Source organism: Kitasatospora sp. NPDC090308 (assembly GCF_044769485.1).
GTDB classification, from domain to species: domain Bacteria; phylum Actinomycetota; class Actinomycetes; order Streptomycetales; family Streptomycetaceae; genus Kitasatospora; species Kitasatospora fiedleri.
This window is the reverse complement of sequence record NZ_JBIVXY010000012.1, coordinates 109725-164749: the sequence shown is the minus strand read 5'-3', so window position 1 is coordinate 164749 and position 55025 is coordinate 109725. Positions and strand designations below refer to the sequence as shown.

Annotated in this window: 53 protein-coding genes (1 of these 53 only partly in view); 28 read left to right on the top strand and 25 right to left on the bottom strand. The window is 74.0% G+C overall.

From position 1 onward, the window contains the following. From ACIQVD_RS25260 to ACIQVD_RS25235, 6 genes are all read left to right on the top strand, one after another. Window positions 1-406 carry the 3' portion of a Wadjet anti-phage system protein JetD domain-containing protein gene (locus ACIQVD_RS25260; protein WP_402291778.1) on the top strand. Its footprint begins 767 nt before the window's first position, so the window shows 406 of its 1173 coding nt (coding positions 768-1173); its start codon lies beyond the left edge, outside the window; it ends in the stop codon at window positions 404-406. A gap of 376 nt (window positions 407-782) precedes the next feature. Beyond that, window positions 783-2129 carry an IS701 family transposase gene (locus ACIQVD_RS25255; protein ID WP_402291777.1) on the top strand — a complete coding sequence of 449 codons (1347 nt, stop codon included), beginning with the start codon at window positions 783-785 and terminating at the stop codon, window positions 2127-2129. 88 nt (window positions 2130-2217) lie between these two features. After that, window positions 2218-2547 carry a hypothetical protein gene (locus tag ACIQVD_RS25250; RefSeq protein WP_402291776.1) on the top strand — a complete coding sequence of 110 codons (330 nt, stop codon included), beginning with the start codon at window positions 2218-2220 and terminating at the stop codon, window positions 2545-2547. Window positions 2548-2579: 32 nt separating this feature from the next. Next, window positions 2580-3812, top strand: coding sequence for a helix-turn-helix domain-containing protein (locus ACIQVD_RS25245; protein ID WP_402291775.1), 1233 nt, complete (start codon window positions 2580-2582; stop codon window positions 3810-3812). Window positions 3813-3879: 67 nt separating this feature from the next. Next, on the top strand, window positions 3880-5025 hold the full coding sequence (locus ACIQVD_RS25240) for a DNA double-strand break repair nuclease NurA (protein WP_402291774.1): 1146 nt from the start codon (window positions 3880-3882) through the stop codon (window positions 5023-5025). Beyond that, the gene (locus ACIQVD_RS25235) at window positions 5022-6860 is read left to right on the top strand and encodes an ATP-binding protein (RefSeq protein WP_402291773.1); all 1839 of its coding nucleotides are present in this window, start codon (window positions 5022-5024) and stop codon (window positions 6858-6860) included. Before ACIQVD_RS25240 ends, ACIQVD_RS25235 begins: the two co-directional genes overlap by 4 nt. Before the next feature lie 7 nt (window positions 6861-6867). Here ACIQVD_RS25235 and ACIQVD_RS25230 read toward each other — a convergent pair whose 3' ends face one another. The 4 genes from ACIQVD_RS25230 to ACIQVD_RS25215 all read right to left on the bottom strand — a co-directional run bounded on the left by ACIQVD_RS25230 (window position 6868) and on the right by ACIQVD_RS25215 (window position 10942). Then, window positions 6868-8247 (bottom strand): Druantia anti-phage system protein DruA, encoded by a 1380-nt coding sequence (locus tag ACIQVD_RS25230; protein ID WP_402291772.1) that lies wholly within the window; start codon window positions 8245-8247, stop codon window positions 6868-6870. Beyond that, window positions 8244-8549, bottom strand: coding sequence for an arginine--tRNA ligase (gene argS, locus ACIQVD_RS25225; protein ID WP_402291771.1), 306 nt, complete (start codon window positions 8547-8549; stop codon window positions 8244-8246). The genes ACIQVD_RS25230 and argS overlap by 4 nt, the downstream gene beginning before the upstream one ends. 37 nt (window positions 8550-8586) lie before the next feature. Beyond that, window positions 8587-10104, bottom strand: a complete 1518-nt coding sequence (locus tag ACIQVD_RS25220) for a tyrosine-type recombinase/integrase (RefSeq protein WP_402291770.1) — start codon at window positions 10102-10104, stop codon at window positions 8587-8589. Window positions 10105-10612: 508 nt separating this feature from the next. After that, window positions 10613-10942, bottom strand: coding sequence for a winged helix-turn-helix transcriptional regulator (locus tag ACIQVD_RS25215; RefSeq protein ID WP_402291811.1), 330 nt, complete (start codon window positions 10940-10942; stop codon window positions 10613-10615). A 245-nt stretch (window positions 10943-11187) separates the two neighbouring features. Between ACIQVD_RS25215 and ACIQVD_RS25210 the strand changes: the two genes are divergently transcribed. Continuing rightward, entirely contained in the window at window positions 11188-12033 is an 846-nt protein-coding gene (locus tag ACIQVD_RS25210) for an NAD(P)H-binding protein (RefSeq protein WP_402291769.1), read from the top strand. A 40-nt stretch (window positions 12034-12073) separates the two neighbouring features. On the opposite strand, the gene ACIQVD_RS25205 is transcribed toward ACIQVD_RS25210, so the two are convergent. The 3 genes from ACIQVD_RS25205 to ACIQVD_RS25195 all read right to left on the bottom strand — a co-directional run bounded on the left by ACIQVD_RS25205 (window position 12074) and on the right by ACIQVD_RS25195 (window position 14762). Continuing rightward, on the bottom strand, window positions 12074-12895 hold the full coding sequence (locus ACIQVD_RS25205) for an SDR family oxidoreductase (RefSeq protein WP_402291768.1): 822 nt from the start codon (window positions 12893-12895) through the stop codon (window positions 12074-12076). 61 nt (window positions 12896-12956) lie between these two features. Next, window positions 12957-13862: an RNA polymerase sigma factor SigJ gene (gene sigJ, locus ACIQVD_RS25200; RefSeq protein WP_402291767.1), complete on the bottom strand. Its 906-nt coding sequence runs from the start codon at window positions 13860-13862 to the stop codon at window positions 12957-12959. A gap of 105 nt (window positions 13863-13967) precedes the next feature. Beyond that, window positions 13968-14762, bottom strand: coding sequence for an ArsR/SmtB family transcription factor (locus ACIQVD_RS25195; protein ID WP_402291766.1), 795 nt, complete (start codon window positions 14760-14762; stop codon window positions 13968-13970). Between the two features lie 74 nt (window positions 14763-14836). Between ACIQVD_RS25195 and ACIQVD_RS25190 the strand changes: the two genes are divergently transcribed. Then, window positions 14837-16279: an MFS transporter gene (locus ACIQVD_RS25190; RefSeq protein WP_402291765.1), complete on the top strand. Its 1443-nt coding sequence runs from the start codon at window positions 14837-14839 to the stop codon at window positions 16277-16279. A 61-nt stretch (window positions 16280-16340) separates the two neighbouring features. On the opposite strand, the gene ACIQVD_RS25185 is transcribed toward ACIQVD_RS25190, so the two are convergent. The 3 genes from ACIQVD_RS25185 to ACIQVD_RS25175 form a co-directional block, all read right to left on the bottom strand. After that, on the bottom strand, window positions 16341-16940 hold the full coding sequence (locus ACIQVD_RS25185) for a superoxide dismutase (protein WP_400683907.1): 600 nt from the start codon (window positions 16938-16940) through the stop codon (window positions 16341-16343). A gap of 191 nt (window positions 16941-17131) precedes the next feature. After that, window positions 17132-17989 (bottom strand): siderophore-interacting protein, encoded by an 858-nt coding sequence (locus ACIQVD_RS25180; RefSeq protein WP_402291764.1) that lies wholly within the window; start codon window positions 17987-17989, stop codon window positions 17132-17134. A gap of 11 nt (window positions 17990-18000) precedes the next feature. After that, window positions 18001-19041, bottom strand: coding sequence for an ABC transporter substrate-binding protein (locus ACIQVD_RS25175; protein WP_402291763.1), 1041 nt, complete (start codon window positions 19039-19041; stop codon window positions 18001-18003). 178 nt (window positions 19042-19219) lie between these two features. Here ACIQVD_RS25175 and ACIQVD_RS25170 point away from each other — a divergent pair, with 178 nt between their 5' ends. The 4 genes from ACIQVD_RS25170 (at window position 19220) to ACIQVD_RS25155 (ending at window position 22643) form a co-directional block, all read left to right on the top strand. Beyond that, window positions 19220-20254 (top strand): FecCD family ABC transporter permease, encoded by a 1035-nt coding sequence (locus tag ACIQVD_RS25170; protein ID WP_400683914.1) that lies wholly within the window; start codon window positions 19220-19222, stop codon window positions 20252-20254. A gap of 91 nt (window positions 20255-20345) precedes the next feature. Next, on the top strand, window positions 20346-21371 hold the full coding sequence (locus tag ACIQVD_RS25165) for a FecCD family ABC transporter permease (protein ID WP_400683916.1): 1026 nt from the start codon (window positions 20346-20348) through the stop codon (window positions 21369-21371). Window positions 21372-21451: 80 nt separating this feature from the next. Continuing rightward, window positions 21452-22264: an ABC transporter ATP-binding protein gene (locus ACIQVD_RS25160; protein ID WP_100837570.1), complete on the top strand. Its 813-nt coding sequence runs from the start codon at window positions 21452-21454 to the stop codon at window positions 22262-22264. A gap of 151 nt (window positions 22265-22415) precedes the next feature. Further along, window positions 22416-22643: a hypothetical protein gene (locus ACIQVD_RS25155; protein WP_400683919.1), complete on the top strand. Its 228-nt coding sequence runs from the start codon at window positions 22416-22418 to the stop codon at window positions 22641-22643. Window positions 22644-22718: 75 nt separating this feature from the next. Here ACIQVD_RS25155 and ACIQVD_RS25150 read toward each other — a convergent pair whose 3' ends face one another. Then, complete coding sequence (locus tag ACIQVD_RS25150; RefSeq protein WP_402291762.1) at window positions 22719-25235, bottom strand: YbhN family protein; 2517 nt, start codon at window positions 25233-25235, stop codon at window positions 22719-22721. Window positions 25236-25359: 124 nt separating this feature from the next. Between ACIQVD_RS25150 and ACIQVD_RS25145 the strand changes: the two genes are divergently transcribed. Together ACIQVD_RS25145 and ACIQVD_RS25140 are read left to right on the top strand one after the other, a co-directional pair. Next, window positions 25360-25638 (top strand): hypothetical protein, encoded by a 279-nt coding sequence (locus ACIQVD_RS25145; RefSeq protein WP_400683924.1) that lies wholly within the window; start codon window positions 25360-25362, stop codon window positions 25636-25638. A 73-nt stretch (window positions 25639-25711) separates the two neighbouring features. Beyond that, on the top strand, window positions 25712-26206 hold the full coding sequence (locus ACIQVD_RS25140) for an NUDIX hydrolase (protein WP_111553811.1): 495 nt from the start codon (window positions 25712-25714) through the stop codon (window positions 26204-26206). A 50-nt stretch (window positions 26207-26256) separates the two neighbouring features. Here the strand turns inward: ACIQVD_RS25140 and ACIQVD_RS25135 are convergent, their stop codons facing one another. From ACIQVD_RS25135 to ACIQVD_RS25125, 3 genes are all read right to left on the bottom strand, one after another. Further along, complete coding sequence (locus ACIQVD_RS25135) at window positions 26257-26958, bottom strand: class I SAM-dependent DNA methyltransferase (protein ID WP_402291761.1); 702 nt, start codon at window positions 26956-26958, stop codon at window positions 26257-26259. Window positions 26959-27027: 69 nt separating this feature from the next. Then, entirely contained in the window at window positions 27028-27729 is a 702-nt protein-coding gene (locus ACIQVD_RS25130) for a tyrosine-protein phosphatase (RefSeq protein WP_402291760.1), read from the bottom strand. Between the two features lie 81 nt (window positions 27730-27810). Further along, window positions 27811-28509, bottom strand: a complete 699-nt coding sequence (locus ACIQVD_RS25125) for a hypothetical protein (RefSeq protein WP_400683931.1) — start codon at window positions 28507-28509, stop codon at window positions 27811-27813. Window positions 28510-28786: 277 nt separating this feature from the next. Here ACIQVD_RS25125 and ACIQVD_RS25120 point away from each other — a divergent pair, with 277 nt between their 5' ends. From ACIQVD_RS25120 to ACIQVD_RS25105, 4 genes are all read left to right on the top strand, one after another. After that, window positions 28787-29593, top strand: a complete 807-nt coding sequence (locus ACIQVD_RS25120) for an RNA polymerase sigma factor (protein WP_400684206.1) — start codon at window positions 28787-28789, stop codon at window positions 29591-29593. Then, window positions 29590-30489 (top strand): hypothetical protein, encoded by a 900-nt coding sequence (locus ACIQVD_RS25115; protein WP_402291759.1) that lies wholly within the window; start codon window positions 29590-29592, stop codon window positions 30487-30489. Before ACIQVD_RS25120 ends, ACIQVD_RS25115 begins: the two co-directional genes overlap by 4 nt. Before the next feature lie 225 nt (window positions 30490-30714). Next, complete coding sequence (locus ACIQVD_RS25110; RefSeq protein ID WP_400683936.1) at window positions 30715-30867, top strand: hypothetical protein; 153 nt, start codon at window positions 30715-30717, stop codon at window positions 30865-30867. 63 nt (window positions 30868-30930) lie between these two features. After that, on the top strand, window positions 30931-32556 hold the full coding sequence (locus ACIQVD_RS25105) for a protein kinase (protein ID WP_402291758.1): 1626 nt from the start codon (window positions 30931-30933) through the stop codon (window positions 32554-32556). A gap of 6 nt (window positions 32557-32562) precedes the next feature. On the opposite strand, the gene ACIQVD_RS25100 is transcribed toward ACIQVD_RS25105, so the two are convergent. The 6 genes from ACIQVD_RS25100 to ACIQVD_RS25075 form a co-directional block, all read right to left on the bottom strand. Beyond that, window positions 32563-33066, bottom strand: coding sequence for a potassium channel family protein (locus ACIQVD_RS25100; RefSeq protein ID WP_400683942.1), 504 nt, complete (start codon window positions 33064-33066; stop codon window positions 32563-32565). Continuing rightward, window positions 33063-34448: a hypothetical protein gene (locus tag ACIQVD_RS25095; RefSeq protein ID WP_402291757.1), complete on the bottom strand. Its 1386-nt coding sequence runs from the start codon at window positions 34446-34448 to the stop codon at window positions 33063-33065. The genes ACIQVD_RS25100 and ACIQVD_RS25095 overlap by 4 nt, the downstream gene beginning before the upstream one ends. Window positions 34449-34611: 163 nt before the next feature. After that, on the bottom strand, window positions 34612-34887 hold the full coding sequence (gene tatA / locus ACIQVD_RS25090) for a Sec-independent protein translocase subunit TatA (protein WP_400683947.1): 276 nt from the start codon (window positions 34885-34887) through the stop codon (window positions 34612-34614). 191 nt (window positions 34888-35078) lie between these two features. Beyond that, on the bottom strand, window positions 35079-35402 hold the full coding sequence (locus ACIQVD_RS25085; protein WP_402291756.1) for a DUF202 domain-containing protein: 324 nt from the start codon (window positions 35400-35402) through the stop codon (window positions 35079-35081). Then, window positions 35399-35764 (bottom strand): YidH family protein, encoded by a 366-nt coding sequence (locus ACIQVD_RS25080; protein WP_400683953.1) that lies wholly within the window; start codon window positions 35762-35764, stop codon window positions 35399-35401. The genes ACIQVD_RS25085 and ACIQVD_RS25080 overlap by 4 nt, the downstream gene beginning before the upstream one ends. 189 nt (window positions 35765-35953) lie before the next feature. After that, on the bottom strand, window positions 35954-37495 hold the full coding sequence (locus ACIQVD_RS25075) for an MFS transporter (RefSeq protein ID WP_402291755.1): 1542 nt from the start codon (window positions 37493-37495) through the stop codon (window positions 35954-35956). Window positions 37496-37603: 108 nt separating this feature from the next. Between ACIQVD_RS25075 and ACIQVD_RS25070 the strand changes: the two genes are divergently transcribed. Continuing rightward, a complete protein-coding gene (locus ACIQVD_RS25070) occupies window positions 37604-38191 on the top strand; it encodes a TetR/AcrR family transcriptional regulator (protein ID WP_400683958.1) in 588 nt (195 codons plus the stop codon). 89 nt (window positions 38192-38280) lie between these two features. Here the strand turns inward: ACIQVD_RS25070 and ACIQVD_RS25065 are convergent, their stop codons facing one another. Beyond that, complete coding sequence (locus ACIQVD_RS25065; protein ID WP_111553824.1) at window positions 38281-38616, bottom strand: cupin; 336 nt, start codon at window positions 38614-38616, stop codon at window positions 38281-38283. 164 nt (window positions 38617-38780) lie between these two features. Here ACIQVD_RS25065 and ACIQVD_RS25060 point away from each other — a divergent pair, with 164 nt between their 5' ends. Further along, entirely contained in the window at window positions 38781-39041 is a 261-nt protein-coding gene (locus tag ACIQVD_RS25060; protein WP_100837588.1) for a hypothetical protein, read from the top strand. A gap of 78 nt (window positions 39042-39119) precedes the next feature. Here the strand turns inward: ACIQVD_RS25060 and ACIQVD_RS25055 are convergent, their stop codons facing one another. Both ACIQVD_RS25055 and ACIQVD_RS25050 read right to left on the bottom strand, forming a co-directional pair. Next, window positions 39120-40277 carry an acyl-CoA dehydrogenase family protein gene (locus tag ACIQVD_RS25055; protein WP_400683961.1) on the bottom strand — a complete coding sequence of 386 codons (1158 nt, stop codon included), beginning with the start codon at window positions 40275-40277 and terminating at the stop codon, window positions 39120-39122. A 180-nt stretch (window positions 40278-40457) separates the two neighbouring features. Beyond that, a complete protein-coding gene (locus ACIQVD_RS25050) occupies window positions 40458-40775 on the bottom strand; it encodes a hypothetical protein (protein ID WP_400683963.1) in 318 nt (105 codons plus the stop codon). Window positions 40776-41113: 338 nt separating this feature from the next. On the opposite strand from ACIQVD_RS25050, the gene ACIQVD_RS25045 reads away from it, so the two are divergent. The 3 genes from ACIQVD_RS25045 to ACIQVD_RS25035 all read left to right on the top strand — a co-directional run bounded on the left by ACIQVD_RS25045 (window position 41114) and on the right by ACIQVD_RS25035 (window position 46090). Continuing rightward, window positions 41114-43084: an ATP-binding protein gene (locus tag ACIQVD_RS25045; protein WP_402291754.1), complete on the top strand. Its 1971-nt coding sequence runs from the start codon at window positions 41114-41116 to the stop codon at window positions 43082-43084. Then, entirely contained in the window at window positions 43081-45426 is a 2346-nt protein-coding gene (locus ACIQVD_RS25040; protein ID WP_402291753.1) for a hypothetical protein, read from the top strand. Before ACIQVD_RS25045 ends, ACIQVD_RS25040 begins: the two co-directional genes overlap by 4 nt. 109 nt (window positions 45427-45535) lie before the next feature. Then, window positions 45536-46090 carry a Uma2 family endonuclease gene (locus tag ACIQVD_RS25035; RefSeq protein ID WP_402291752.1) on the top strand — a complete coding sequence of 185 codons (555 nt, stop codon included), beginning with the start codon at window positions 45536-45538 and terminating at the stop codon, window positions 46088-46090. 3 nt (window positions 46091-46093) lie between these two features. Here the strand turns inward: ACIQVD_RS25035 and ACIQVD_RS25030 are convergent, their stop codons facing one another. Beyond that, entirely contained in the window at window positions 46094-47065 is a 972-nt protein-coding gene (locus ACIQVD_RS25030; RefSeq protein WP_402291751.1) for a cation diffusion facilitator family transporter, read from the bottom strand. Window positions 47066-47293: 228 nt separating this feature from the next. Between ACIQVD_RS25030 and ACIQVD_RS25025 the strand changes: the two genes are divergently transcribed. The 5 genes from ACIQVD_RS25025 (at window position 47294) to ACIQVD_RS25005 (ending at window position 53869) form a co-directional block, all read left to right on the top strand. Further along, window positions 47294-49015 carry a threonine/serine exporter family protein gene (locus ACIQVD_RS25025; protein ID WP_400683974.1) on the top strand — a complete coding sequence of 574 codons (1722 nt, stop codon included), beginning with the start codon at window positions 47294-47296 and terminating at the stop codon, window positions 49013-49015. Window positions 49016-49129: 114 nt separating this feature from the next. Continuing rightward, window positions 49130-50110: a hypothetical protein gene (locus ACIQVD_RS25020; RefSeq protein ID WP_402291750.1), complete on the top strand. Its 981-nt coding sequence runs from the start codon at window positions 49130-49132 to the stop codon at window positions 50108-50110. A gap of 248 nt (window positions 50111-50358) precedes the next feature. Further along, window positions 50359-51681, top strand: coding sequence for an NlpC/P60 family protein (locus ACIQVD_RS25015; RefSeq protein WP_402291749.1), 1323 nt, complete (start codon window positions 50359-50361; stop codon window positions 51679-51681). Window positions 51682-51778: 97 nt separating this feature from the next. Continuing rightward, window positions 51779-53071, top strand: a complete 1293-nt coding sequence (locus ACIQVD_RS25010) for a GNAT family N-acetyltransferase (RefSeq protein ID WP_400683982.1) — start codon at window positions 51779-51781, stop codon at window positions 53069-53071. A 339-nt stretch (window positions 53072-53410) separates the two neighbouring features. Beyond that, window positions 53411-53869 (top strand): hypothetical protein, encoded by a 459-nt coding sequence (locus ACIQVD_RS25005; RefSeq protein WP_402291748.1) that lies wholly within the window; start codon window positions 53411-53413, stop codon window positions 53867-53869. Between the two features lie 28 nt (window positions 53870-53897). On the opposite strand, the gene ACIQVD_RS25000 is transcribed toward ACIQVD_RS25005, so the two are convergent. Continuing rightward, entirely contained in the window at window positions 53898-54665 is a 768-nt protein-coding gene (locus ACIQVD_RS25000; protein ID WP_400683988.1) for a TetR family transcriptional regulator, read from the bottom strand. Window positions 54666-55025 lie beyond the last annotated feature (360 nt).

Here is a 55025-nt window from a genome sequence, read left to right as displayed (position 1 = left end):
CCTCGAAAACGAAATCACCTACCTGTCCTTGCCCGACGTCCCCAGCGCCATCGCCATCCTCGGCGCCGGCTACGCCGCCGCCCTCCTGCGCTACCTGCCCTGGCTCGCCAACGTCGACCTCCGCTACTGGGGCGACATAGACACCCACGGCTTCGCCATCCTCAGCCAGGTCCGCCGCCACTTCCCCCACACCCGGTCCTTCCTCATGGACCGCGAAACCCTCCTCGCCCACAGGGCACACTGGGGCGAGGAGAAGGCCCAGAGCGTCGAGACACCAGTTCACCTCTCCTCGGACGAAGCCGAGCTGAACCGTGAGCTACGCCTGGGCTTCTACAGGCCGCACCTGCGCCTGGAGCAGGAACGCATCCCTATCCGAACAGTCACAGGTGCGCTGCTCGGATTGTGATTTACGCAACGCGTATGGCTCGACACGCCGCACGGGCCTGCAGGCGATCTTCACGAGTGCTCAGTCGGCAGTTCGACCACCGGCAGACTGCGCGAACATGCTCTGCCTGTCCCGGACGCGCTGCTCGCTCACATATCTCTCTAGTGTCGGCCCTGGTCTGATCGACGTGTCAGGTGTTGATCAGCCGGCTGCGGGCCCTGTCGGTTGCTGTGAGTGAGCGGTCCTGCCCCTGTCGAGTCGTTTCTGGGCAACCCCATCAGCGAGACATCGGCTCTGACACGGCAGCTGTAGATCGTGATCTGTGGCGCGTCGTCGCTGTTCAGTACGGCGGGGGTGGCTGCGGGTACGGGAACGACCGCCGCGATCGTGATCGTTTGTGACGACGAATCAGAACGCGGCGGCCGTACAGGCCACGGTAACGCACGAGGTGTGGCGGGACGGTTCCGGGGAGGTGATGGGCCTGGTGGCGGGGTGCTTTCCGCGCCGGGAGACGCGGCGGACCTTCGCCGAGATGACCGAGGCCCTGCTCATGGGCGTGGAGCGGGCGAACTGCTGGACGCTCGCGGAAGCGGCCGGTCACCCGGGCCCGCACCGCCTGCAGCACTTCCTGGCCCGCGCGGTGTGGGACCACGACGCTACCCGGGACCGCATCGCCCGCTGGACGGCAGACCAACTCGCGCACCAGAACGCCGTGTTGGTAATGGATGAGACCGGGGAAGAGAAGTCGTCCACGGACGCGGTCGCCGCCGCCCGCCAGTACTCCGGCGCGCTCGGCGGGATCGGCCTGTGCCAGGTCGCGGTCCACCTCACCTACGCCACCCCGGCCGGACACGCGCTCATCGACCGGGCCCTGTACCTGACCAGGGACTGGGCGGCGGATGACGAACGCCGTGAGCTGACCGGTGTCCCGGACGAGCTGGCCTTCGCCACCAAGCCCCAGCTGGCCGCCGCGATGCTCCAACGCGCCCGCGAGGCGGGACTTGAGGCCCGGTGGGTGACGGCCGACGAGGTCTACGGCGGACGAGAACTTCGCCAGAGAGTAAGGCAGTTGGGCTACGGCTACGCGATCGCCGTCCCCGCCGCCCACCGGGTGGACACCCCGGCTGGGCGTTTCCCGGCCACCGCCCTGCTCGCCAGGCTACCCCGCCAGGCCTGGCAGCGGCTGCGGACCGGGCACGGCACCAAGGGTGACCGCCACTACGACTGGGCAATGATCAGTATCGACCCGGACGACACCCCACCCGGCCACGGTGGCGGGCACAGCCTTCTGCTGGTCCGCCGCCACCGCTACATCCGCGAACTGTCTTTCTACCGCTGCCACTTCGCCACCTCCGTCGCCCTGGCCGACCTGGTGGCCGTGGTCTGCACGAGGTGGCGGATCGAGGAAGACTTCGCCGCCGCCAAGTCCCTCACCGGCCTCGACCAGGGCCAGGTGACCTGCTGGAACTCCTGGACGCGTTGGAGTCTGGTCAGCCTGGTCGCCGCCGCCCTGCTGGCCGTCGCCCTCGCCCGCACCCGTCCCGCGAGCCCGGGGGCCGAGGCCGGCCTGATCCCGCTGACCCGCCCCGAACTCCTCAACCTCCTGCGGGCCGTCGCGCTGCCCACGCCCCGCCGCGACCTGGGCCACGTCCTGCACCGGTCACAGTGGCGACGCCGCCACCAACACCGCGCCGCGGCCTGTCACCGCCGCTGGAACAAGACCACCGCAGCCGCCATCACATGACCACCGACAGAGAAGATCACGATCTACCGCTGCCGTGTCTGAGCTCATCCTTTACCAATCCGGTAAAGGATGAGCTACTCTGATGGGTATGAGGGTGGACTTCGCCGATGCGCGGCTGCGCGACACCTGCGCCTCGGACAAGGCGATGGTCCGGGCGTTTGGGGCGGTGCGTGCTCGCCGCCTGCAACTTCGGCTGCAGCATCTGCGTGTGGCCGAGACGCTCGCTGAATTACGTGATCTGGGAGGGCGTCCTCACGAGCTGACTGGCGACTTCAAGGGGTCGATCGCGGTCAGTCTGGACGGTCCGTACCGGCTGGTCATGCGCCCTCTGGATGCCAATGGCGATGTGATCGAACCTCCAATTGACTGGGGCTCGGTCAAGGCCGTCGTGATCGACGGTGTGGTCGACTACCACTAGCAGCGACTGGAAAAGATGAGGAGGTGTCGACGATGACGCACAGCAACGGGCCTGCCCGCCACGGCTTCGTGGCCGCTTTGGAGCCTGACTACGCCGTTCCACCGGGTGAAACGCTCAGGGAGCGGCTGGAGGAGCTGGGGATGACCCAGGCCGAACTGGCCACCCGGACAGGACTGACACCGAAGCACATCAACCAGGTTTTGCAAGGCGTGGTGCCACTCAGCGGTGAGGTCGCTCAACGTCTGGAGCTCGCCGTGGGGATCCCTGCTCGGTTGTGGAACCGCCTCGAGGCGGACTACCGCACTCAGCAGATGCGCTTGGCGCAGGATCGGGCCCAAGCGGAGGATCCCGAGGTGGCTCCCTGGCTGGCGAGCTTGCCAGTAGCCGCGCTCGCTGCCGAAGGAGCGATTCCCGCGCATCCGGCGGACACGGCAAGCAGGGTTCACCAACTGCTGGAGTTCTTCGGAGTGGCCAACATCGCAGCTTGGCAAGAGGTGTGGCGCAAGCCTGCTGCGGCGTTCCGGCAGTCCTACGCCTACGAGGCCCTACCAGGAGCGCTCGCCGCGTGGCTGCGTATGGGCGAGCTCGCCGCACGCCAGGAGACCCACGGTCCCTTCAGCTCTGCGGGCGTTCGGCGGCTGTTGCCTGAGCTGGTCCGGCTGACGAGGCGGTCGCCCGCCGAGGCCCTGGCCGTGGCACGACGGGAACTGGCTGCGGTGGGAGTCCTGGTCGTCCTGGTCCCTGACGTTCCCGGAGCCCGTGCCTATGGCGCTACCCGTTGGCTCGGCCCGATTGCTCTGATCCAGCTCAGTCTGCGGGGTAAAACGGAAGACGTTCTATGGGTGACGTTGTTCCACGAGCTCGGACATGTCTTGCTGCACGGGCGTAAAGGTCTGTTCATTGAGCAGGACGACGCCGATACTCCCGATGGCCAGCCCCAGGTCGCCTCTGGATCCGACGAGACAATCACGCAGGAACGCGAAGCCCAGCAGTTTGCTCTAGATACACTCTTCGGCGAGACGGGTCTGACGCGCCTGAATCAAGTCTCCACTACCACGGAGGCGTTGGACTTGGCTGATGAGTTGGGCATCGGCGCCGCAATCGTGGCAAGCCAACTCCAGGCACGGGGAGTCTGGGCCCACGCCCACGGCGCTCGTCACCGGCGGTCGCTGCCAAGCCTTGAGCAGTTGCGGAATCCGGCGCCTGCTCCGCGCCCCAGGTTGAGTAAGCAGGAGCGAGGAGGCGGAGCTCCGCGCCGGCGATGAACCAGAGCGTGCAACGTCACGGTAGACGAAGCGGTCCGTCACCATCTGATCGAGAGGGAGAACGATCATGACCATGTACGGGGGAGGGGCGTCGGAGGACGACTACGCGCGGCTTCCGGAGGATCTGCTGGCCGAATTGCTGTCGGTGGCACCCGATGTGGCGGAGACGGTTGACAACCTCCTTGGCCCCGCGCTGGAGATGCGCGACCAGCTCCGCGAGGCAGCCCTCGACCTGGGCTGTATCGACTGGTGGCACGGTGGGAGACCTCTAACGTTGGCAGCAGTGGACGGCGGATTCGCTGTCGAACGCACCATCGCCGTTGACATCGCATTGTCGGTCGCTGTGGGCGTTGAGGGGTTTGCACCCGAGGGGCGAAGTTGGCAATGGGACGACAATCAACACTCCTTCGCTCAGCACGTCCTCGTGCACGACGGGCATAACGAGCGCCTAGCCAGGGCTGGAATGGTGATCCAGGAACTAGACGTGATCGCCGACGCCCCGCACGAGTTGCGGATCTTCGATGGAAGTCATCTCACGCCCATCATCCAGCTCAACTCTGCGCTCGCCTCGCGCAGTTCAGATGTTCGCTCCCGGGTCCTCGAACTCGCCAACAGGCACTCCCTGCTCGACGCATTTGCAGCCTTCGCCAGCGACCCCAAGATCGTGGCGATGCCGAAGTATAATTCGTCCCGTACCCTCTGCGAGGTCTTGGAAGGTGAAGTCGGCAAGCCTGTACCCGGCGACGACAGATATTTGACCTCCCTCATTCTGGAGGGAGGAGAATTCACCGTGCCAGAGCGTGTCCCGGCTGACCCGTGGCGCCAGCTTCATATTAAGCAGCACGACGACGCCACTGACGAGGAGACGGCTTTGGCGAGCCAGCTCCAGGAGGCTCTTCAGCCGCTCCGGTCTCGCCAGCTTTACGTTACGTACTTCCGCCCCACGGACGCGTCCACCGCGTACCGGGTCGAGGTCAAGCCCGGTTGCGCAGAAGACGCGGGTCGTGTGAGTGATCTCCTTGCCAGCATCGCGTTCCAGCTGACGGCGCCGTTCGGGCGGGAGCCTTACCCGCAGTATCTCGCGGACGTGATGGCCAAGTCCGTTGGGCTGGGTGTCAAGGCACTTCAGAACGCCGCCCAGCTGTACTTGGCCCGCCAGTCTCCGCAGTTGGCCCAGTCTGTCGTCCACTCCTACCGTACGGAGGGCAAGTGACGCCCGTCCCCGACCCATCGATTCCGCCACTCGCATCAGGCCAGGTCGCGCAGACCCTCGCGGGGCAGATCATTGGCACCGTTGGCTCCCCCAGCACGACCAGTGAGGTCACCGTTGACATCCTCGAAGATGCCACCGCGACCATGCTTTTGGGTGATCTAGTTGCTCTCACCCACCAACTGGAGCCTCAACGCCATCTGCTAGCGGTGGGCACCGTCGCCGAGATCGAGACCCGCAACCGGTGGCACGAAGATCTGAATATGCGCGGCGTCGTGAAAATGCACGGCCGGCTCCCCCATCTGTCCACGGTCGGCGACACCCGCACCGCGAAAGTTGTGATCCAGGCCGTTTACGAGACCGACAGCCCGCACCCCCCGTTCCAAACGCCGCCTCACGAGTCCAGCGGCGCACTGGGTATGAGCCCCAGCACTGGCATGCCCGTCCGTCGTGTCGACGACGAGACCGTAGGAGCACTCATTTCTCGTCACGAGTCCGAGGTGGTCAACCTCGGGCACATCTACCGCTCTCATGTGAAACTCCCCATGTACGTAAGGGACTTCTCGGGAGAGCAGACCGACGGGGCATTCCACGTTGGGGTGTTCGGGCGCAACGGTTCCGGGAAGACCGCGCTTGCGGTGTACTGGCTCGCTGCGCAGATGCGCCACCTGTCCCTCGGCGTTCTGGCGTTCGATCCCCAGGGCCAGTTCTCCTCCCAGAACGGCTTCCCGTTCGACCTAAAGTCCTGGGCCCGGAGCCTGGGCAGGGAGGTCTTGGGCCTGTCAATCGCCGAGGACGTGCGGCTGCCCGCATGGGCCACAACGTTTGTCGAACTCCTTGATGGGGCACGGTTCTTCCACCAGCTCACCATCAAGCAATCCGCGAACCGGGAAACCGCGCTGGATGAGTTCGTTCGGCTGCTCCACAACGAGGCTGGCTGGGACGATCGCCAGCCCGACGAGGTGCTGCGGGCGCTGCTGACCGCACTACAGGGTGATGTGCCCGCCCTCACCCGCATCTATAACTCCAAAGGCCCGCGTGACCGCATCGTCGGCACCCTCGACCGGATCCTCACCAGCGCGTCAGAGTTCGAGCAAATCGCCAGAATCTTCCGGCCTGTCCATAACCTCTTCGCGCCCAACAACCTTGCTGGTCGTTCCCGGACTAACCTTCTACGGCTGATCCATAAGGTCGTGGACGGGCGCAGTGGCGGACATGCCGCCCCGTACGTGATCATCGACCTCTCGGCGCGGTCGGGATTGACATGGCTGGATGACCCGGAGACGAAGGCCCGACTCATCAAGGACATCGCGAGCAATCTGCGACGGGTGGCGGAGGAGCGATGGCATGCGACCGAACGCCCCATCAACTGCTGTGTGGTATTTGATGAGGCACACCGATTCGCCTCGTCGCAGCCCGCCGGCGAGCAGACTGCCCAGCTAGCTGCCAGCCTCACCGAGTACGTACGCACCACGCGAAAGTACGGGCTCGGCTGGATGTTCATCACCCAGGAAGTCTCCGCCCTCTCCCCGGGGATCTACACCCAGTTGCGGGTCAAGGCATTTGGGTATGGGCTGACGACGGGCAGTGACCTGAACCGCCTCACCGACGAGGTAGGACGTGGACCAGCTCTCGAGCTGTACAAGTCGTTCTCCGACCCGCGTGCGGTGACTCGGAAGACCTACCCGTTCATGTTGATCGGTCCGGTTAGCCCGCTGTCGTTTACGTCTGCTCCAATCTTCTTGGAGGTACACACCGACGTCGCCGACTTCCTGAACGCTAACCAGCATTTGTTCGCCACCTTGCCAGTACCGACGCTGCCCCAACAGCGTCAGTGACCCCGCGTCACGTGTACAGGCGCCAAGAGTCAGGGTCAAAGGAACGCCAGTGTGTCGTGGACTGCGCGCGGGTAAGCGCCCACCGGTCCTTCCACCACTGCCCCAGCTCTGCCGTCGAGCGCGTGGCCCACTGAAGCTGTTGGTCTTCCTGGCGTAGCCAAGAGTCGAAATTGGTGGCAAGCGGAGCGAGGAAGATCTGCCGCTGCACTCCGTGCAGTCGCATCTTCTTGGGGTTCAGCCCAAGCTCCACGAAAGCACGGCTGAGGACTTCTCGCCTATTTCGGAACGATGTGCTACCGCCCCATTTGGCGTGCCGGTGCGTTATGCCGTCTGGAGCGTTGGCAGCGGCGAATGCGACGAGGTCTTCGTAGATCGCCCCAGAGAAGTGGAAATCGCCGCTGCCTGCTGTGTAGCCGACAGGACGGAATGCGAGCGAGCCGCTGGGTGTGCGCAGCCGGTTGTATAGCGAAGAACGGCCCAGGGCGGATGCTGTAGTGACGAGCGCCAGTTGGGCATCCGGGTCACGTCCGGCGATGCGGGTTGTCTTATGCCCGTACCGCTTGGCGAACACGTCTCGCACTTCCCGGCTCGTAGCCAGCAACGCTGCAAGCTTCCCCGCCAGTAGATGGCTGTATGGCGGCACGGCTCCCAGCACGAAGGCGTCCATCACGCATGCGAGTCGCTCATGGCGCTGCTGGGCCGACCAGCCGATGACAGAGTCCCGGGCCTTGAGAGCGAAGACTGGGTCCGCGAGCCCGATCAACCCCATGACCCGATCGTCGTGCCCTTCGTCGACGACGAGGAAACGGAGCCGGCGCCCGTATCCGCTCGACACGGGAATAGACCAGTGCAGTGCACACCACCGCCACATGGCGCTGTCCTGGCTACGGTAGTCCTCGATATGCACCAGGGCGGGGCAGATCTTCTGCGGATCGATTTCTCGTCCCGCCGCGAGACGAGCCACTAGACGGCTCTCCCGTCCAGCTAGTGCCTTTCTTGCCTGCTCGCGGCTGACCGTGACGGCTTGACCATGCAGGCGCCGCAAGTGGTCCTTATCGCTCTGCGCTGGAGCCAGGACGGCTCCGTCCCTTACATGGAACCCCTGACTCTGCAAGTGCGCGAAGACTCGCTCGCGCAACTCTGCAGCGTGTTGTTCGGGGCCGTCAACCGTGCCTGATTCGTCCGCGCCCATGATATGCAGCAGGCGAAGCATTGTGTCCGCGCGCGGAATTCGCTGCCCACACTCGTACTTGCAGATTGAGCTCTGCGGGACCCCGGACTCCTCAGCCAGTTTTGACTGAGTCCAGCCCACAGTAGCGCGTGCACGGCGCAGCACAGCAGCGGGCGATTCCGGGTCAGCGGCAAGAGCGGGGGGCGCATCGGTCACCGTCCTACTATGGCGGACTCGACATAGAGCCGGCCACCCCTTGACGGAATCGAGATGATCGTCAAGCGCTGGTGGCCAGCGTGCATCTCCTTGGCGATGTTCGGCTGGCTGTAGTCGATCACCTTGACGCCGGGCGCGGCGGCGCTGCCGACACCGATCTGGGCGTCCGCCGTGCGCGCGCCCAGCCGCTCCGGGATCGCGGGGGCGAGAGCGAGTACGCCATACCTGCCCCAGCTGCCGGCGCTGCTACTCCGCGCGTGCGATCGGTGCCAGCGCCCGGGTCTCTGGCCCGCCGTTGGCATGGTGCCGAGACGACGTCGTCCCGAGGCGACGGGATGATCAAGCGGCGATGCCTGCGCCGGGGTGCGCCATCTTGCGGGGAACCAGCTTCACGACGGCCTCGGCCGCCTCGCGCGCGATGTCCTCCAGCACGGTCTGGTAGATGTCGCGCGTGATGGCGGTGTCGCTGTAGCCGAGCATCTCCGAGACGACCTTGGGGTCGATGCGTGCCAGCAGCGCGAGGGTTGCCGCGAGGTGGCGGAGGTCGTGGAGCCGGACCGGGGGAAGCCCGGCTTCTTCGACCAGGCGGGTGAACATGTCGGTGACCTTGCCGGGGTGCAGCCAGGTCCCGTCCTCCGCCACGAAGATCCGTCCGGTGTCGACCCAGCCTGGCCCGAAGCGGAGCCGCTCCTCTTGCTGGGCCTTCTCGTGGCGGAGGAGGGCGTCGGTGGTGTCGTGGTCGAGCGCGACGAGCCGCACGCCGCTTGTCGTCTTCGGTGCGCCTTCGTAGACGTCCCAGCCGAGTTGGACGAGCTGGGTCTCCACTGCCAGGGTGCGGCCGTCCCGGTCGAAGTCGACCCATCGGGCGCCCAGGGCCTCGCCGCGGCGAGGGCCGCGGAAGGCGAGCAGGTGCCACAGGGCGTACAGGCGGTGGTCGGCGACGTGGTCGAGGAAGGTGCCCGCCTGGTCGGGCGTCCAGACCATGACCGGCGACGGTCTGATTCCGGTCCGCTGCCACTCGGCGACCCGGGCGGCGGTCCACACCAGGGCCTTGGGCTTCGGCGCGGTTTCCAGCTCCACGTGGGCTGCGGGGTTGAAGGTGATCAGCTGCCGGGCGATGGCGGTGTTGAGCGACGCGCGCAAGGTCGCCTTGATGTGGTGCTGCGAGCTCAGGCCGGTGACTCGCCGGAACGGCGGCATCGCGGCGATGGCCTCGCGGGCGGTTCGCAGAGCGGCCCGGCCGTGGATCGACTCAAGGTCTGCCACGGCCTGCCGTCGTTGGGTGTTCTGCTCGACGATCTCCTGGTTGGTTGCGGCGATGCCCTCGAACATCTCGTCGAGGTGCTCTACGCGCAGCTTGCCGAGGCGGATGTGGCCTATGCGCGGTCGGAGGTGGCAGCGGATGTCGACCTCGTAGCGCATAGCGCCGGTGGCCCGCAGCTTCTTCTTGGCCTTGAGCCAGGCATCCAGCCACTCGCCGACCGTTACCCGGCTGGTCAGGCAATGGCCGGCCTTCAGCAGACGAGCCGTGGTCTCGACGCTGGGGAGGGGAGACCGCTCCTTGACGCTGAGCATGATCATGTCGCTGATGAGGCGGCGATCCTCGGGTTCCTCCTCGTCGGCGAGAGCGAGCAGCGAGCGAACCCGGTCCAGATCCCTTCGCGCGTCCTTCAACGAGTCGAACCCGGACCGCCGGAACTGCCGGCGCCTGCCGTCGCCGCTCGGGGAGACCTCTTGACGCACGGACCACTTGCCGTGCTTCGGGCTGCTCAGCAGTGGACAGGGCGATCCGGCGCGGTACCGGTCGCCGGTCTGCGCGTCGCGGCAGTAGCAGGTCCTGGAGATCGAACCCCTCATGGGGATCACGTCCTCGTGCTGTGGCACACGCGAGTCCACCGGCAGGGCTGCGGCCGTGCGGGAGGGAGAACGGGACTCGCTGGCCCAGCCCGTTGATCTTCCTGACGCTGAGGTAAACGCCTTCCGGCGCCGGGACGATGCCCGCGTGCCCATCGGCCGAGTCTGGAGGGAGCTGCTTCGCGGCACCATCGGCTACGCAGCGTGACTGGAGTGATCCTGCTGTGACAGCTGGAGTCCAGGAATCCCGTAGCGCGCAACTTGCCCGCAACTTGCCCGGGAGTATCCATAACCGATTGGGACCAGCCGACCCGTATGGGACGGACCGTCACGCAGAAACGTACTCTGACCAGGCAAAACTGGGACGCGGAGCCGCCGACTGGGACTCGTTGGCGGATGATCAAGTGTCCTCGTAATGCGTAGGTCATGGGTTCGAATCCCATAGGCGGCTCCACGAAGCCCGGATCGCAGTTCGCTGCGGTCCGGGCTTTTCCCGTTGCGGGCCGGGGTGTCAGGGGGCGGTCGTGTCGAAGGCGGTGCGGGCGCGTTCGACTTCGGGGAGGTGGTGGTGGGACCAGTCGGTGAGGGCGGCGAAGAGGGGGGCCAGGCTGCGGCCGAGTTCGCTGATCTCGTATTCGACTCGGGGCGGGACTTCCGGGTGGTAGGTGCGGGTGACCAGGCCGTCGCGTTCCAGTTGGCGTAGGCGTTGGGTGAGGACCTTCGCGGTGATGGGGCCGATGTTCCGGTTCAGTTGGACGAAGCGTTGGCGGCCGAAGTGGTGGAGTGTCCAGAGGATCGGCGTGGTCCAGCGGCTGAAGACGATGTCGAGCACCGGGGTGATCGGGCAGGGCTGGGCGCTGCCGTGGTCGGTGGCGGGTCGGTCCGTCGTGGGTTCGTTCCGGGTGGCCACCGTGTGCGCCCTCTCGTCGGTCGCTCTGCTGCGGGTACCCACTGTAGGGCGGGGGTGGGTGCGGGGGGTCGGTTTCCTCTAGGTACCTAGTATCTTTCCGGTGCTAGCTTCGGGTCGTGGCCGAAAAGGCCGCTCAGGCAAGGGACTTGGGCCCTGACGGACCGAGGAGCACGTTCATGATCGTTGTCACTGGGGCCACCGGGAACGTCGGCCGTCCGCTGGTCGGCCTGCTCGCCGCGGCGGGGGAGCGGGTCACCGCGGTCTCCCGGCGGGTGCCGGACGGCGGGTTCCCGGCCGGGGTCGTCCACCGGGCCGCCGACCTGGCCGACTTCGGGAGCCTGGCCCCCGCGTTGGAGGGGGCGGACGCACTGTTCCTGCTGCTGGCCGGCGAGCTCAACGGCCCCGGTGCGCCGGCCGCCGAGCTGTTGGAGCTGGTGCGGGCGGCGGGGGTGCGGCGGGTGGTGCTGCTCTCCTCGCAGGTCACCGGGACCCGGCCGGCGGCGGTCTCGCACGCCCGGCTCCGCGAGTTCGAACTCGCGGTCCGGGAGAGCGGGTTGGCGTACACGATCCTGCGGGCCGGGGGGTTCGCCTCCAACGCGTACGCCTGGGCCGACGGCGTCCGCGCCCGGCGCACGGTGCACGCCCCGTTCGCGGACGTCGCGCTGCCGGTCGTCGACCCCGCGGACCTGGCGGCGGTCGCGGCGGCCGCCCTGCGGGAGGACGGGCACCAGGGGCGGGTGTACGTCCTCACCGGACCCGAGGCGGTCACGCCCCGGCAGCAGGTGGCGGCGCTCGGCGAAGTCCTCGGCGAGGAGGTCGCGTTCGTCGAGCTCACCCGGCAGCAGGCCCGCGCGCACCTGGCCCGCTTCATGCCCGAGGAGGTGCTCGACGGCACCCTCGACGTCCTCGGCTCGCCGCTCGCCGAGGAGCAGCGGGTCAGCCCGGACGTCGAGCGGGTGCTCGGCCGCCCCGCGCGGAGCTTCGCCGCCTGGGCCGCGGACGCCCGCCCCGCTTTCCGGTGACGGAGGAGGGGGGAGGGGTGAGGGCTGGCCGGGGCGGGGGCTAGCGTTCGGCCAGGTACTCGGCCCAGGTGCGGGTGCCGCAGGCGTGCCCGGGGGAGGTGAGGGCGCCCTCGCGCAGCAGGCGGCCGGCCCGACCGGGGAGGTGCAGGGGCAGGACGCGGCGGCGGCTGCCGCGGGCGCGGAGCCAGTCGGCGGCGAGGTCGGTGGCGGGGTGGATCTCGGGTCCGGCGAAGTCGGCGGCCGAGCCGACCGGGTCGCCGAGGGCGAGTTCGACGAGGCGGGCGGCGACCTCGGCGGGGTGGACGGGCTGGACGGGGGTGCGGGAGAGCATCGGGAGGACGGGGAGCTTGGCGAGCGGGCGGAGCATGCCGTCCAGGAGCTGCGGGAACTGGGTGGCGCGCAGGTTGGTCCAGCCGAGGCCGGACCCGGCGAGGAGCTGCTCGCCCTGGAGCTTGATCCGGTAGTAGGCCATCGGAACCCGGTCGACGCCGACGATCGAGATGTTGACGACGTGCCGGACGCCGGCCCGCCGGGCGGCCGCCAGCAGGTGGCGGAAGGCGGGCAGGTCGTTCTTCGGGTGCCGCGGGTCGCTGGCGCAGTGGATCACCGCGTCGACGCCGGCGAACGCCTCGTCCAGGCCGGTGCCGGCGGTCAGGTCGCCGGTGTGCCAGCGGGTGTCGGCGTCGGCGGGCAGGGCGGTGCGCCGGGTGAGGGCGCGGACGGGACGGCCGGTGGCGAGGGCGTGGCGCAGCACCTCGCGGCCGAGGACGCCGGTCGCGCCGGTCACCAGCAGCGGCCGGTCGGGGGTGGAGGGGAGGGCGGAGGGGGTGGCGAGGTCGGCGAGGTCGGTGCGGTCGTTCATGGTCCGGGTTCCTTCCGGGGCGGGGCCAGCAGTGGGGCTCTCCCCGGTAGGAACCGGGCGGTCAGCCGTTCTGTGACAGTGCGCGGTGCCGCCGCGCGTAGTGGGCGAGCTTGTCCGGGTTGCGCAGGATCCGGATGCCGGTCACGCCGTCGGGCCCGGCGTCCAGCACGCCGACGGAGGTGAGGTCCCCGCCCTCCCAGCCGAGCAGGACGGGGCTGCCGTTGGCCTCGGCGAGTTCGAACCGGACGCCGTCGGTGAACCGTTCGAACAGGCCGGCCAGGAAGCGGGCCGCGTTGGTGCGGCCGTGCACCGGCCGGAGCGCGGCGCGGACCTTGCCGCCGCCGTCCGACCAGACCACGACCTGGGCGGCGAGAAGCTGTTCGAGCTGGTCCAGGGCGCCGTCCGAGGCGGCGCGCAGGAAGCGGCCGAGCAGGGCGGCGTTCTGTTCGGCGTCGACGGGGCCGGGGTCCGGGGCCTCGTCGGCGAGGTGCTTGCGGCCGCGGTGGTAGAGCTGGCGGGCGGCGGCCTCGGTGCAGTCCAGGACGCCGGCGATCTCCCGGTGGCTGTAGGCGAAGGCGTCGCGCAGCACGACGGCGGCGCGTTCGGGCGGGGAGAGCCGCTCCATCATGGTGAGCACCGCGAAGGAGACGGCTTCGCGCTGCTCGGCCCGCTCCATCGGCCCGAGCGCCCCGCTCGCCACCGGCTCCGGCAGCCAGGTGCCCGGGTACTCCTCGCGCCGGGACCGGGCCGAGGTGAGCCGGTTCAGGCAGAGGTTGGCGACCACCTTGTTGAGCCACGGCCCGGGCGCCGCGACCTGCCCGGGTTCGGCGCCGTGCCAGCGCAGGTACGCGTCCTGCACGGTGTCCTCGGCCTCGGCGGCCGACCCGAGCATCCGGTAGGCCAGCGAGAACAGCCGCTGCCGGTGGCGCTCGAACTCCCGTACCGCGTCGTCGGGTTCCGCGTTCATGGGGCCACGTTAGGGGATGGCGGGCGGCGGAGGGGACGGGGGAAGGGCGGGGGAGGGGCCACGTGAGGGGACGGCGGAGGGGAAGGAGGGAAGCGCGGGGAGGGCTCAGGCGGGGATCCGGAGGCCGATCCAGTCGGCGAGGCCGGTGGTGCCGGACGGGGTGAGGTGGACGACGCGGGGGCTGGCGCCGTGGCGGAGCCAGCCCAGGGTGAGCAGGCGGGCGGTGAGGGCGGCTCCGGCGGCGCCGGCCAGGTGGTGCTGCTGTTCGCTCCAGTCGACGCAGTAGCGGACCAGCGGGCGGCGGGGCGGCAGGGCGTCCAGGTCGATGCCGAGCCGGTGCAGGGCGGTCCGGCCGGACGCGGTGAGCCGGTAGTGGTGGTCGTGGCCGTAGCCGGAGGCGCGGTCGTGGACGGCGGTGGCCGGGTGGTGGGTGCCGTCGTGGCCGGTGAGCAGGCGCTGTTCGAGCAGGGCGCCCATCAGGGCGACGCCGAGCCGGCCGGCCAGGTGGTCGTAGCAGGTGCGGGCGCGGCGCAGCGCGTTGGTGGTGCCGCTGTCGCGCAGCGAGGTGATCGGCAGCGGGGGCGCGATCAGGGCGAGTGCTTCCAGGGCGTGACCGACCTCGGGGCCGGCCAGCCGGTAGAAGCGGTTGCGGCCGTGGCTGCGGACGGTGACCAGTCCGGCGTCGACGAGCCTGGCCAGGTGGGCGCTGGCGGTGGGCGCGCCGATGCCCGCCTCGGCGGCGAGGACGGCGCCGGACAGGTCGCGCCCGTCACTGAGCGCCTTGAGCATCCGGGCCCGGGACGGGTCGGCGAACAGGGCGGCGGCCCGGGCGACGTCGGGCTGGCCGGCGGAGGGCAACGAGGGCGCAGGGGGCGCAGGGGACGAAGAGGGAGCGGGCACGCTTCCAGCCTAGGACGGCCCGGGGCGGGCACGGTTCGTCAGGTGGCGAAGTGTTCCGCGCGGAGACTGCCGTCATGACTTTCGTACGGATGACGCGGACGCCCGTCCGGCCGCCGGCGCGGCTCGCCCTGCCACCGCTGGTCGCGCTGAGCCTGGGCCACTTCCTGGTGATGCTCGACGTCACGGTGGTCAACGTGGCGGTGTCGGACGTCCGGGCCTCGCTGGGGGTGGGGGCGGCGGGGCTCCAGTGGGTGGTGGACGGGTACAGCACGGTGTTCGCCGGGCTGCTGCTGCTCGGCGGTGGGTTGGGCGACCGGTTCGGGCACCGGCGGCTGTACCTGGCGGGGCTGGGGCTGTTCGCGGCGGCTTCGGCGCTCTGCGCGGCGGCCGGGTCGGGGGCGGTGCTGGTCGGGGCCAGGTTCGCGCAGGGGGCGGGGGCGGCGCTGCTGGTGCCGGCCTCGTTCGCGCTGCTGCGCGCGGCGTACCCGGACGGTGCGCTGCGGGCCCGGGCGGTCGGGGTGTGGGGGCTGGTCTCGGCGGTGGCGTTCGGCGCGGGGCCGGCGGTGGGCGGGCTGCTGGTGGCCGGGCTGGGCTGGCGGTGGGTGTTCTGGGTGAACCTGCCCGTCGCGGCGCTGGCCGCGCTGCTGACGTACCGGTACGTCGGTCCGGCGGCGGCGGCGACGGAGGGACGGTCGGCGGGGCGGTCGGCGCGGCGCGGCGATCCGGCGGGCCAACTGCTGGGCGTGCTGGGCCTGGTGGCGCTGGTCGGGGGCGTGAACGAGGCGGGCGCGCGGGGCTGGGGCTCGCCGTGGGTGGCGGCGGCGTTCGTGGTGGGGGTGGCGGCGCTGGCCGGGTTCGCCCGGGTGGAGCTGCGCCTGGAGCGGCGGTCGCGGCGGGACCCGGACGGCCGGGTGCCGCTGCTGCCGCCCGCGCTGCTGCGCGACGGCCGGCTCGCGGCGGTCGACACGGTCGGCCTGCTGCTCAGCCTCGGGTACTACGGGATGCTGTACGTCCTGACGCTGCACTTCCAGCAGGAGCGCCACTACGGCTCGTGGGCGACGGGGCTGGCGCTGCTGCCGTCGGTGGGCATGGGGCTGCTCGCGGCGCCGCTGTCCAGCCGGCTGGCGGCCCGGCGCGGGCCGTACCCGACGATGGCCGGGGCGCTGCTGCTGGGGTCGGCGGGGTTCCTGGGCTGGCTGGCGGTCGGGCCGCACACCCCGTACCCGGTGCTGCTGTTCGCCTTGGCGGCGACCGGTCTGGCGACGCCGCTGACCGTGGTGGCGGCGACCGTCGCGGTGCTGGAGGCGGCTCCGGCGGGGGCGGCGGGGACGGCCTCGGCCGTGTTCAACGTCGCCCGCCAGGCGGGTGGTTCGCTCGGCGTGGCGCTGTTCGGGACCCTGACGGGCACGCTGGGCCCGGTGCGCGGACTGCACGCCGCGGCGCTGGTCGCGGCGGCGGCCTTCCTGGGCGCGGCCGCGCTGGCCGGGCGGGCCCCGCGGCGGCCGGGCCGGGCCTGAGGGTGGCCGGGCCTGCGGGTGGCCGGGCGGCGGGGGGAGCCGTCCGCCCGGCCGTCGGGGGTCAGCCCTGGGTGGCGGCGTAGCGGGCGCTGACGTCCTGCCAGTTGACGACGTCCCAGAGGCGGGTGACGTAGTCGGGGCGGACGTTCTTGTACTGGAGGTAGTAGGCGTGCTCCCAGGCGTCGAAGGCGAGCAGCGGGGTGGTGCCCTGGCCGACGTTGCCGTGGTGGTCGTAGACCTGCTCGACGATCAGGCGCCGGCCGAGCGGCTCCCAGGAGAGGATGCCCCAGCCGGAGCCCTGGACGCCGACGGTGGCGGTGGTGAGCTGCTTCCGGAACGCCTCGAAGGAGCCGAAGTGCTCGGTGATGGCGTCGGCCAGCGGGCCCTCGGGGCGGTCGCCGCCCTCGGGGGAGAGGTTCTGCCAGAACAGCGAGTGCAGGACGTGGCCGGAGAGGTTGAAGGCCAGCGTCTTCTGGAGGCCGACCAGGCCGCCGAGCTGGTCCTTGTCGCGGGCCTCGGCGAGCTGTTCCAGCGTCGAGTTGGCGCCGTTGACGTACGCCTGGTGGTGCTTGGAGTGGTGCAGTTCCAGGATCTCGGCGGACATCGCGCGCTCGAGGGCGGAGTAGTCGTACGGGAGGTCAGGCAGCGTGTAGGCACCCATGGCTGAGCAGCCCTTCTCGGTCGACGGAGGGTCAGTTGCGAGTGCCACCTTATTGCAACTTGATTGCAAGAACACTGAGGGGGCATTAAGCCGCCGTGGCGGAACGCCGAAGGCCCGCCCGGGGGTGCCGGGCGGGCCTTCGGGGAGCAGCGGGTCGGGGCGGGCCGGACCGGCCCGCGGTGAGGAGCGGGTCAGGACGGCTCGGCGTACGCCTCCTCGCGCAGCCGGTCCTCGGAGGCGCCGCGCCGCCAGTAGCCGGAGAAGGTCACCGCGCGCTTGTCGACGCCGCGTTCGCGCACCAGGTGGCGGCGCAGCTCCTTGACGGTGCCGGACTCGCCGGCGATCCAGGCGTACGGGGCGCCGTCGGGCAGGTCGGCCGCGCGCAGGGCGTCGAGCAGCCCGGAGGGCGCGCCGGGCGGGCGCACCAGCCAGCTGATCTCCACGCCGTCCGGGGCGGGCAGGTCCTGGACGTCGGCGGCGTCCGGGACCTCGATCCAGACCAGGGCGCGGGTGCCGGCCGGCAGCCGGTCCAGGATGCCGCCGGCCGCGGGCAGCGCCGTCTCGTCGGCCAGCAGCAGCACGAAGCCGGTGCCCGCGGGCGGCCGGAAGGCCACCGAGCGGTTGTCGGCGACGGCCGGCCCGAGCAGCACCACCCGCGCGCCCGGCCCCGCCGTCGCGGCCCAGCCGGCGGCCGGCCCGGAGGGCGTCCCGCCCGCGCCGTCCCCGGTGCCGTGCAGGGCGAAGTCGACGTCCACCTCGGGCGGTTCGGTCCGCTGCGCGCGGACGGTGTACGAGCGCATCACGGCCCGCTCGTCCGCCGGGAGCGCCCGCCACGCCTGGAACCAGCCCTCGCCCTCCCAGTACGGGAGGAGGGGTTCGTCCTGGCCGGGCCGCGGCAGGAAGAGCGAGAAGGACTGGTCGCGTCCGCCGCTCGCGAAGCCGCGCAGCGCCCCGCCGCCGAAGGTGACCCGCAGCATGGTCGGGCCGAGCCGCCGGGTGCGCACCACGTGCGCCGGGAAGAAGTCGTACTCCTGGGCCTGGCCGGTCATCCGATGGTCCTTCAGCTCAGCTTGCGGGACTTCTGGATCGCGGCGGTCAGGCGCTCGATCAGCGGGGCGAACCCGGCGTACGAGAACCGCGGCACCGCGTCCCACGGGGTGATCTGCCCGGCCTGGACGGCGGGCAGCTGGCCCCAGGAGGGCTTGGCGGTCAGGTCCTTGGGCTGGAGGGCGGTGGAGCGCTGGTCGAGCAGCAGCAGGTCGGCCGGGTACTTGCCGGCGTTCTCCCAGCTCAGGCCCTCGTAGTAGTCACCGCCGTCGGTCTTCTCCGGCTGGATGAACTCCACGCCCAGCTCGGCGAAGTAGATCAGGTCGCAGGAGACCTTCGGGTTGGAGACGTAGAACAGGTCGGCGCTGCCGGAGCAGGCCATCACCTTGACGCCGCCGGCCGCCTTGACCGCCTGCCGCAGCTCCTCGGACGCCTTCTCGAACCGGGCCTTGGCGTCCACGACCTGCTGCGCCCCGAGGTCCGCGCCCAGCGACTCGGCGAGCTTGGCGTAGTGCTCGATCGGCTGGGTGATGGTCACCCGGCCGGTGGAGATCAGCGCCTGCGGGGCGAGCGCCAGGATCTTGTCCTTGGACTCGTCCGGCACGTACCAGTACGCGCCCGGGTCGTACATGTGGGTCACCAGCAGCTCGGGGCGCAGCGCCGCGTACTTCTCGATCGAGAACTCGCCCCAGGCGTTGCCGATGATCTCGACCTTGTCCACGTCCAGGCTGCCGGCCTGCGGGTCGGCCTTGCCGTCGGCGGTCCTGGTCTCGCCGAAGACGCCGACCAGCTGCTTGTCCAGGCCGAAGTCGGCGAGCGCGGCGGCGGCGCCGGTGAAGGCCACCACCCGGCTCGGGACGGTCTTCGCGGTGACGGCCTGCGGGCGGTCGTCGGTGAAGGTCCACGGGCCGCCGGCCGCCGTCGAGCCGGACCCGGCCCCGCCGGACGCCTTCCCGTCGCCGGAGGAGCCGCAGGCGGCGAGCACCGCGCCCAGGGCGGTGGCTCCACCCGCGGCGAGCAGGCCGCGGCGGGTCAGGCGGGGGGAAGACGACATGGCGGTACCTCGGTTCGGGCGGTTCGGAGCAGGGCGGAGCGGCACGTCGGTGGGGGCGCCGAGGTGCGGGCACCCGGCGGCAGCCGCCGGACGTACGCAGGTTAACCTAACCTAAGTACCGGTACGGAGGGTCCCCCGGGGGGCCCGCCGGCCCGTCCCCGACCGATCCGGAGCACCCTTGAGCACCACCGGCTCCCTCCCGATACCCGGCGCCGCCACCCCCGCCCGCCGCGGCTCGCCCCGCGCGCTCGGCCTGGCCGCCGGGCTGCTCGTGCTGCTGGCCGTCCTGGTGCTCAGCCTCGGCCTCGGCGCCCGGCAGCTGAGCCCCGCCGGGGTCTGGCACGGCCTGCTCGACCCGAACGCCCCCGAGTACACCGTCGTCCACCGGATGCGCCTGCCCCGCACCCTGCTCGGGCTGCTCACCGGCACCGCGCTCGGCCTGGCCGGCGGCGTCATGCAGGCCCTCACCCGCAACCCGCTCGCCGACCCCGGCCTGCTCGGCATCAACGCCGGCGCCGCCGCCGCCGTCGCCACCGCCGCCGCCGTGCTCGGCGTCACCTCCTTCACCGGGTACGTCTGGTGGGCGCTGGCCGGGGCCGCCCTGGTCTCCGTCCTGGTGTACGCGGTCGGCGGCGGACGCGGCGCCACCCCCGCCCGGCTCGCGCTGGCCGGAGCCGCACTCAACGCCACCCTGTACTCGTACGTCAGCGCCGTGATGCTGCTGGACACCGCCTCGCTCGACAAGATGCGCTTCTGGACGGTCGGCTCGCTGGCCAGCGCCCAGACCTCCACCGTGCTCGGCATCCTGCCGTTCGTCGCCCTCGGCGCGCTGCTCGCGCTCGGCCTGGCCCGCCCGCTCAACGCGCTCGCGCTCGGCGACGACGCGGCCCGGGCCCTCGGGGCCAGGCCGGCCGCGATCCGGGCCGCCGCGATCGTCGCCGTCACCCTGCTGTGCGGGGCGGCCACCGCCGCGTGCGGCCCGATCGTCTTCGTCGGCCTGATGGTCCCCCACCTGGTCCGCGCCCTCACCGGCCCCGACCTGCGCTGGCTGCTCCCCTACTGCGCCGTCCTGGCCCCCGTCCTGCTGCTCGGCGCGGACGTCCTCGGCCGCGTCCTGGGCCGCCCCGGCGAGCTCCAGGTCGGCATCGTCACGGCCGTCCTCGGCGGACCGTTCTTCCTGTACTTCGCACGACGGGGGAAGGCCCGCGCATGACACCCACTCGGATTCGGATTCGGACCCGGCGGCCGGCGGTCGGCGGCACCCGGGCGGCGGCTGTGCGTGCGCGGGGCGGGGAGGCCGGGGCGTGAGGACGTTGCGGGTCGGCGGGTGGTCGGTGCGGTACCGGCCGCGGGCGTTGGCGGTCTGCGCGGGGGCCGTGCTGGTGGCGCTGGTGGTGGGGGTGCTGGCGCTCGGGCGCGGGGACTACCCGATCGCGCCCGGCGAGGTGGTGCGGACGCTGTTCGGCGGCGGGAGCGTCGCCGAGGACTTCATCGTCAACCGGCTGCGGCTGCCCCGGGTGGCCACCGCGCTGCTGGTCGGCGCGGCGCTGGCGCTGGCCGGGGCGCTGTTCCAGACGCTGGTGCGCAACCCGCTGGGCAGCCCGGACATCCTCGGGTTCACCCAGGGCGCGGCCACCGGCGCGCTGCTGGTCGTGGTGGCGGGCGGCTCCAGTGCCGCGCTGGCCGGCGGCGCGGTGGCGGGCGGCCTGGTCACCGGCGTGCTGATCTACGCGCTGGCCTGGCGCGGCGGCGTGCAGGGCGCCCGGCTGGTGCTGGTCGGCATCGGGACGGCGGCGATCCTCACCGGCGTCAACGGCTACCTGCTGACCCGCACCCAGCTGATGGACGCCGCCCGCGCGGTGCTCTGGCTGACCGGCAGCCTGGACGGACGGGGCTGGGAGCAGGCCCGGCCGCTGGCGGTCGCGCTGGCCGTGCTCGTCCCGCTGGTGCTGCTGGTCTGCGGCCCCGCGCTGCGCGCCCTGGAGCTCGGCGACGACGCCGCGAGCGGGCTGGGCGTGCGCCCCGAGCGGCTGCGGATCGCGCTGCTGGGCGCCGCCGTGCTGCTCGCCTCGCTGGCCGCCGCGGCGGCCGGGCCGGTCAACTTCCTGGCCCTGACCGCCCCTCAGCTGGCCCGCCGGATCACCCGCTCGCCGGGCCCCAACCTGGCCGCCTCGATGTGCACCGGCGCCGCGCTGCTGGTCACCGCCGACTTCGCCGCGCAGCACCTGTTCGGCGACCGCCAGCTGCCGGTCGGCGTGGTCACCGGCGTGCTCGGCGGCGGCTACCTGGTCTGGCTGCTCGCCACCCAGCGCCGGGCCGGACGCCTGTGACCGACCGCCCGTCCCCGCCGGTCCCGGCCGCCCGAGTACCGTCCACCCCGTCGTCCCCGTCGTCCCGAACGGAGCCCTTGATGGCCCAGCCCGAGCCGCGCCTGGCCGGCCGCGACCTGACCCTCGCCTACGACAAGCGCACCATCGCCGAGGGCCTGACCGTCGACATCCCCGACCACTCCTTCACCGTGGTGGTCGGCCCGAACGCCTGCGGCAAGTCCACCCTGCTGCGCGCGCTGTCCCGCACGCTCAAGCCGGTCGCCGGGCAGGTGCTGCTGGACGGGCGGTCGATCGCCACGCTGCCCGCCAAGCAGGTCGCCCGGACCCTGGGCCTGCTGCCGCAGTCGTCCATCGCCCCGGACGGCATCACCGTCGCCGAGCTGGTCTCCCGCGGCCGCTACCCGCACCAGGGCGTGCTGCGCCAGTGGTCGACCGAGGACGAGCGGGTGGTGGCCGAGGCGATGGCCGACACCGGCGTCGCCGAACTCGCCGACCGGCCGGTGGACGAGCTCTCCGGCGGCCAGCGCCAGCGGGTCTGGATCGCGATGGCGCTGGCCCAGCAGACCCCGCTGCTGCTGCTCGACGAGCCCACCACCTACCTGGACATCGCGCACCAGATGGAGGTCCTCGACCTGTGCGCCCGCCTGCACCAGGAGCAGGGCCGCACCCTGGTCGCCGTCCTGCACGACCTCAACCAGGCCGCCCGCTACGCCACCCACCTGGTCGCCCTGCGCGACGGCCGGCTGGTGGCGGCCGGCCCGCCGCAGGAGGTGGTCACCGCCGAGCTGGTCGAGGAGGTCTTCCGGCTGCCCTGCCGGGTCATCCCCGACCCGGAGACCGGCACCCCGCTGGTCGTCCCGTCCGCCAAGCGCCGGGCCCCCGCCCAGTCCTGAGGCCGCTCCGCGCCGGGTCCTGAGCCCGCCCGTACGGGTTCCCGCACGGGCCCCCGGCCGGTCGGCGGCCCGGCGGCGGCCCCGGCGGCGGATTCGGGACCCGCCGCCGGAAAGGCTCGGGTTCCCCGGGGTTCGGCCGGATACTGGCGGTATGCGTGTCAATGCGGAGAACCCGGAGTATCCCGAGGACGAGCAGGACGAGCAGTCCCCGACCGTGCTGGAGGCCGCCGACCAGGAACGGGCGGCGGCCGAGCCGGAGGTGGACGACCTGGAGGTGTTGCGGCAGCGGCGCGAGCGGGGCGCGGAGCCCGCGGACGAGGGCGACGCGGTGGAGCAGGTCCGCGAGGTCGCGCTGGAGGACGAGGACTACCGGGAGTAGCGGCCCGCCGCTCCCGTCGGCCGCCGCTGCCCTCGGCCCGCCGCTCCCCTCGCCCCCCGTGCCGCCGGGCTCGGCTCAGATCGCCCGGCGGTGCTTGAGCCAGGCGAAGGCGGCCCAGCCCGGCAGCACCGGCAGCATGAAGGTGAGCAGCCGGAACAGCACGACGGAGGCCATCGCACCGGCGTGGTCGATGTGCCCGGTGAACGTCAGCATGGTGGGCATCAGGGCCTCGACCCCGCCCACGCCGCCCGGCGTCGGGATCACGTTGCCCGCCGCGTTCCCGGCCAGGAAGCTCACCGCGACGGCGTTGAAGGCCGGGTCCTGGCCGACCGCCCGGGTGCAGCAGTACAGGCACAGCACGAAGCACATCGACACCAGCAGCTGCCCGGCCACCCCGGTGGCCAGCCGTCCGGGCTGCTGGGCCAGGTCGAGCAGGCGCGGCAGCACCTCGGCGCGCAGCGGCCGCAGCAGGGTCTGGGCGCGCCGCCGCAGCGAGGGCACCGCGGCGACCGACACCGCGACCACCGCGCCGGCCGCCCCGGCCAGCCAGAGCACCCAGCCGCCGGCCGACGGGGCGGACTCGGCCCCGGGCGGGGCGCCGTCCACGCCGACCAGGGCGCTGAACACGGCGAGCTGGAGCATGTGCAGCACCAGGCCGAACAGCTGGCTGACGCCGATGCTGGACATCGCCTGCGCGGTGGGGATGCCCGCGCACTGCAGGTAGCGGGTGTTCAGGGCGAGGCCGCCGACGCCGCCGGGCGCGACCACCTTCACGAACGAGCCGGCCGTCTGGGCGGCCAGCGTGGCGCGGAACGACAGCTGCTCGGGGACGAAGCCGCTGAACGCGAAGGTCGCCACGGGGTAGCTGGCCGCCGCCCAGAGCGCCGCGCCGGCCAGCCACAGCGGGTCGGACTGGGCGACCAGGGCGATCGGGTTGCCGTCGCTGCCGAACAGGAACTGCAGCAGCGCGTACCCGACCGCGACGCAGGCGGCGACGGTGAGCAGGGTGCGCGGGCGCAGCCGCTCCAGCCGGACGGGCACGGCGGTGGCCTGCGGCATCCGGCGCTGCACCTCGGCGCGCAGGTCGGCGGTCAGGTTCCGGTGCCGGGCCAGCGCGGCCCGGGTGTCGCGGGCCAGCGCGATCGGTTGCAGCAGCGGCAGCGCGGTGCCGACCGGGCCGGGGCCGAGCACCTCGATCGCGGCCCGCACCGCCCGTTCCGGCCCGGCGTGCACGGCCAGCACGGCGAGCAGCCCGGCGACGTCCAGCCGCAGCAGCAGTTCGCTCGCGGCGATCTCGCCGCGGGCCAGCCCGACCAGGTGGACCCTGCCCTCGGCGTCCAGCAGCACGGTGGTCGGGGAGAGCGAACGGTGGGCGATCCGGCGCCGCTGGAGCAGCGCCAACTGCTGCCAGGCGTCGCGTAGTTCGGCGTCGGTGGGGCCGTCGGGGAGGTCGCCGTACGGGTCGTCGGCGGACGGGACGCCGTCGGAGGGGCCGCCGTACCGGACGCCGTCGGACGGGTCGTCGCCGGGCGCGGTCGGCTCGGCGAAGAGTTCGGCGAACGGCCGGGCGTCGATCCGCCGGTAGGCCACCAGGGCGGCGTCCGGGCCGAGTTCGACCACCGCGACGGGCAGCCGGGTGCGGGCCCCGGCGGCGGACGCGGCGTGGCCGAGCAGGGTCTGGTGCTCCAGCCCGGCGCGCAGCGGGCGCAGGCCGAGCGGGCGGGGCGCGGTGCGCAGCCGCAGCGCCAGCCACAGGTGGCCGAGCAGCCCGCTGGCCTGCGCGTACCGGTCGAGCAGGTGGACGTCCAGGTCGGGGCGGCCGTCGTGCTGGGTGACCAGGTAGCGGCCGGTCCCCAGGGTGAGCACGGTGTCCGGGCGGACGCCGGAGCCGGCCAGGGCGGTGGCGATCTGGCCCTCGGTGGGCGAGGCGACCGGCTCGCCGACGGCGTACCGGGCGGCGTGCGCGGTGGTCCAGCCCAGCAGCAGGGCCAGCGCCAGCGACAGCGGGGTGGCGTACCCGGTGATCAGCCCGGACAGCCCGGACAGGCCGAGCGTGACGCCCAGCGCGGTGCGCCAGCGCCGCCGCCCGGCGGTGCCCAGGGCGGTCATGAAGGCCAGCACCGGCGCGAGGTGCCCGTACACCGGGTCGGTGCGGCCGGGGCCGACGGGCAGCGGGTGGGTGAGGGTGGCGAGGTCGCCGACCAGCAGGTCCAGGCCGAGCGAGAGGCCGTAGGCGAGGACGGCGGCCAGCACGGCGTCGGCGACCCGGCGGCCGTCGGCGCGCAGCACCCGGTCGACGGCGAAGCCGAGCGGGACGGTGAGCAGCGCGGCGCCGCACAGCGCGGCGGTGAGCTTGGCGGGCGGCCAGGGCAGCAGGTCGAGGCCGCGGGCCACGTCGCTGTCCAGGCCGAAGACGGAGGACCGGGCGTAGCCGGCCAGCAGCAGCACCAGCAGGATCCAGCAGACCCCGGCGACCAGCCGGATCAGCGCGGCGGGGTGGCGGACGCGGTCCGCGCGCCCGGCCCGCGCCGGGGGCGGGGGTGGGGTCGTCCGGGACTCCTCGGATTCGTCGGCTTGTATCACCGTGGCCACGCGGCATGGTCCCACACCGCTCCGACCCGATCCGGCCGTTCCGCCAAGGGGACCGGTGCGCCCGGGTGTACACGCGTCGATAACGGGCATGTCGGACTGATGGGGGAATGAAGGGAGATCGACGATGACCGAGCGATCGACCGATCGGACGGCGATGCTCCGCCGGGGCGCCCGGGAACTGCTGGAGCAGCGCGGCATGGCCGCCGATCCGGCGCCCCTCGCCCCGCCGCCGCAGGCCGGTGGCGCCCTCGCCGCCCGCACCGGCCCCCACCACGGCGACGAGCCGTTCGGCCACGGCGGCCACCGGGTGCCCGCCGGTGTCGGCCCGGCCGACGGGCCCGCCCCCCACCCCGACCTGCCGGGCCACCGGCACCGCGGCGCGGAACGGCACTCGGCGCACTGAGACGCCCCGGCGGACACCCCGGCGGGGGTGGGAGAGTGGGGCCGCAGATTCACGCCCCCGCCGAAGGAGCGCCATGGCCGACACCCCCGAGTTCGCCTCCCGCGAGGAGTGGCTCGCCTCCCTGCACCGCGTCTACGCCGCCGCGGGCTGCCTGATCACCGACCCCGACGGCCGGGTCCTGATCGTCAAGCCGGGCTACCGCCCCGGCTGGCAGTTCGTCGGCGGCACCGTCGACCTCGGCGAGGACCCGCGGCAGTGCGCGACCCGCGAACTCCACGAGGAGACCGGGCTGCACCGCGAGGCCGGCGACCTGCTGACCGTCGCCTGGACCAACCCGAGCGGCGAACTCGACCACCCCGCCTGCCACTTCCTCTTCGACCTGGGCGTCTTCCCGGCCGACACCCCGATCACCCTCCCGCCGGGCGAACTCGACGCCTACCGCTGGGCCCCCGTCCCCGAGGCGCTCGCCCTGGTCGGCCCGGCCCGCGCCCTGCGCCTCGAAGCGGCCCTCGCCGCCCGTGCGGACGGCCGCACCCGGGTCGTGACCGCCCCGAACTCCGGCTGGTGACGGGCCGCGAGGCCGGGACGCCCCCGCCCGCGCCCCCGCCCGCGCTCCTGCTAGGGCTGCTCGCTCCGCCAGACGTACGCCGCCGAGACCGGCCGGCCGCGGTGGCGCTCCCACGTGGGCTTGAGGGCCGTCCACCGGTCGCCGACCACCTCCTCGCGCATCTCGGCGAGCCGCCAGCCCGCCGCCAGCCCGGCCGTGAGGTGGTCGCTGACCAGGTGGACGTGGGTGGTGATGGCGATCGGGCCGTCCGGGCCGTCGTAGTGGGTGGGCATGCCCGCGGCCATGATGAAGGCGGGGTGCAGGCCGACCAGCACGAACAGGCCGCCGGGACGGACCAGCCGGTGGGCCTCGCGGTAGAGCGGGCCGAGGTCGGGGAGGTGCTCGTCGACGAGGGAGCAGGCGGCCAGGTCGTAGCCGCCGGCGGCCAGGCCGGTCGCGGCGAGGTCGCCCTCGACCAGCCGCCGGTGCGCGCCGCGCTCGCGGGCGCGGGCGAGCATCTCGGGGGTGAGGTCGACCCCGTCCACCGCGCCGACGCCGCGCCCGCGCAGCCAGGCGCCGGTGCGGCCGGTGCCGCAGCCGAGGTCGACGGCGGTGGCGGCGTCGGCCCAGCGCGGGACGGCGAGCGCCGCCAGCACGTCGAGGTCCATCGCGTCCGGCACGGTGCTCTCGTAGCTGTCGACCCACCCGGCGTAGCCGGTGCGGACGTCGACGGTGGGGTAGCCGCGGGTGTCGAACAGCGAGAAGTCCGTCATGCCGGGCAGTATCCTGCGCCGCCCGGCCGCGCCGCGAGCGATTAAGCCGCTGCCCGGCCGGTCCGGGGCTCAGCCCAGCAGCCGGGCCCGGACGGCGGCGACGTCCCCGGCGGGCAGCCACTGCTCGGCGTCGAACTCGGCGAGGACCTCGTGCAGCGCCCGCTCGGGGGTGGTGTCGGCGTCGGCGAGGACGCGGGCGATGCCGGCCTCCTCCTCGGGGCGGTCGAGGAGCGCCCACATCGGCCGCAGGTTGGCGGCGGAGAGCAGGTAGTCCTCGGCGATCGCGGCGGGCGTGGCCCCGGCCAGGGCGAGCAGGACCAGGGCGGCCAGGCCGGTGCGGTCGCGGCCGGCCCCGCAGTGCACCACGACGGCGCCGGGGCGGGCCCGGGCGACGGCGGCGACCAGCTCGGCGACGGCCGGCCGGCAGTGGTCGAGGTAGGGGCGGAACGAGAGCGGGGTGCCGTCCAGGGCGCCGAACCGGGCCCACCAGCCGGGCCCGGCCAGCGCGTCGAGCGGGACGCGGACCAGGTCGACGCCGTCGGGGGCGGGCAGCAGCGGCCGGTACTCGGCGGCGTCGCGCAGGTCGACGACGGTGCGCACGCCGTACTCGAACAGTGCGTGCTGGCCCTCGGCGGTGAGCCGGTCGAGGTTGTCGGCGCGGACCACCGCGCCGGCGCGGGTGCGCCGCCCGTCCCGGGTGGGCAGCAGGCCGAGGTCGCGGACGTTCAGGCAGCCGTCCCAGTCGAGCCGCCGTTCCTCGTGCGCTGCCACCGTCGTCCCCGTCATGTCCGCCCCCCGCGGTTCGTCCCGTGCGCCGCACCGGTGCTCCGGCGCACCGCCACTGACAGGGACTCAGCTCGCACCGGGATGGTTCCCGTCCTCGGGGCGGCGGAACTCCCAGAGCGTCCGGCCGAGCGTGTCGAGCGCCCGGACGGTGTGGAAGCGGGCGTCCCGGACGGAGAGGAAGCCGCGGGCGGCGCCCGCCAGGACGGCCTGCGCGGCCGGGTCGTGCCGACTCCACGCGCCGTGCAACTCCAGCGCACCGCCGGTCAGTTCGGCGCGCTGGATGCGGGCCAGGTGGGCGGCGGCGAGGGCGCCGTTGACGCCGTCGAGCTCGGCCTGGCCCAGGTACCGCTCGCGGTCGTCGGCGGCCAGCCGGCGACGCAGTTCGGGCAGCGCGTAGCCGCGGACGGCGGCCACCGAGTCCTCGACGGCGATCAGCCAGCGCGGCCCGGGCGCCACCTCCCACCAGACCTCGCCGCCGACCGGCAGCAGCTCGCCGATGTGCGAGTGCCAACGCTCCAGCCCGGTGGGGGAGTTGGCGTCGGGACGGATGCTGCGCCGGTCCCAGGCGGCCTTGTCGGTGACGGACAGGTTGACGGTGTACCGGACCCGCCCGTCGCCGACCACCGCGTGCACGCCGAGCACCGCCCAGCGCTCGCGGTCGGGCAGCGAGAAGGAGTGCCGCCAGCCCTGGAAGCCGAGCCCGCGCAGGGCGGGCGCGAAGTGGTCGCGGATCCCCGTCGTGTACAGCTCCTGGGCGGTGCGCATGCCGGTTCCCGGCCTCCTCGTCCACGGGTGGAATCGGGGTGGATTGCCCCGTATTTGCACGGTATGGCGGGCGGGCGGGGGCGGACCGCGGGCGAAGGACAGCGGCCGGCGGGACGAAGGTCGGTCCGGTTCGGGCCCTGCGGCCCGGGACACGGGGCCGGGCTGACGGCCCGTCGGGCCGGTTCGGCCCCGCGCCGGGCGGGCCGGGTTCCGCCACCGGTCCGTCACCGGCCGGGCCGCGCCCCGGCGGTGGGAGCGTTCCCCCGGATGGCGCATGATGTGGCGGGTGCACAGAGCTGAACACCACGGGGCGGACGACGGGGAGCGGCTCGACCGCCCCTCCGGACCGGACCGTCCGCCCGCCCGGCGGGCCGACCTCGCCGCGGCCGTCCGCGCCGCCCAGGCGGGCGACGAGGAGGCGTTCCGGGTCCTGTTCCGGGCCGTCCAGCCGGGGCTGCTGCGCTACCTGCGGGTGCTGGTCGGCGGGCGGGCCGAGGACGCCGAGGACATCGCGTCCGAGGCGTGGCTGCAGATCGCCCGCGACCTGCCGGGCTTCCGCGGCGACGCGGACGGGTTCCGCGGCTGGGCCGCGACGGTGGCCCGCAACCGGGCAATGGACCACCTGCGCCGGGTGCGCCGCCGACCGGTCGCCGACCTGCCGGTGGAGTACCTGGCCGAACTGGCCGCCGCCGAGGACACCGCGGGCCAGGCGATGGCCACCGTCGCCACCTCCGACGCGCTCGCGCTGATCGCCTCGCTGCCGCCCGACCAGGCCGAGGCGGTGCTGCTGCGGGTGGTGCTCGGACTGGACGCGGAGAGCGCCGCGAAGGTGCTCGGCAAGCGCTCCGGCAGCGTCCGGATGGCCGCCCACCGCGGGCTCAAGCGGCTGGCCCGGGTGCTGGAGCAGAGCGGGGGAGCGGCGGCCGGGGTGCCCCGCCGGGCGGCCGGTGGAGCAGCGGGTGGAGTCGCAGGTGGGACGGCAGGTGGGACGACTGCCGGGACGGCCGGGGGAACGGCCGGGGAAAAAGTTTCCGCGCGGGGTGTGACACCGGCGCAGGTGCCGACGCTGAAGGACATGAGATGAGCACCAACCGATCCCGCCGGATCGATCGCGCCGCCGCCGAGCAACTGCTCGGCGGCGCCACGGTCGACCCGGAGGCCGGTCAGGACCCCTCCGCCGGACGGCGGTCCGCGCCCGGACGGCCGGAGCTCGCCGCCCTGCTCGCCGCCGCCGCGACGGGCGGGGCGGCCGGCGACGGCCCGCTGCCCGGCGAGGAGGAGGCCGTGGCCGCGTTCCGGCAGGCTCGTCACCAGTCGGCCCCGACGCAGCACCGGAGACGGAAGATGGCGGACACCGCGCTCGCACGGGCGCTCAGCGCGAAGGCCGTGGCCGTCGCGCTGGGGGTGACCGCCGTGGGCGGCGTCGCGGTCGCGGCCGGACACGGCCGGCTGCCGGAGGCCCTGGGCGGCCCCGCCCCGTCCCCGTCCCCGACGGCCACCGGCACCGCACCCGCGCCCGCGCCGTCCACCCCCGCGCCCGCCACCGCGTCCGGGAGCCCCGGTGCCGAGCGCACCGGCCGGCCGCCGACGGGCACCCCCCGCCCGGGCGGCAGTCCGACCCGGCCCCCCGCGCCGTCCGCCACCGGCCCGGCCGACCTGCCGGACCTGGTGCGGCTGTGCGAGGGCTTCGCCGGGCGGGTCGCGTCCGGCAGCCGGCCCCGGGAGGCGGCCGTCGTCCCGGAGCTGGCCGAGCTGCTGAAGGCGGCCGGCGCCCCGGAGAAGGTGGCCGGCTTCTGCGCGCTGCTCGCCGCGCACGGCTGGGACCAGCCGGGCGGGGAGGGTCGCGGCAGGCCCTCGACCGCCCCGGGCCGGTCGAGCGCCCCGGGCCCGTCCGCCCCGTCCTGGCCGTCGTTCCCGACCGGCCGGTGGGGGCGCACCGGATCCGACCGGCCGTCCGACGGGGGGAGCGGCCAGGACTGACACCGAGACTCCGGACGGACGACGGGCTCCCCCGGGCCCCGTCCGTCCGGGACAGCTCCGACCGGCCGAAGACTCCCCCGGGTCCGCCGCCGGTCGGGGAACCGCTCCGGACGGGCGGCCGGGCTCCCCCGGGTCCACCGTCCGTCCGGAGCCCGGCCCGCCCGTACCGCCCGAACACCCTGGAGCCACGGTGACCCACCGACCGCACCTCCGGGCGAGCTCGCGATGACCTTCCCCCGCACCTCGCCCGCCGCCGAACGCGCCGCCGCCCGCGCCGCCCGCCGCACCCTGGGCAGCGGCCCGCCGCGCGGGGCCCGCGCGCTGCTCGCCGCCGCCCTGGCCGCCCTGACCGCCGCCCTGCTCGTCCAGCGCCCCTGAACCGGCCCCGGCCGGGCCCGCTATGGTTCACGGGTTGCCGGACCGAGGTGGAGGGAACATCCGATGATCGGACGCGCACTGAACGGGCGCTACGAGCTCGGCGAGATCCTCGGCGTCGGGGGCATGGCCACGGTGTACCGCGCCCTGGACCACCAGCTGGGCCGCCCGGTGGCGGTCAAGGTGCTCAACGGCGGCCTGGCCGACGACCCGCGGTTCGCCGAGCGGTTCGCCCGCGAGGCCCGGTCGGCCGCGCTGCTGGCGCACCCGCGGATCGTCACGGTCTTCGACTCCGGCGTCGACCAGGGCTCCCCGTACCTGGTGATGGAGCTGGTGCACGGCGCGACCCTGGGCCGGGTGATCGCCGAGCAGGGCGTCCTGCCGGTGGAGCGCGCCGTGGGCACCGCCGCCGCGGTGCTGGACGCGCTGGCCGCCGCGCACGCCCAGGGCCTGGTGCACCGGGACATCAAGCCCGGCAACATCATGATCACCCGGGACGGCGGGGTGAAGGTCGTCGACTTCGGCATCGCCCGGGCCGGCTCCTCGGCCGGCCAGCAGCTCACCCAGACCGCCTCGGTGCTGGGCACCGCCGCCTACCTCTCCCCGGAACAGGCCACCGCCGGCCAGGTCGACGGCCGCGCCGACCTGTACGCGGTGGGCTGCGTGCTGTACGAGATGCTGGCCGGCACCCCGCCGTTCACCGCCGACACCCCGGTCGCGGTGACCTTCAAGCACGTCACCGAGTACCCGCTCCCGGTCTCCGCGCACCGCCCCGACGTGCCGCCCGCGCTGGACGCCGCGATCCTCCGGCTGCTGGCCAAGCACCCGGACGAGCGCCCCGCCGACGCGCGGTCCGCCGCCGCCGAACTGCTGGCCGCCGTCCCGGCCGGGCCGGTCGACCGGGCCGCCGAGCTGCTCGGCGGCGCGACCCAGGTGCTGCCGCCCGTCCCCGCGACCGCCTTCCCCGCCGCCCCGCCGCCGTTCCCGGCCCCGCCGCAGCAGCCGTACCCGCCGCAGCCGCAGCCGCAGCCGCAGCCGCAGCAGCCGTGGGCCGAGCCGCAGCGCACCTCGGTGCTGCCGCCGGTGGCGGCCCCGCTGCTCTCCCCGTCCCGCTTCGCGGAGGAGGAGCCCGCGCCCCGGCACGGCCGCAACCCGCTGGTGTACGCGGGCATCGGCGCGGCGGTGTTCGTCTGCGTGGCGGGCATCGTCGCGTTCTCGCTCAGCGGCGGCGGCGACCCGGCCCCGGCGGCCGCGTCCACCCCCGCGCCGACGGCCGCCGCCGCCACCACCGCGGCCCCGCCCCCGTCGCGGTCCCCGTCGCCGTCGGCCTCCCCGTCCCCGTCGGCATCCGCGTCCGGGAAGCCCAGCACCTCGCCCAAGCCCTCCACGTCGCCCAAGGGCGGCGCCCTGGTCGGCCAGCTCGCCCAGCTGCGGGCCGACGTGGCGCAGGCCGAGTTCAGCAGGGACCGGGACAAGCAGGACGACCTGACCGGGCTGCTGGACGAGGCGACCCGGGCCGTCAACGACCGGCACCCGTCCGACGCCGAGGACTCCCTCAAGGACGCCCAGAAGCTGGTCCGCGACCTCCAGCGCCACAAGGCCGCGGCGGCCCCGCTGCTGGCGGGCTGGCAGGTCCGGCTCGGCGCCCTGGTCGCCGCGGTGCACGCCCAGGCTTCCCAGCAGGACGACTGACCCGCGCTACTCCTCGTGCCGGGCCCGCCGTACCGCCCGGGTCTTCACCTGCCGGGTCAGCGCGGTCACCCCGGTGGTCAGGAAGACGAAGGTGTACAGCAGTTGGAGCATCACCACGATCCGGGCGGCCTGCCCGGACGGGTGGATGTCGCCGTACCCGACGGTCGCCATGGTGATCACCGTGAAGTACAGCGCGTCGACCTTGGTGATCAGCCCGTCCAGTTCGCCGGGCTGCCGGGACATCCCCAGGTAGGCGGCGGCGAACACCACCAGCGCGCCGCACAGCAGGGTCAGGATCCGCGGCGCCGGGTGCCGGGACCGCCCGAGCACCTGCATCCGCGCCTCGCGCAGCAGCCCGACGCCGAGCACGGCCAGCAGCGTGCCGAACACCGCCCAGCTGACCGCCGCGTGGTGCGGCCCGAACCAGCCCAGCGGCACCGTGAAGTAGGCCGTCAGCAGCAGCACCGGGCCGCCCAGCAGGGCGAGGTACGTCCGGGCCGCCTCCCTCACGCCGGTGCGGCCTTCTCGTCGGCGGGCGGACCGGCCGCCGGTCCGGCCGGTCCCGGCGGTCCCGGCGGTCCGGCGGGCGGCCGGGCCGAGCCGTCGGCGGGGGCGTCGGCGGGTGCGTCCAGGAACTCCAGCACGGCCAGGAAGGCCAGCAGCACCAGCGCCATCCACAGCACCACGGCCGCGGTCGGGTAGCTCCAGGTCAGCAGCACGACGGCGGCGACGACGACCGCCCCCCAGCCCAGCCAGGACTTCCAGCGGTGCGCGAACCGGCCGACCGGGCCCAGCCGCAGGCCGAGCCCCTCGGCGGCCTGCCGCACCGCGCCCAGGCCGGAGCCCCACAGCCGCCGCACCCGGCCGGCCCGCCGCCCGGGCCCGGTCAGCCAGGCGGCCAGCGCGATCACCACGCCCAGCGCCAGCACCATCCGGATGCCCGCCCGCAGGTAGCGCACCAGGGTGTCGTACACCGCCATCGCGGCGGCCTGGTCGACGTCGGCGGGCAGCTTGTCCAGGTAGACCGTCCGGAACACGCTCAGCCCGGCGCCCAGCAGCACCGCCCCGGCGGCCATCCCGAGCGCCGCCCCGACGGTGGCCGGGCGGGGCCGCACCGCGAGCAGGACCCCGCCGACCGCGCACAGCACCGCCAGCACCGGCACCCAGAACCCGGCCAGGTCGAGCACCCGCAGCCCGGTCTGCGCCTTCCGCACCGCGTCCGACTGCACCAGCGTGTAGTCGGTGTGCACCTCCGGGATCTTCGAGGCCAGCCCCAGCCCGTTGGCCACCAGCCGGTCCTTCACCGCGGCGATCACCGGCGCCAGGTCCAGGCTGACGGTGTCGCCCCGCACCTGCACCGCCCCGCCGCCCTGTCCGGTCAGCACCTTGTCGAACGCGGCGTGCGCGTTGCGCAGCACGCCGGTCCAGAGGGTGGCGAAGGCGTCGGACCGCACGAACCGCAGCACCTGGTCGTGGACGAACCCGGTCAGCCCGCTGGTCAGCGCGGGGCCCAGCCGGCCCAGCGCGGCGTCCAGCAGCGGCCGGTCGGCGGGGGCGACGTCGTTCAGCAGGTCGGTGATCGGCAGCTGCTGCATCACCGCGGTGGTCACCCGGTCGGCGAGCGCGTTCTGCACCGACGGGTCGGAGGCCAGCGGCGCCATCGTCGACACGAACCGGCCGGTGTCGGTCACCTGCGACTTGCTCCACGCGGCGACCACCCCGAGCGGGGTGAGCACCGCGGCCAGCACGATCAGCAGCACCGCGAAGAAGGACCGCACCCGGTGGTGCTCCCGCCGGGGCGGCCCCTGCTCCCGGTGCTCCCGGTGCTCCAGGACGGCGATCCGTTCGCGCAGCTCCGCGAGTTCCCGATCGCCCGACGGGTCCGCCGCCATCCGGTGCCTCCCAGGTGATCCGCCGTCAGGTGAATACCAGGAGATACCAGAACAAAACGGTCAGCCACCCGGGTGCGGCGACACGCCGGAGCCCCCGGTCCGTCGGGGCGACGGGCCGGGGGCTCCGGTACGGCGGGCGGGTCGGCCGGGGGCCGACGCGGCGTCAGGCCGTGGTCGACTTCGTGGTCGTCTCGGTCGTCTTGGTGACGACGACCGGCTCGACGGCCGGGCGGACCTGCTCGGCCTGCGAGGCGGCGGTGCCGTTCTGGGCCTCGACGGGGGCGTCGTCCTCGCGCAGGGCCTTGGTCTCGGCCTTCAGGATGCGCATCGACTTGCCGAGACCGCGGGCCATCTCGGGGAGCTTCTTCGAGCCGAACAGCAGGACCAGCACCACCAGGACGATGATGATGTGCCAGGGCTCAAGACCGTTACGGAACATCCCTGACCACCGGTCCTTTCATGGAAGTTCTCGCTGTGACGTCTGGGTCGGACGGAACGCCCGACTCGGCCAGTATGCCTGGCCTTGTCGGCGAACGTATACACCGGTCGGCAAACAGCCGCCGAAAAACAGGTGATCCGAGTCATGTGGTCTGCACCACCCGTCCGGCCCCGGAAACCGCCCCCGGGGCCTCATCTACCCGTGTTCACCAGCACCGACCAGGCGGCCCCGCCCGCCGCCAGCACCACCGTCGCGGTCAGCCCGCGCATCCACCACCGGCCCGCCGAAATGTGCGGATCGTGTTCCACCGCACCGCGCCGCCGCACCCCGTGCGCGTACAGCCCGGCCGCCGCCAGCGCCAACACCCCGCCCAGCGCCGCCAGTCCGGGCGACCCCCGGAGGTAGCCGGTCCGCAGCACCAGCAGCGCGTCCGCGGCCAGCACCAGCGCGGTGCGGCTCCAGGCCAGCAGGGTCCGCTCCGGCTGGAGGCCCGGATCGCGCGGGGCGGCGCTCACCGCGACCAGCCGACGATCAGCACCGAGAACACCGCCGCCGCGAGCGCCACGCACACCGTCAGCACCGGCATGATCCGGGTCGCCGGCAGCGGACCGCCCGCCCGCATCGCCCGTTCCACCCGCACCCACCGCCGGTAGGCCGCCACCCCCAGCCCGGCCCCGCCCACCGCCAGCAGCACCGAGAGCACCACCCGCACCGGCACCGGCGCCAGGTCCGGCGTCAACTGGTCCAGCCCCACCGCCCCCGCGAGCAGCGCCAGCGCCGTCCTGATCCAGGCCAGGAAGGTCCGCTCGTTGGCCAGGGTGAACCGGTAGTCCAGCTCCTCCGGCTGCTCCTCCGGCCCCGCGTCCTCCGCCGCCATACCGCGACCCTAGGCCGAGCGGGAGCGGCACGCACGGACGGACCGGAAGCGCGAGGGGCCGCGCGCGGCGGCGGGTGGACGCCGGTGAGGCCGCGGGAAGGGCAGTGGCCTGCCGTTCCGTCGCGGCCCCGCGGTCCGTTCGGGCCCGCTCGCGCGGTTCCCCGCGCCCGGTCGGGCGCGACCGCGCGCCTACGCGGCGAGCGCCTTCTCCGCCGGCTCCGCGTCCGCCGTGCCGGGCACCGGCAGGTGGCGCATCAGCAGGTGGGCGGCCAGCGCGGCGCCGAGCATCACCAGGACCCCGACCACCGCGGCGACGTGCATGCCGTCGGCGAAGGCGTCGCGGGCGGTGGTCAGCAGCCGGTCGGCGGCGTCGCCGGACAGCCGGGCGGCGCTGGTGACGGCCCCGCCGAGGGTGTCGCGGGCCGCGTCGGGGGCCGCGTCCGCCATCCGGGAGCGGTAGATCGCCGCGCCGACCGCGCCGAGGAGGGCGATGCCGAGCGAGCTGCCGAGCTCCTGGGCGGTCTCGGAGGTGGCGCCGGCCGCGCCGGCCCGGTCGGCGGGGGCGGCGGAGAGCACCATCTCGCCGGTGATGCTGATGGTGCCGACCGAGCCCGCCGCGATCACGCCGGCGGCGACCAGCGGGAGGGCGAGCGAGGAGCCGGGGCCGACCAGGGCCATCGCGACGAACCCGGCGGCGGCGGCCAGGAACCCGGCGACCAGCAGGACGGCCGGCCGCACCCGGCCGGCCAGCGCGCCGAACCCGCCGACGGCCGCGCCGACGCCGACGCTGGGCAGCAGCGCCCAGAGCGAGGCGGCGAGCGGGCTGTAGCCCTTGACCAGCTGGAGGTACTGGGAGGTGAAGAGGGTGAAGCCCATCATGGCGAACATCGCGATGGTGTTGACGGTGATCGCGCCGGTGTAGGTGCGGATCCGGAACAGGGTGACGTCGATCAGCGGGTCCGCGGCCGTCCGCAGCCGGACCACCAGGGCGGCGCCGACCAGCAGCCCGAGGGCCAGCACCAGCGCGGGCCGCGGGCTCCAGCCGTCCACCGCGAGCGTCTTGATCCCGTAGACGACGGGCAGCACGGCGGCCATCGAGAGGGCCACGCCGAGCAGGTCGAAGCGGCCCCGCCGCGGGGCGCGGTACTCGGGGAGCAGCACCGGGGCCAGGACCATCACCAGCAGCATCGCGGGCACCGCGATCAGGAAGGCCGAGCCCCACCAGAAGTGGTCGAGCAGCAGTCCGCCGATCACCGGCCCCAGGGTGGCGCCGGCCATCATCACGCCGCTCCAGGCGCCGATCGCGGCCTGCCGCTGCTTGGGGTCGGGGAACATGTTGCGGATCAGGGCCAGCGTGGAGGGCCCGAAGACCGCCCCCGCGATGCCGAGCAGCGCCCGGGCGGCGATCAGCCGGCCCGCCCCGTCCGACCAGGCGGCGACCAGCGAGGCGGCCGCGAAGGCGGCGGTGCCGCCGATCAGCAGCCTGCGCCGGCCGATCCGGTCGCCCAGCGCGCCCATCGGGATCAGCAGCCCGGCGAGCAGGAACGAGTACATGTCCATGATCCACAGCTGCTGGGTGCCGCTGGGGTGCAGGTCGGTGGCGATGAAGGGGACGGCGAAGAACAGCACGCCCATGTCCATGGCGAGGACCAGGGTCGGGAGCAGCAGGAGGGCCAGGCCCAGCCAGGCGCGGCGGCCGGCGCGGTGGGTGGTGCGGTCGTCGGTGGTCATGACGGCGACTGTACGGACGTCTTGCACGCATGTCTAGTACAACCGTCTAATTCAATCGTTTCAGACGTGCGCGCAAGACATCCGTCTTGGACGGGCTAGCATCGGGGCATGGGAAATCGTGAGGACCTGCTGGCCAGTGCCGCCCGCTGCCTGCAAGAGAAGGGCTACGGGCGCACCACCGCCCGGGACATCGCCACCGGTGCGGGCGTCAGCCTGGCTGCGATCGGCTACCACTACGGCTCCAAGGACGCCCTGCTGATCGAGGCGCTGATCGGCGCGATGGAGACGTGGGGCGATTCGATCGGCGCGGCCCTGACCACCGCCGCGGAGGTCGACGACCCGCAGGAGCGCTTCGTCCGGGCCTGGAACGCGGTGCGCGACAGCTTCGCCGAGCACCGCGGGCTGTGGACGGTGCAGTTCGAGCTGCTCGGGCAGCTCGACCACCTGCCGGGGCTGCCCGAGCGGCTGGCCGCGGCGCAGAAGGACGGCCGGCTCGGCCTGGCCGCGCTGTTCCAGGGCCGGAGCGAGGTGGCGGACACCCCGGAGGAGCTGGCCCGGGGCGTCTTCTACCAGTCGCTGCTGCTCGGGCAGGCCGCCCAGTGGATGATCGGCCCCGAACTGGCGCCGAGCGGCGAGGACTACCTGCGCGGCCTGTCCCTGGTCTCCGGCGACGTGCTGGGCCGGGCCGGGGGCTGACGGGGGCCGGAGAGCGGACGGGGCCGGAGGCGGGCGCGGCTCGAAGGCGGACGGGACCGGAGGCGGGCGGGGGCGAGGGGCGCCGGGCGTCAGGCGGTGACGGCGGTGAGCAGCACCACCGCGTCGGTGTGGGCGACCAGGCCGTGCCGCTCCTGCGGGACGGTGTGCAGCTCGCCCGGACCGGCCTCCTGGCGGCGGCCCGCCACCGTCAGCGCGACCCGGCCGCGCAGCACCTGCAGGCTGGCGGCGACCGGGGCGTTGTGCTCGTCCAGGACCGCGCCCGCCCGCAGCGCGATCACGGTCTGCCGCAGCACGCCGTCGTGCAGCAGCAGGTGGGCGCTGCGGCCGTGCGGGCTGGCGGCGGCCTTGGCGGCGTGCTCCTCGGCCAGGGCGTTCAGGTCGATCCGGGTCGGCTGCTCGGTCATCGCGTTCTCCTCCGTCGGGCCCCCGCACCACCGGGCCCGCCGACCGGGCCCCGCGGCCGACCCTAGGCGGGGGCCCGCGCGTGTCGCGCGCTGGATCACGCGCAGGGGTTAAGGGACGGCCCGCTCGGCGTGCGGGGCCGGGGGAGCGGGCCGATGGTGGCCCTATGGCGACCAAACAGAAATTCACCGTCGGCGGTTTCCAGGTGAACCGCGGCATGCTCACCGTCGGCGCGGGCCTCACCGGGATCGGCGCCGTCGTCGCACTGGCCGGGACGGCGCTGGTCTGCGCCGCCCTGGTGAGCGCGGGCCGGGGCTGGGTGCGGACCCTGGAGACCCACCCCGCCGAGATGGCGCAGCGCACCTTCCACCAGGCGAGGGCCGCCTCGGCGGCCGGACGGGAGGCCTGGCGCAGCAGCGTCAACTGACGTCGACCGACCGAGCGGGTGGTGGAACGGCCCGGAGGCGGGCACCCGGCCGGGTGCCCGCCTCCGCCGTGCCCGCGGTTACAGGCCGAGCGACTTGGCGATGATCGTCCGCATGACCTCGCTGGTGCCGCCGTAGATCCGGAACACCCGGTTGTCGGTGTAGAGCCGGGCGATCGGGTACTCCAGGATGTAGCCGTAGCCGCCGTGCAGCTGGAGGCACCTGTCGATCACCTCGGAGGCCGACTCGGTGCAGAACAGCTTGGCCGCGGCGGCGTCCGCCACCGTCAGCTCGCCGTTCTGGTAGAGCTCCAGCGCCTGGTCGACCATCGCCTGCTGGGCGAGCACCTGGGCCTGGCAGTCGGCCAGCGAGAACTTGGTGTTCTGGAACTCGGCGACGGCCTTGCCGAACACCTTGCGCTCCTTGACGTACTTCACCGCGAACTGCACCGCGGCCGCCGCGGAGGCGTACGCGCCGACGGCGATCGCCAGGCGCTCCTGCACCAGGTTGTGGGTCAGGTAGGAGAACGCCCGGCCCTCCTCGCCGAGCAGGTTCTCCACCGGGACCTTGACGTCGGAGAAGGACAGCTCCGCGGTGTCCGAGGTGCGCAGGCCGATCTTCTGCAGCTTGCGGCCGACCGCGTAGCCCTCGGACGCGGTGTCCACGCACAGGATGGACAGGCCGGCGCGGCGGTCCGCCGGGTCGTACGGGGCGGTGCGGCAGACCACCAGCACCAGGTCGGCCAGCACGCCGCCGGTGATGAAGGTCTTCGCGCCGTTGAGGACGTAGTGGGTGCCGTCCGCGGACAGCTTCGCCGTGGTGGCGATGCCCGCCAGGTCGGAGCCCGCGCCCGGCTCGGTCATCGCGATCGCGGTCATGATCTCGCCCGAGACGAAGCCCGGCAGCCAGCGCCGCTTCTGCTCCTCGGAGGCGTACTCCATCAGGTACGGCAGCACCAGGCCGGTGTGCACGCCCGAGGAGCCGAAGGTGACGCCCGCGCGGGCGGTCTCCTCGTAGATCACCGCCTGGTACTTGAAGCCGGTCTCGCCCGCGCCGCCGTACTCCTCCGGGACCTCGATGCCGTACACGCCGAGCTCGCCGAGCTTGCGGTAGAAGTCGCGCGGCGGGTGGCCGGCCTCCTCCCAGCTCTCGTAGACCGGGACGACCTCGTTGGCGATGAAGTCCCGGATGGTCTCCCGGAACGCTTCGTGGTCCTCGTTGTACACGGTGCGGCGCACGGTGCGCTCCCTTCGGCGGCGGCTGGTCGCGCAGCCAAGTTAATCGCCGGTAGCTTCCGGTGTCCATGGCTGCCGGGACCGGGCGCGAGCAGGCCGGGCGGACGCGCGGCCGCCCCGGGCGCGGTGCCCGGGGCGGCCGTGGGAGCGCTGTCGCGGTCGGCAAGATCCGAAAAGGGGGGCCTAGTAGAGGACGAACGGGTAGTACACGGTGTGCGCCAGGTTGGCGTTGGACTGGAGGGCGCCGACGCCGCCGGCGTTGTCGGTCACGCCGAGGGTGTTGTTCTGGTTGCTCGCGCCGGAGCCGGTCGCGGTCTGCTGGGTGGCGTTGGCGTTGCCGTGGACGGGGCCGACGATGTTGCCGGAACCGATGGTGCTGACCACGCCGCTGTTGGAGGCGTGGTCGGCGCCGGCGCCGTTGTCGGCGGCGGCGGTGCCGACGCCCGCGAGGAGGAACGCCCCGAGGGCGGTGACGACGGCGGCTGCGCGAATACGGGACACGGTGGTCTCCCTGCTAACTGGTGCGAATGTGACGCTGCGGGGTGGCCGCCCCGTTCGCGTCGGTTCCTGGCGTCGCGTCATCAGGATTGCCCACTGGGCCGTTCGGGTTCCAGTGCGGGCACGCGGGTTCGCTCGAAGGTGTCACTCCCGGGGAATAGTCCGGGAACCCGCGGTGACCGGCCGGATGCGTGGAACACCGTCCTGACAAGGGAGTTCACCGTCCGGCGCGGGCCGTCGGCGAGTTCCGCGCGTCAACGGCGAGTTGACCGAGGATCGACAGGAGCCGGACATCGGAAAACAGTGGTCGCCCGATTGTCGTACTGGCACACTGTGGCCTCATGTCTGATGGCCTTCCCCCCGCTTCCGGTGCCGACGGAAGTGGCGCCGAATTCCCCGCCGCCGAGAACTCGGCGAATCTCCGCACCACCGAGGTCGACCTCGGCGGCCTGGTCGGCGTGCTCGCCACCCACCTCTACTCCACCCCGCTGGTGGCGCTGCGCGAACTGGTGCAGAACGCCCACGACTCGCACACCCGGCGGAAGCTGGAGGACCCGGAGGGGGAGTACCGCCCGCTGATCCGGGTCAGCGGGGACACCGCGGCGCGGACGGTGGCGATCGAGGACAACGGGGCGGGGCTGACCGAGCCGGAGATCCACGCGTACCTGGCGACCGTCGGCACCGGCTACACCCGGATGCTGCGCGACCTGACCGGCAACCAGGAGCTGATCGGCGCCTTCGGCCTGGGCTTCCTCTCGGCGTTCTCGGTCGCCGAGGAGGTGGCCGTCACCACCGCCTCGCACCGCGAGCCGTCGGCCGCGCACACCTACCGCAGCCGGGGCGGCGAGCAGTACAGCGTGGAGCCGGCCCCGGCGCGGTCCGGGCCGGGGACGGTGGTCCGGCTGCGGCTGAAGGCCGAGCACGCGCACCTCGCGGACGAGCAGGCGCTGCGGGAGGTGCTGGCCCGGTACTGCGTGCTGCTGCCGATCCCGGTCTACGTCGGGGCGGACGAGGAGCCGGTCAACGACGTGGTGGTGCCCTGGCGGCAGGACGTGCCGGGCTCGCCGCACCTGCACCGGATGCGGTTCGCCGCCGCGTTCTCCCGCAGCTTCGAGCCGCTGACCGCCTTCCCGGTGGCGCCCGTCGAGGGCCGCACCGACGCGGTCGGGCTGCTCTGGGTGCAGGACGGCGGCACCTACGGGTCCAGCGACAACCGGGACCTCGCGGTCTACCTGCGCGGCATGCTGCTCGCCGACGACGCCCGCGACCTGCTGCCCAGCTGGGCCGGGTTCATCGGCGGCGTGGTCGAGTCGACCCGGCTCACCCCCACCGCCAGCCGCGAGGACCTCCAGCGCGACGAGCACTACCGGGCGCTCCAGCAGGCGCTCGCCGACGCCATCGTGGACGGCCTGTACGAGACCGCCCGGCTGCACCCGGCCGCCTGGCGGCGCATCCTGGCCCGGCACGGCCAGGACCTGCTGGGCGCCGCGCTCTGCGACGACCGGCTGTTCACCCTGCTCGCCGACGACGTCCCGGTCCCGACCTCGCAGGGCGAGCTGACCGCCGGCGCGCTGCGGGCCGCCGGCTCCGGCGCGGTGCACGTGGCGCTGGGCAGCGGCGGCGGCTTCGAGGAGATGCTCTACCGGGCGATGCAGGTGCCGATCGCCCGCGGCGACCGGTACGCGGTGCTGCCGTTCCTGCGCCGCTACGCCCGGCTGCGGGACTGCCGGATCGTCGAGCTGGGCAGCGAGAGCGGCAACCGGGAGCTGTTCCGGGCCCCGGACGTGCCGCTGCCCGCCGAGCAGCAGGCGTGGCTGACCGCCGCGCTGACCGAGGACGGCGAGCAGCTGGTGCCCGCCAGGTTCGACCCGCCCGGCCTGCCGCTGGTGCTGGTGCCGGACCGCGAGGCCGAGCTCAAGGCGCGGATCGAGGACGACCGGGCGGACGCCCGGATCCCGTCCGCCGCCCTCCAGTTGGCGCGGGCGTTCACCGCCCGCACCGACGGCGCGGTCAGGGCCCGGCTCTACCTGAACCTGGCCTCGCCCGCCGTCCGCGACCTGCTGGCCGCCTACCGGGACGGGCACACCGGGGCGGCCACCGCCGCCGCGCTGCTGCGCTCGCTGAAGGTCATCATGGCGGCGGCCTCCGGCTCCGCGGCCGGCGACCTGGGGGCCGCGCTGTCCGGGATCTCCACCGCGGTGGCCGCGCTCACCGCCGCCGTCCCGGCCGCCGGCCTGTCGGCGGTGCCCGACACCATCTCCACCGACATCGCGGACACCGCAGACCTTCCGCAGGGGGACGAGGAACAATGACCACCGACATCTGGTCCTGGGTGCACGACACCCACCGGCAGCTCGCCGAGTCCGGCCAGCACCGGCTGGCCGACGCGATCGCCGAGATCGCCGGGCACGCGGTGGACGGCCGCAACGAGCAGCTGGACGCGGTGTTCCCGGAGGCGCTGGCCTCCGCGCGGGCGCTGGGACTGCCCTGGGTGGAGGTGTTCCTGCGGCACTGGCGGCTGCAGAACCTGCTCAACAAGCGCCACCAGGGCGAGGCCGCGATGTCCGAGGCGGTGTCGCTGCTGGAGTTCGCGCACCGCGAGGAGACCGCGTCCTGCCCGCAGTCGGTCTGCGCCGTCCAGGACTTCACCATCTGCCACGCCAACATCGACGGCCCCGGCTACGTCCCGGAGCGGCTCGCCGTGCTGGAGGAGGCGCTCCAGCGGGTCGAACCGGCCCGGGCCTGCTTCGACTGCCTGTCCCGCGAGTACGCCGACACCCTGGAGGACGACGGCCGCCCCGCGGACGCGCTGACCCACCTCGACCGGGCCGAGACCCGGATCACGGCGGCCGGCGAGCGGATCTCGCTCTCCTTCGTGCACAGCCGCGCCTCCGCGCTGCACCGGCTCGGCCGCCACCAGGACGCGCTGGACGCCTACGACACCGCCGAGCGCGCCCACGTCGCCGCCGGGAACCGGCTGGACGACGACGACCGGCGCAAGCTCGCCTCCGGCCGGGCCCTCCAGCTCGCCGCGCTCGGCCGCACCGGCCCCGCGCTGGAGCTGCTGCCGGACGCCGAGGAGGCCGACCGCTACCCCGACATCCGGCACCGCTGGTCCGCCGCCGTCGAACTGCTGGCCGACGCCGGGGAGTTCGACAACGACGCCGCGCTCGGCGCCCGACTCGCCTCCTGGGCGGGCGAACTGGACGCGGCCGGCTCGCACCGCCCCTGCCTCGACCTGGTGCTGCGGGCCGGCCGGCTGGCCCTCGCCCGGGGCGCCCGCGAAGTCGCCCTGACGCTGGCCGGCACCGGCGCGCGCAAGCTCGGACAGCTCCGCAGCACCGCGGGCGTCGCCGAGCAGGTGGCCGCGCTGCGGGCCGCCGCCGAGGCCCTGCCCCGGCCCGAACTGCCGGTACCGGTCGAGGAGTTGCCGCAGTGGCTGGCCGAGCACCGGCCCGACCCGGAGACCGGCGCCGACCTGCTGGCCGCCGCGCTGGCCCGCGGCGAGCGGCCCGACACCGTCCTGGTGGTCAACCTGGCCGGCGCCCTCGGCGCGCTCGGCCACACCCGGGCCGTCACCGAACTCGCCTGGGCCCAGCTGGAGCTGGACCCCGGCCACGAGTACCTCACCGGCATGCTCGGCCAGTTGCTGATCGACGCCGAGGACGGCGAGGGCGTCGACCGGCTGGCCACCCGGCTGGTCGCCGCCGGCGAACCGGCCGACGGACACTGGCTGCGGGCCCGCTGGGCCGCCGCCCAGGGCCGCTGGGCCGAGGTCGGCGAACAGTGCGCCGCCGTCCTCGTCCACTCGCCCGAGGCGCTCAACACCCGCCGGCTCGCCGCCACCGCCGCCACCCGGCGCGGCGACCACGCCGAGGCCCAGCGGCTGTACGAGGACCTGCTCGCGCACGCCCTCGACCCGGCCGAGGCCGGCGAGGACCAGGTGCACCGCACCGTCCAGGAACCCGACCTGTGGCACCTGGCCACCGCCGCCACCGCCAACCGCGACTGGGCGGCCGTCCGCGCCGCCGGAGCCCGGATCGGCATCGAGTTCGACACCGACAGCGGCCCCGTCGACGAGGAGTGGCAGCTGATCGAACTGCGCGTCCCCCGCGCCAACGGCACCACCACCGACCTGCCCGCCCTGCGCACCGGCCCGGCCACCGCCCGGGTGCTGCCGGTGCTCGGCGAGGACCTCGACCTCAACCACGGCGACGTCGCGGTCTTCTCCCCGGCCGTCCTCAACGACCGCCCGGAGCCCGGCTCCCCGGACGCCGCGGACTGGCACCCGGTCTTCGAGTTCCTCACCCTGCTCGACCCGGCCGGCTACACCACCTACTGGATCGACGGCGGCCGCCCCGCGGACGACGACTGGTACGCCCTGCGCGACGCCCTCCGGGCCGCCGGGTACGCGGTCTGGGTCTACAGCGGCGACCAGTACCGGATCGCCGACCCGGCCGGCGGCGAGAACGGCCTCCCCGGCATCTACGCCGCCCTCGGCGTCCCGCCCACCGGCACCGCCGCCCGGGCCGACACCCTGCTCACCGAACTCACCGCCCACCTGCCCCACCCCCTGGCCTGGCCCGCCCTCGCCGAAGCGGCGGGCGCCGATCCGGCCCGCCACCGGGAGATCGCCGAGACCTACCAGCTCTGACCCCGGGGCACCCACCCGGTCCGGACGGCGGATGCCGCTGCTCCGGACCGGGTACGGTGGGAGGCGGGGCGTCCGTGGTGGGGACCGCACGCGAGCGAGGGAGCCGGCCATGACTGCGCAGCCGATCCCTTACGGCGACGTGGACCACGAGGCGGCGCTGAAGTACGCCGTGCAGCTCATCGACCACCGGTGGGCCCAGGTCGTCGAAGGGCGGATCGTCCTGGTGTCACCGATGTGGGACCACGAGCGCGTCGTCGCGCGGATCCGGCGGCAACTCGACGCGCGGATCGACGAACTCGGCTGCGTCAGCGGCTCCGGCAACCTCGACCTGCCCGGCTCCCCGAACTGGTACCTGGCCGACATCGCCGTCGTCCCCGACGACCTCGCGCTCGGCGCCGCCGCCCTCACCCCCGACCAGACCCTGCTGGTCGTCGAGGTCACCTCCGAGTCCAACGGCGACACCGACCGCGTCACCAAGCGCAAGCGCTACGCCCAGTACGGCGCGCCGCTCCACCTGCTCGTCGACCGGCAGGCCCGTGAGTGCACCCTGTTCTCCGAACCGCACGACCTCGGCTACGCCGCGGTGGACGGCCCGCACCCGTTCGGCGCGGCGATCCGGCTCCCGGAGCCGTTCGGCCTCGTCCTGGACACCGCCGCCCTCTGAGCGTCAGCCGCGGGGCGGGGTGGGGTCGAGGTAGACCCGGGTGACGGACGGGACGGCCCGGCGGACGGCGCGTTCGGCGCGGTCGCAGGCGGTCTCGATGTCGGTGGCGGTGGCGAGGTCGGCGAAGTCGACCTTGGCGGCGACCAGGACGTCGTCGGGGCCGTGCACGCTGGTGACCAGGTCGAGGACCCGGACGACCTGGGGCTGGGCGGTCAGGGCCTCGGTGATGGCGCGTTCGTAGCGTTCGGGGAGCGAGCGGCCGATCAGCAGGGAGGCGTTGTCCCGGGCCAGGACGTAGGCCACCCAGGCGAGCAGGGCGCCGATCAGGACGGAGGCCAGGCCGTCCCACAGGGCGTCGCCGGTGAGCTGGGCGCCGAGCAGGCCGCCGAAGGCGAACAGCAGGCCGACCAGGGCGGCGCAGTCCTCCAGGAAGACGGCCTTCACGGCGGTGTCGGAGGTGTGCCGCAGGTAGCGGTAGCCGCCGACGTCGAGCCGCCGGGTCTCGTCGCGCAGCTGACGCACCGTCCGGGAGAGCGAGACGGACTCCAGGACGAAGGCGACGGCCAGGATCAGGTAGGAGAGGGCCGGGCTGCCCAGCTCCTCGCCGTACTGGAAGGTGTGGATGCCGTCGTGGATCGAGAACACCGCGCCGCCGACGAAGGTGGCGAAGGAGGCGAGCAGCGCCCACAGGTAGCGCTCGCGGCCGTAGCCGAGCGGGTGCTTGTCGTCGGCGGGGCGGGTGCTGCGCTTGAGGGAGAGGAAGAGCAGCACCTCGGTGACGGTGTCGGCGAAGGAGTGCGCGGCCTCGGAGAGCATCGCGCTGGAGCCGCTGATCGCGCCCGCCACGGCCTTGGCCAGGGCGATGCCGAGGTTGCACAGGCCCGCGACGACCACCGTGGTGACGCTCTCGCCGCCGCCCTCCCCGGGGTCCCCGGTCGCCGTCGGGCCGTCGGCCGCCGTCCGCTGCTCGCTCATAACCGGTCATTGTGTCCGGTTCGCGGGTTTTCATCCCGGAAGGGGGCGAGGCATGTCCCCGGGCGGTCGCCGACCGGCGCGACGGCGGCGGGGAGGCGGTGCGGCGGCCCGGCCGGGGTGGCGGGTCCCACGCGGCCGGTTGTTCGCACCGTCGCCGCTGATCGGGCAAGGTGGAGGCCAGGAGGCGGCCCCGACCGGGCGGGCGGCCGGGGTGGTGGAGGAAGCGCCGTGTCCGATCGCGAGCCGGAGGGCGTGCCGGCACCGGAAGCGCCGCCCACCGAGGGGCTGCTCGGGCCGGACGCGCCGCCGATCGAACGGACCGTCAGCGTGCCGCACGCGCCGGAGCCGGTGCAGACCGAGGGCCTGCTCGGGCGCCAGTCGGCGCCCGAGGCCGCGGAGCCGGTCCGGGCCCGCCGCAACCCGCTCCTCCAGGACACCCTGACGCCCGAGGAGTGGAACGCGGCCGGCTACACCCCGTCGCACGGCCTCGACCTGGCCGAGCTGCACAAGGGCGCCCCCGGCGACGCCCCCTGGCCGGACCGGATGCGCACCCTGCTGCGGACGCCGATGGCCGAGCGCCCGGCGTTCGAGCGCACCCCCCGCGAACTCCACCCCGCCGCCGGGGCGCAGGCCCAGCGCAACGTGCCGCGGGTGCTCGACCTGTCGCTGCGGATCGGCGAACTGCTGCTCGCCAGCGGCGAGGCGGCCGAGGACGTGGAGGCCGCGATGCTCGGCATCGCGCACGCGTACCGGCTCGACCACTGCGAACCGCAGGTCACCTTCACGCTGATCTCGATCTCCCACCAGCCCTCGCTGATCGACCCGCCGGTCACCGCGGACCGGGTGGTGCGCCGCCGCACCTCCGACTACACCCGGCTGGCCGCCGTGTACGAGCTGGTCGCCGACATCACCGCCGAGCAGGTCACCGTCAACGACGCGTACCGGCGGCTGGCCGGCATCCGCCGCAACCGGCACCCGTACCCGGGGTGGCTGATGGCGGTGGCCACCGGGCTGCTGGCCGGGGCGGCGTCCTTCCTGGTCGGCGGGCAGATCGACTCCACGGCCTGGCTGGTGTTCGTCTCCGCGTTCACCACCGCCGTGGTCGGCGACCGGCTGGCCTCCGCGATCGCCCGCCGCGGGCTGCCGGAGTTCTACCAGTTCGTGATCGCGGCGATGCCCGCCGCGCTCTGCGGCATCCTGCTGTCCTTCAACGAACTGCACCTGCGCGGCTCGGTGGTGATCACCGGCGGGCTGTTCGCGCTGCTGCCCGGCCGGGCCATGGTCGCCGCCGTCCAGGACGGCCTCACCGGCTTCTACATCACCGCCGCCGCCCGGCTGCTGGAGGTGATGTACCTGATCGCGGGCATCGTCATCGGCGTGATGCTGGTGCTGTACGTCGGCGTCAACTACAACGCCCGGCTCAAGCCGGACGAGAGCCTGGGCGGCACCGCCAACCCGCCGGTCCAGCTGGTCGCCGCGGTGGTGCTGGCGCTGGCCTTCGCGATGCTGCTGCAGACCGACCGGCGCGCGCTGCCGATGGTGGTGACGAACGCCGCGATCGGCTGGACCACGTACGGCGTGCTCACCCGCAACGCGGGCGTCTCGGCGATCGTCGCCACCGGCCTGGCGGCGGGCCTGGTCGGCCTGTTCGGCCAGCTGCTGGCCCGCTACCGGTCGGCCTCCGCGCTGCCGTACGTGACCGCCGCGATAGGACCGCTGATGCCCGGTTCGGCGCTCTACCTCGGCATGCTGGCGTTCGCCCAGGGCCACGCCGGGACGGGGCTGGTCTCCGCCTCCCGGGCGGTCGCGCTGGCGCTGGCGCTGGCCATCGGCGTCAACCTCGGCGGCGAGGTGGCCCGGCTGTTCCTGAAGAACCCCGGCGCGAGCGACCGGGACACCCCGCACGTGCTGCTCCCGCGCCGGGCGGCGAAGCGCACCCGCGGCTTCTGACCCCGCGCCCCGCCCGCGCGCCGACCCCCCCGCGCCGCCCCCGCCCGCCGACCCCCGCGCCCCGCTCCCGCGTCGATCCGCGCGCCGACCCCCCGCCGGAAGAGGCACCACCCGATGACCAGTGCACTGCTGGACGGCTACCGCCACCACATCGTGGACGCCCACAAGCAGCCGCTGTTCCTGCTGCTGGTCGGGTTCATCACCTCGTTCGCGTTCATCCGGTTCAGCACCCGGATGATCCGCGCCCAGGTCCGCTGGTGGCCCGGCAACATCACCCCCGGCGGGCTGCACATCCACCACATGGTGTTCGGCCTCGGCTTCCTGCTGCTCGGCGGCACCGGCACCTTCGCCACCGACGGCGGGCACCCCTGGATCGACTGGTTCGGCCTCTCCTTCGGCATCGGCTGCGGGCTGGTGCTGGACGAGTTCGCGCTGATCCTGCACCTGGACGACGTGTACTGGAGCGAGCAGGGCCGCAAGTCGGTGGACGCGGTGATCCTCGGCATCCTGCTCACCGCGCTGCTGCTCACCGGCTACGTGCCGCTCGGCGTCGTCCCCGGGCAGGACACCCGCTGGGGGCTGGTCGCGGTGATCGGGGTCAACGCGCTGGTCTGCCTGGCCGCGCTGCTCAAGGGCAAGGTCTGGACCGGGCTGCTCGGCATCATGGTGCCCGGCCTGTCCTGGATCGGCGCGATCCGGCTGGCCCGCCCCTCCAGCCCCTGGGCGCGCTGGCGGTACGCCGGGCGCCCCCGCCGGATGGCCCGCGCGGTCCGGCGCGAACGGCGGCTGCACGCCCGGACGGACCGGGCCCGCACCTGGCTGTTCGACCTGATCGCCGGGGCGCCCGACAAGGTCCCGGCCGGGCACCCGAAGGCGCAGGCGGTGGCCGAGCGGATGGCCGCCCGGGCGCTCGCCCACCGGCGCCGCCCGGGCCGGGGCGTCCCGGGCGGCGGGCACCCGGACGGCGCGGCGGCGCTCGGCGGCGACCCGGCGCGGCGGGCCCGGGCCCAGCGCCGCCGCCGCACCGTCCGGGCCGGGCGGGTGCGGACCACCGCGACCGGGCCGGGGCGGACCTGGGGGCGGGGGAGTCGTTGAAGGGTGTTGAAAACCGGAGTGGTGCGTCGGCGAACCGGTAAGGTTCGTGGACATCCATCCCGGTGCGGCACAGTTGCCCGTTCACACAATCCGACATCTCACCCGCACGGCCGTATGGCGATGGCGCTGAGCCACCGTCAGGTCTGAGAATCTTGCGGTGCGTGACCGGAGTGACCGGATTGTCACGTCATGGGATATCCGGCTGATCGTCGGAATCCCGCCGCCACCCGTCGAGAGGGGACCACGTCGTGCCGCGCAGGTTCCTCCCCGCCCTCCTCCTCGCCGGCGCCGCCCTGCTCGCGCTGCTGCCCGCCGCGAACGCCCCCGCCGCCCCCGCCGCCGCGCCCGCGGCCCTGCCGGAAGCACCGCCGGAAGCCCCGTCCGCGGCCCTGCCGGGCGCCCTGTCGGCCGCCGCGCCCGCGGACGACCCGGAGCCCGGCTTCCCCAGCGCGGACGACGTCGCCCGGGCCCGGGCCGAGGCCGACGCCAAGGCCGCCGACGCCACCGCCGTGGAGGCCCGGCTGGCCGCCGCCCGGGGCGAGCTCGACCGGGCCGGGCAGGCCGCCGAACAGGCCGTCGAGGCGTACAACGGCGCACTCGTCCGGCTCGGCCGGGCCCAGGACGCCTCCCGGGCCGCCGCCGAGCGCTCCACCGCCGCCGAGGCCGCCCACACCGAGGCCGTCGACCGGGCCGCCGGGCTGCTCGCCGAGATGTACCGGCAGGGCGCCTCGCCCCAACTCTCGGCCATCAACGCCCTGTTGGGTGCCAGCGGCACGGCCTCGATGTCCAGCCGGGCCGCCGCCGTCGGCACCGCCGGCGCCCAGACCCGGCAGATCCTCGACGACGCCACCCGCACCGCGAAGGCCGCCGCCCGGGCCGCCGACGAGGCCCGCACCGCCGAGGCCGCCGCCCGCACCGCCGCCGAGACCGTCCGCACCGCCAAGGAGCAGGCCCAGCGCCGGGTCGCCGACCAGCAGCAGCAGGTCGCCGAGATCGGCCGCCGCCGGGAGGCCCTGCTCGCCGAACTCGCCACCGCCCGCGACACCACCGTCGAACTCGAACGGCAGCGCCAGGAGGCCCTCGACGCCCTCGCCGCCCGCGAGGCCGAGGAGGCCGCCCGCCGGGCCCAGGCCGAGGCCGAGGCGGCCGCCGCCGCCCAGGCCGCCCGGCACCACGCCGCCCCGCAGCGCGAGAGCGCCTGGTCGGCGGGCGGCTCCGAGGCCGCGCTCGCCTTCGCCCGGTCCGTCGTCGGCCTGCCCTACATCTGGGGCGGCGAGGGCCCGCAGGGCTACGACTGCTCCGGCCTGACCATGATGGCCTGGCGGCGCGGCGGCAAGCAGCTCACCCACTTCGCCGCCGACCAGTACGCCGAGTCCACCCCCGTCAGCTACGCCCAGCTCCGGCCCGGCGACCTGGTCTTCTGGACCAGGACCGGCCGTGCCGCCGACATCTACCACGTCGCCCTCTACCTCGGCGGCGACCAGATGATCGAGGCCCCCCGGCCCGGCGCCGCGATCAAGCAGGCCAGCCTCTGGATCATGGGCCGCCCGGACTTCTACGCCCGCCCCTGACCCGGGACCGGCCCCGGTCGACCGCCGGTGTGGCGCGGGGTGCGAGGGCGGGGAAAACCGGGTGCCCGGTCCGGGAGGGGCGTCGTACGGTGGGCCGATGGGCAACGACGCGCAGCAGGGCCCCCACCGGGGCATCGAGATCCGGCCGATCACCCACGAGGAGCTGGCCGACTGGGACCGGGCGGTCTCGCTCGGGTTCATGCGCCCGCACGTCGCCCCGGCGACGGAGTGGCGCGAGCTGCTGTTCGAGCCGGGGCGGATGCTGGCGGCCTTCGACCACGAGGTTCCGGAGGCGGACCGGCCGCGCTGCGTCGCGACCTTCCGCAGCTTCGACACCGGGCTGACGGTGCCCGGCGGGGAGCTGCTGCCGGTCGACGCGATCACCGGCGTCACGGTCAACTCCACCCACCGCCGGCGCGGCCTGCTCAGCGGCATGATGCGGCACGACCTGGCCGCCGCCCGCGAGCGCGGTTCGGCCGCCGCCATCCTGATCGCCGCCGAGCACAACATCTACGGCCGGTTCGGCTTCGGCTCGGCCGTCCCGCTGGCGGGCTGGCGGGTCGACGTGCTGCGCTCCGGCGGCGTCCGGTCCGGTCTGCCGGTGCACGAGGGCCACCGGATCGACTTCGCCACCCTGGAGGAGTTCGGCAAGTTCGGCCCCGACCTGCACGAGCGCTGGCGCCCCACCCAGCCCGGCGCGATCGGCCGCCCCGACGCGTGGTGGCGGCTGCGGACGGGTGAGGTCGACCTGCCCGGCTTCGACTGGAAGCAGGGCTTCACCGCCTTCCACCGCACCGCCGACGGCACCCTCACCGGCATGATCAACTACACCGTCGAGGACAAGTGGGACGGCGCGTACCCCGACTGCCCGCTGACCGTCCGGGACTTCGTCGCGCTGGACCGGAAGACCGCCAACGCGCTCTGGGCGTACGCCTTCTCCGTCGACTGGGTGCGCCAGGTGATCGCCCCCCACCTCGGCCCCGGGGACGTGCTGCCGCTGCTGCTCAACGACCCGCGCGGCGCCAAGCCGCACGAGGAGACCGCCGACTTCACCTGGCTGCGGCTGCTCGACCTGCCCGCCGCGTTCGCCGCCCGCCGCTACGAGGCCCCCGGCCGCCTGGTGCTGGACGTCGCCGACCGCGAGGGCTGGACGGCCGGGCGCTGGGCGCTGGAGACCGCCGCCGACGGCACCGGCCGGATCGCCCGCACCGAGGACCCCGCCGACCTCGCGCTCGACGTCTCCCAGCTCGGCGGCCTCTACCTCGGCGGCGGCAACGCGGCCCGGCTCGCCGACGCCGCGCTGCTCACCGAGCACACCCCGGGCGCGGCCGTCCGGGCCGACACCCTGCTGCGCACCGCCCGCGCCCCGTGGAACCCGGACGGCTTCTGACCCCCGCTCCCGTCCTCGCCCGTTCCCGTCGCGCGGCGGAACGTCAACCCGGGTACTCCGCAGTTCACCCTCGGAGGTGTCGAAAACCTTTGCGGTGGCGGGGGATCGGCGCGCGACGGGCGCACCCCTGGCGAACGGCGGGTGAGCTGCGGGAAGCCGGTCGGCGGAGATTCCCGCAGGGGTGAACGCGAGTGCGGCCCGGAGGTGCGCGTTCGAATCCGGCGGGTCGACAACTGCCGCCGCCCTTCCTAGCGTTCGGGGCGTTCGGGCCGAACGAGAGGCCCCGGGGGCGCGTTCGCGCCCCCGGGGCGCGGCCGAAGTCCTCCAGGAGACTCCGACATGTCCCCTTTCAGCGTCTGGGCGGGCGCCCTCGTGGTCCTCGTCGCCCTGCTCCTCGTCCTCGCCTGCGCGTGGCTGCTCTTCGCCGGGTCCGCCCCGGCCGGCGGCCGCCACCGCTCCGGCGGCGCACCGCCCGTCGTCCGGCTGGCCCGTCCGAGCGACCCCGTCACCCCCGTGCGGCCGGTGCGGCGGTCGCGCCCCGCCCGGCCGGACCGGCTTGTCCTCTCGGTGCGGCCCGTCCCGGTGCGGCGGCCGAACACCCTCCCGCTCTGCTCCAGGCACCGGGGGCCGGTGTCCGTCCGCACCCTGCACCGGACGATCATGCCGAGGTTCCCGGTCTTCCACGGCCCCGCCGTCCGGATCGCCGTCCGCAAGGCCCCCCGCCCGGTCCCGCCCCCGCGCGTCCTGCCGCTCTGGGCCGCCCGCACCGCCCCGGGCCCGGCCGGCCGGGCCACTTGACAGTCCCGGGCTACTTGACAGTCCCGGGCTACTTGACGAGGCCCTTCCCGATGCTGGGCAGCACGAAGTCCTGGATCAGGCCCTTGGCGTCGCGGACCAGGGGGCGGAAGACGCGGTAGCGGGAGAGGTTGATGAGGCGGGCGACCAGGGGGGTGGAGCGGCGGACGAACTCGCGGGTGCGCTCGGTGTCGGGGGTGCGGTCGAAGACCCAGTAGAGGACGACGACCATCAGGTGCAGCCAGAGCACGTCGGGCAGCAGGTCGACGAGTTCGGCGTCCAGCTTGGGGGCGAGTTCGGAGCCCTGGAGCACCTCGCGGAAGAGCTCGACGGCGGTGGCCCGGGCGGGGTGGGACTCGTTGGAGAACGGGCTGAGCGAGCTGGTCGGGTCGGCCGCGGTGCGGAAGAACTGGGCGGCGAACTCGTGGTAGGGCGCGGCGGTGTCGACCCAGGACTCGATGGCGATCTGCAGGCGTTCCGCGAAGTCGCGGGTGTGCGCCGTCCGGACCCGGGTGTCGGCGGCGTGGTCGTGGGTCATCCGGTCGTAGAAGCCCTGGATCAGGAACTCCTTGGCCGAGAAGTAGTAGTAGGCGCTGCCGACCGAGACGCCCGCCTCGGTGGCGATCGCCCGCATGGTGGTCTTCTCGTAGCCGCGTTCCTGGAACAGCCGCATCGCGGTCTCCAGGATCAGCGCGCGGGTGGCCTCGCTCTTGTCGGTCTTCGGCTGGGCCCGCCCGCCCGCCAGCTCGCCGGACGGCAGGCCGGCCGCCTGTTCGTCCCTGTCGCTCGCGTCGTCCACGCCGCCCGACCCTACCGGGACCTGCCGGTCCCGTTCCTGGCCGTTTCCTGCCACCTCGCCCCGCCTGATTCGCTTTCGTCGCGGTCTCCTACCGGCCCGAGCCTAGCCCGGACCGGGACAACTCGGGACCGGGAGGGCGAATCGGAAGCCGGACGACGTGCCCGGTGCTCCCCGGCACCGGGTCGGTCGTACGGGCTCGATCGGACGGACGCCTTCGCGTGGACGCCGCCGCGCGGGCCGGTGCCTGGTCGTCCGGCGCGGCGGGCACGGCGGACGGCTCCCCTCCGGCAGCCGGGAGCGCGTTTTCGAACGCGTTCAAAATGATGCGTGAGCGACTCTAGGGCATCGGTTCGGGCACGC

What these genes read in the sequence shown, in the direction of transcription:
- ACIQVD_RS25075 (WP_402291755.1), bottom strand. Translation starts at nt 37,495, where the DNA reads ATGACCACCGACGACCGCACCACCCACCGCGCCGGCCGCCGCGCCTGG.
- ACIQVD_RS25105 (WP_402291758.1), top strand. Translation starts at nt 30,931, where the DNA reads ATGATCGGACGCGCACTGAACGGGCGCTACGAGCTCGGCGAGATCCTC.
- ACIQVD_RS25180 (WP_402291764.1), bottom strand. Translation starts at nt 17,989, where the DNA reads ATGACCGGCCAGGCCCAGGAGTACGACTTCTTCCCGGCGCACGTGGTG.
- argS (WP_402291771.1), bottom strand. Translation starts at nt 8,549, where the DNA reads ATGCCAACGGCGGGCCAGAGACCCGGGCGCTGGCACCGATCGCACGCG.
- ACIQVD_RS25035 (WP_402291752.1), top strand. Translation starts at nt 45,536, where the DNA reads ATGACTGCGCAGCCGATCCCTTACGGCGACGTGGACCACGAGGCGGCG.
- ACIQVD_RS25095 (WP_402291757.1), bottom strand. Translation starts at nt 34,448, where the DNA reads ATGGCGGCGGACCCGTCGGGCGATCGGGAACTCGCGGAGCTGCGCGAA.
- ACIQVD_RS25135 (WP_402291761.1), bottom strand. Translation starts at nt 26,958, where the DNA reads ATGACGGACTTCTCGCTGTTCGACACCCGCGGCTACCCCACCGTCGAC.
- ACIQVD_RS25070 (WP_400683958.1), top strand. Translation starts at nt 37,604, where the DNA reads ATGGGAAATCGTGAGGACCTGCTGGCCAGTGCCGCCCGCTGCCTGCAA.
- ACIQVD_RS25155 (WP_400683919.1), top strand. Translation starts at nt 22,416, where the DNA reads ATGCGTGTCAATGCGGAGAACCCGGAGTATCCCGAGGACGAGCAGGAC.
- ACIQVD_RS25220 (WP_402291770.1), bottom strand. Translation starts at nt 10,104, where the DNA reads ATGAGGGGTTCGATCTCCAGGACCTGCTACTGCCGCGACGCGCAGACC.
- tatA (WP_400683947.1), bottom strand. Translation starts at nt 34,887, where the DNA reads ATGTTCCGTAACGGTCTTGAGCCCTGGCACATCATCATCGTCCTGGTG.
- ACIQVD_RS25080 (WP_400683953.1), bottom strand. Translation starts at nt 35,764, where the DNA reads ATGGCGGCGGAGGACGCGGGGCCGGAGGAGCAGCCGGAGGAGCTGGAC.
- ACIQVD_RS25045 (WP_402291754.1), top strand. Translation starts at nt 41,114, where the DNA reads ATGTCTGATGGCCTTCCCCCCGCTTCCGGTGCCGACGGAAGTGGCGCC.
- ACIQVD_RS25005 (WP_402291748.1), top strand. Translation starts at nt 53,411, where the DNA reads ATGTCCCCTTTCAGCGTCTGGGCGGGCGCCCTCGTGGTCCTCGTCGCC.
- ACIQVD_RS25110 (WP_400683936.1), top strand. Translation starts at nt 30,715, where the DNA reads ATGACCTTCCCCCGCACCTCGCCCGCCGCCGAACGCGCCGCCGCCCGC.
- ACIQVD_RS25115 (WP_402291759.1), top strand. Translation starts at nt 29,590, where the DNA reads ATGAGCACCAACCGATCCCGCCGGATCGATCGCGCCGCCGCCGAGCAA.
- ACIQVD_RS25010 (WP_400683982.1), top strand. Translation starts at nt 51,779, where the DNA reads ATGGGCAACGACGCGCAGCAGGGCCCCCACCGGGGCATCGAGATCCGG.
- ACIQVD_RS25190 (WP_402291765.1), top strand. Translation starts at nt 14,837, where the DNA reads ATGACTTTCGTACGGATGACGCGGACGCCCGTCCGGCCGCCGGCGCGG.
- ACIQVD_RS25030 (WP_402291751.1), bottom strand. Translation starts at nt 47,065, where the DNA reads ATGAGCGAGCAGCGGACGGCGGCCGACGGCCCGACGGCGACCGGGGAC.
- ACIQVD_RS25060 (WP_100837588.1), top strand. Translation starts at nt 38,781, where the DNA reads ATGGCGACCAAACAGAAATTCACCGTCGGCGGTTTCCAGGTGAACCGC.
- ACIQVD_RS25205 (WP_402291768.1), bottom strand. Translation starts at nt 12,895, where the DNA reads ATGAACGACCGCACCGACCTCGCCGACCTCGCCACCCCCTCCGCCCTC.
- ACIQVD_RS25040 (WP_402291753.1), top strand. Translation starts at nt 43,081, where the DNA reads ATGACCACCGACATCTGGTCCTGGGTGCACGACACCCACCGGCAGCTC.
- ACIQVD_RS25120 (WP_400684206.1), top strand. Translation starts at nt 28,787, where the DNA reads ATGTGGCGGGTGCACAGAGCTGAACACCACGGGGCGGACGACGGGGAG.
- ACIQVD_RS25240 (WP_402291774.1), top strand. Translation starts at nt 3,880, where the DNA reads ATGACCATGTACGGGGGAGGGGCGTCGGAGGACGACTACGCGCGGCTT.
- ACIQVD_RS25250 (WP_402291776.1), top strand. Translation starts at nt 2,218, where the DNA reads ATGAGGGTGGACTTCGCCGATGCGCGGCTGCGCGACACCTGCGCCTCG.
- sigJ (WP_402291767.1), bottom strand. Translation starts at nt 13,862, where the DNA reads ATGAACGCGGAACCCGACGACGCGGTACGGGAGTTCGAGCGCCACCGG.
- ACIQVD_RS25145 (WP_400683924.1), top strand. Translation starts at nt 25,360, where the DNA reads ATGACCGAGCGATCGACCGATCGGACGGCGATGCTCCGCCGGGGCGCC.
- ACIQVD_RS25140 (WP_111553811.1), top strand. Translation starts at nt 25,712, where the DNA reads ATGGCCGACACCCCCGAGTTCGCCTCCCGCGAGGAGTGGCTCGCCTCC.
- ACIQVD_RS25210 (WP_402291769.1), top strand. Translation starts at nt 11,188, where the DNA reads ATGATCGTTGTCACTGGGGCCACCGGGAACGTCGGCCGTCCGCTGGTC.
- ACIQVD_RS25160 (WP_100837570.1), top strand. Translation starts at nt 21,452, where the DNA reads ATGGCCCAGCCCGAGCCGCGCCTGGCCGGCCGCGACCTGACCCTCGCC.
- ACIQVD_RS25065 (WP_111553824.1), bottom strand. Translation starts at nt 38,616, where the DNA reads ATGACCGAGCAGCCGACCCGGATCGACCTGAACGCCCTGGCCGAGGAG.
- ACIQVD_RS25125 (WP_400683931.1), bottom strand. Translation starts at nt 28,509, where the DNA reads ATGCGCACCGCCCAGGAGCTGTACACGACGGGGATCCGCGACCACTTC.
- ACIQVD_RS25175 (WP_402291763.1), bottom strand. Translation starts at nt 19,041, where the DNA reads ATGTCGTCTTCCCCCCGCCTGACCCGCCGCGGCCTGCTCGCCGCGGGT.
- ACIQVD_RS25185 (WP_400683907.1), bottom strand. Translation starts at nt 16,940, where the DNA reads ATGGGTGCCTACACGCTGCCTGACCTCCCGTACGACTACTCCGCCCTC.
- ACIQVD_RS25020 (WP_402291750.1), top strand. Translation starts at nt 49,130, where the DNA reads ATGACCAGTGCACTGCTGGACGGCTACCGCCACCACATCGTGGACGCC.
- ACIQVD_RS25245 (WP_402291775.1), top strand. Translation starts at nt 2,580, where the DNA reads ATGACGCACAGCAACGGGCCTGCCCGCCACGGCTTCGTGGCCGCTTTG.